The 57,671-nt window shown below is 71.5% G+C and carries 46 protein-coding genes (1 of these 46 running past the window's edge); 31 read left to right on the top strand and 15 right to left on the bottom strand.

Features of this window, described 5'->3' with window-relative positions:
* Window positions 1-225 carry the 3' portion of a class I SAM-dependent methyltransferase gene (locus AB0N81_RS39235; protein ID WP_365367252.1) on the top strand. 486 nt of this gene lie to the left of the window's left edge, so 225 of the gene's 711 nt are visible here — the last part of the coding sequence; its start codon lies beyond the left edge, outside the window; its stop codon occupies window positions 223-225.
* Between the two features lie 83 nt (window positions 226-308).
* Complete coding sequence (locus AB0N81_RS39230) at window positions 309-1,385, top strand: trypsin-like peptidase domain-containing protein (protein ID WP_365367227.1); 1,077 nt, start codon at window positions 309-311, stop codon at window positions 1,383-1,385.
* 240 nt (window positions 1,386-1,625) lie between these two features.
* Here the strand turns inward: AB0N81_RS39230 and AB0N81_RS39225 are convergent, their stop codons facing one another.
* Window positions 1,626-1,862 (bottom strand): hypothetical protein, encoded by a 237-nt coding sequence (locus AB0N81_RS39225; RefSeq protein WP_365367225.1) that lies wholly within the window; start codon window positions 1,860-1,862, stop codon window positions 1,626-1,628.
* 100 nt (window positions 1,863-1,962) lie between these two features.
* On the opposite strand from AB0N81_RS39225, the gene AB0N81_RS39220 reads away from it, so the two are divergent.
* Window positions 1,963-3,222, top strand: a complete 1,260-nt coding sequence (locus tag AB0N81_RS39220; protein ID WP_365367223.1) for a bifunctional adenosylcobinamide kinase/adenosylcobinamide-phosphate guanylyltransferase — start codon at window positions 1,963-1,965, stop codon at window positions 3,220-3,222.
* A 30-nt stretch (window positions 3,223-3,252) separates the two neighbouring features.
* Here AB0N81_RS39220 and AB0N81_RS39215 read toward each other — a convergent pair whose 3' ends face one another.
* Window positions 3,253-4,317: a class I SAM-dependent methyltransferase gene (locus AB0N81_RS39215; protein ID WP_365367221.1), complete on the bottom strand. Its 1,065-nt coding sequence runs from the start codon at window positions 4,315-4,317 to the stop codon at window positions 3,253-3,255.
* A 135-nt stretch (window positions 4,318-4,452) separates the two neighbouring features.
* Here AB0N81_RS39215 and cobT point away from each other — a divergent pair, with 135 nt between their 5' ends.
* The 3 genes from cobT to AB0N81_RS39200 all read left to right on the top strand — a co-directional run bounded on the left by cobT (window position 4,453) and on the right by AB0N81_RS39200 (window position 8,161).
* A complete protein-coding gene (cobT, locus tag AB0N81_RS39210; protein WP_365367219.1) occupies window positions 4,453-5,547 on the top strand; it encodes a nicotinate-nucleotide--dimethylbenzimidazole phosphoribosyltransferase in 1,095 nt (364 codons plus the stop codon).
* A gap of 95 nt (window positions 5,548-5,642) precedes the next feature.
* A complete protein-coding gene (locus AB0N81_RS39205; protein ID WP_365367217.1) occupies window positions 5,643-7,433 on the top strand; it encodes a phosphatidylglycerol lysyltransferase domain-containing protein in 1,791 nt (596 codons plus the stop codon).
* Complete coding sequence (locus tag AB0N81_RS39200; RefSeq protein WP_365367215.1) at window positions 7,430-8,161, top strand: hypothetical protein; 732 nt, start codon at window positions 7,430-7,432, stop codon at window positions 8,159-8,161. Before AB0N81_RS39205 ends, AB0N81_RS39200 begins: the two co-directional genes overlap by 4 nt.
* On the opposite strand, the gene AB0N81_RS39195 is transcribed toward AB0N81_RS39200, so the two are convergent.
* Entirely contained in the window at window positions 8,068-8,865 is a 798-nt protein-coding gene (locus tag AB0N81_RS39195; RefSeq protein WP_365367213.1) for a hypothetical protein, read from the bottom strand. The genes AB0N81_RS39200 and AB0N81_RS39195 overlap by 94 nt on opposite strands.
* Before the next feature lie 87 nt (window positions 8,866-8,952).
* Between AB0N81_RS39195 and AB0N81_RS39190 the strand changes: the two genes are divergently transcribed.
* From AB0N81_RS39190 to AB0N81_RS39160, 7 genes are all read left to right on the top strand, one after another.
* Window positions 8,953-9,735, top strand: coding sequence for an adenosylcobinamide-GDP ribazoletransferase (locus tag AB0N81_RS39190; RefSeq protein WP_365367211.1), 783 nt, complete (start codon window positions 8,953-8,955; stop codon window positions 9,733-9,735).
* 134 nt (window positions 9,736-9,869) lie between these two features.
* Entirely contained in the window at window positions 9,870-11,414 is a 1,545-nt protein-coding gene (locus AB0N81_RS39185) for a leucyl aminopeptidase (RefSeq protein WP_365367209.1), read from the top strand.
* Window positions 11,415-11,710: 296 nt separating this feature from the next.
* Window positions 11,711-13,099 (top strand): dihydrolipoyl dehydrogenase, encoded by a 1,389-nt coding sequence (lpdA, locus tag AB0N81_RS39180; RefSeq protein ID WP_161237254.1) that lies wholly within the window; start codon window positions 11,711-11,713, stop codon window positions 13,097-13,099.
* A gap of 101 nt (window positions 13,100-13,200) precedes the next feature.
* On the top strand, window positions 13,201-14,979 hold the full coding sequence (sucB, locus tag AB0N81_RS39175) for a 2-oxoglutarate dehydrogenase, E2 component, dihydrolipoamide succinyltransferase (protein WP_365367207.1): 1,779 nt from the start codon (window positions 13,201-13,203) through the stop codon (window positions 14,977-14,979).
* A 137-nt stretch (window positions 14,980-15,116) separates the two neighbouring features.
* On the top strand, window positions 15,117-15,740 hold the full coding sequence (locus tag AB0N81_RS39170; RefSeq protein WP_365367205.1) for a GntR family transcriptional regulator: 624 nt from the start codon (window positions 15,117-15,119) through the stop codon (window positions 15,738-15,740).
* Window positions 15,741-16,016: 276 nt separating this feature from the next.
* Window positions 16,017-18,722: a pyruvate dehydrogenase (acetyl-transferring), homodimeric type gene (aceE, locus tag AB0N81_RS39165; RefSeq protein ID WP_365367203.1), complete on the top strand. Its 2,706-nt coding sequence runs from the start codon at window positions 16,017-16,019 to the stop codon at window positions 18,720-18,722.
* Between the two features lie 81 nt (window positions 18,723-18,803).
* A complete protein-coding gene (locus AB0N81_RS39160; RefSeq protein ID WP_365367201.1) occupies window positions 18,804-19,775 on the top strand; it encodes a WYL domain-containing protein in 972 nt (323 codons plus the stop codon).
* Between the two features lie 32 nt (window positions 19,776-19,807).
* Here the strand turns inward: AB0N81_RS39160 and AB0N81_RS39155 are convergent, their stop codons facing one another.
* Window positions 19,808-20,734, bottom strand: a complete 927-nt coding sequence (locus AB0N81_RS39155; protein ID WP_365367199.1) for an SDR family oxidoreductase — start codon at window positions 20,732-20,734, stop codon at window positions 19,808-19,810.
* Between the two features lie 134 nt (window positions 20,735-20,868).
* Here AB0N81_RS39155 and AB0N81_RS39150 point away from each other — a divergent pair, with 134 nt between their 5' ends.
* A complete protein-coding gene (locus AB0N81_RS39150; protein ID WP_365367250.1) occupies window positions 20,869-21,390 on the top strand; it encodes a DUF4240 domain-containing protein in 522 nt (173 codons plus the stop codon).
* Between the two features lie 81 nt (window positions 21,391-21,471).
* Here AB0N81_RS39150 and AB0N81_RS39145 read toward each other — a convergent pair whose 3' ends face one another.
* Window positions 21,472-22,278 (bottom strand): SDR family oxidoreductase, encoded by an 807-nt coding sequence (locus AB0N81_RS39145; RefSeq protein WP_365367197.1) that lies wholly within the window; start codon window positions 22,276-22,278, stop codon window positions 21,472-21,474.
* Between the two features lie 118 nt (window positions 22,279-22,396).
* Between AB0N81_RS39145 and AB0N81_RS39140 the strand changes: the two genes are divergently transcribed.
* Window positions 22,397-23,071: a TetR family transcriptional regulator gene (locus tag AB0N81_RS39140; protein ID WP_365367195.1), complete on the top strand. Its 675-nt coding sequence runs from the start codon at window positions 22,397-22,399 to the stop codon at window positions 23,069-23,071.
* On the opposite strand, the gene AB0N81_RS39135 is transcribed toward AB0N81_RS39140, so the two are convergent.
* Both AB0N81_RS39135 and AB0N81_RS39130 read right to left on the bottom strand, forming a co-directional pair.
* Complete coding sequence (locus tag AB0N81_RS39135; RefSeq protein ID WP_365367193.1) at window positions 23,038-24,243, bottom strand: PP2C family protein-serine/threonine phosphatase; 1,206 nt, start codon at window positions 24,241-24,243, stop codon at window positions 23,038-23,040. The two genes, AB0N81_RS39140 and AB0N81_RS39135, sit on opposite strands and share 34 nt — an antisense overlap.
* 65 nt (window positions 24,244-24,308) lie before the next feature.
* Window positions 24,309-24,797, bottom strand: a complete 489-nt coding sequence (locus AB0N81_RS39130) for a GNAT family N-acetyltransferase (RefSeq protein WP_365367191.1) — start codon at window positions 24,795-24,797, stop codon at window positions 24,309-24,311.
* A gap of 78 nt (window positions 24,798-24,875) precedes the next feature.
* On the opposite strand from AB0N81_RS39130, the gene AB0N81_RS39125 reads away from it, so the two are divergent.
* The 3 genes from AB0N81_RS39125 (at window position 24,876) to AB0N81_RS39115 (ending at window position 29,736) form a co-directional block, all read left to right on the top strand.
* Complete coding sequence (locus tag AB0N81_RS39125) at window positions 24,876-25,790, top strand: TIGR01777 family oxidoreductase (protein ID WP_365367189.1); 915 nt, start codon at window positions 24,876-24,878, stop codon at window positions 25,788-25,790.
* A gap of 301 nt (window positions 25,791-26,091) precedes the next feature.
* Entirely contained in the window at window positions 26,092-27,378 is a 1,287-nt protein-coding gene (locus AB0N81_RS39120; RefSeq protein ID WP_365367187.1) for an NAD(P)/FAD-dependent oxidoreductase, read from the top strand.
* 210 nt (window positions 27,379-27,588) lie between these two features.
* Complete coding sequence (locus AB0N81_RS39115; protein WP_365367185.1) at window positions 27,589-29,736, top strand: family 20 glycosylhydrolase; 2,148 nt, start codon at window positions 27,589-27,591, stop codon at window positions 29,734-29,736.
* Window positions 29,737-29,758: 22 nt separating this feature from the next.
* Here the strand turns inward: AB0N81_RS39115 and AB0N81_RS39110 are convergent, their stop codons facing one another.
* Window positions 29,759-31,204, bottom strand: a complete 1,446-nt coding sequence (locus tag AB0N81_RS39110; RefSeq protein WP_365367183.1) for a regulator — start codon at window positions 31,202-31,204, stop codon at window positions 29,759-29,761.
* Between the two features lie 217 nt (window positions 31,205-31,421).
* Between AB0N81_RS39110 and lipB the strand changes: the two genes are divergently transcribed.
* The 5 genes from lipB to AB0N81_RS39085 all read left to right on the top strand — a co-directional run bounded on the left by lipB (window position 31,422) and on the right by AB0N81_RS39085 (window position 35,504).
* On the top strand, window positions 31,422-32,231 hold the full coding sequence (lipB, locus tag AB0N81_RS39105) for a lipoyl(octanoyl) transferase LipB (RefSeq protein WP_365367181.1): 810 nt from the start codon (window positions 31,422-31,424) through the stop codon (window positions 32,229-32,231).
* A 103-nt stretch (window positions 32,232-32,334) separates the two neighbouring features.
* Entirely contained in the window at window positions 32,335-33,300 is a 966-nt protein-coding gene (locus AB0N81_RS39100) for a lipoyl synthase (protein ID WP_365367179.1), read from the top strand.
* 302 nt (window positions 33,301-33,602) lie between these two features.
* Window positions 33,603-33,809 carry a hypothetical protein gene (locus AB0N81_RS39095; protein WP_365367177.1) on the top strand — a complete coding sequence of 69 codons (207 nt, stop codon included), beginning with the start codon at window positions 33,603-33,605 and terminating at the stop codon, window positions 33,807-33,809.
* Window positions 33,810-33,839: 30 nt separating this feature from the next.
* On the top strand, window positions 33,840-34,547 hold the full coding sequence (locus AB0N81_RS39090; RefSeq protein WP_365367175.1) for a DUF4191 domain-containing protein: 708 nt from the start codon (window positions 33,840-33,842) through the stop codon (window positions 34,545-34,547).
* 150 nt (window positions 34,548-34,697) lie between these two features.
* Window positions 34,698-35,504 (top strand): UdgX family uracil-DNA binding protein, encoded by an 807-nt coding sequence (locus tag AB0N81_RS39085; protein ID WP_365367173.1) that lies wholly within the window; start codon window positions 34,698-34,700, stop codon window positions 35,502-35,504.
* Between the two features lie 74 nt (window positions 35,505-35,578).
* On the opposite strand, the gene AB0N81_RS39080 is transcribed toward AB0N81_RS39085, so the two are convergent.
* On the bottom strand, window positions 35,579-36,046 hold the full coding sequence (locus AB0N81_RS39080; protein ID WP_365367171.1) for an RDD family protein: 468 nt from the start codon (window positions 36,044-36,046) through the stop codon (window positions 35,579-35,581).
* A 292-nt stretch (window positions 36,047-36,338) separates the two neighbouring features.
* On the opposite strand from AB0N81_RS39080, the gene glnA reads away from it, so the two are divergent.
* Together glnA and AB0N81_RS39070 are read left to right on the top strand one after the other, a co-directional pair.
* Entirely contained in the window at window positions 36,339-37,748 is a 1,410-nt protein-coding gene (glnA, locus tag AB0N81_RS39075; protein ID WP_365367248.1) for a type I glutamate--ammonia ligase, read from the top strand.
* Between the two features lie 499 nt (window positions 37,749-38,247).
* The gene (locus AB0N81_RS39070; RefSeq protein WP_365367169.1) at window positions 38,248-39,114 is read left to right on the top strand and encodes a hypothetical protein; all 867 of its coding nucleotides are present in this window, start codon (window positions 38,248-38,250) and stop codon (window positions 39,112-39,114) included.
* 468 nt (window positions 39,115-39,582) lie between these two features.
* On the opposite strand, the gene AB0N81_RS39065 is transcribed toward AB0N81_RS39070, so the two are convergent.
* Together AB0N81_RS39065 and AB0N81_RS39060 are read right to left on the bottom strand one after the other, a co-directional pair.
* Window positions 39,583-39,780, bottom strand: coding sequence for a hypothetical protein (locus AB0N81_RS39065; RefSeq protein WP_365367167.1), 198 nt, complete (start codon window positions 39,778-39,780; stop codon window positions 39,583-39,585).
* Window positions 39,777-40,058 (bottom strand): hypothetical protein, encoded by a 282-nt coding sequence (locus AB0N81_RS39060; protein ID WP_365367165.1) that lies wholly within the window; start codon window positions 40,056-40,058, stop codon window positions 39,777-39,779. Before AB0N81_RS39060 ends, AB0N81_RS39065 begins: the two co-directional genes overlap by 4 nt.
* A gap of 160 nt (window positions 40,059-40,218) precedes the next feature.
* Here AB0N81_RS39060 and AB0N81_RS39055 point away from each other — a divergent pair, with 160 nt between their 5' ends.
* The gene (locus AB0N81_RS39055) at window positions 40,219-41,412 is read left to right on the top strand and encodes a helix-turn-helix transcriptional regulator (protein WP_365367163.1); all 1,194 of its coding nucleotides are present in this window, start codon (window positions 40,219-40,221) and stop codon (window positions 41,410-41,412) included.
* 32 nt (window positions 41,413-41,444) lie between these two features.
* On the opposite strand, the gene AB0N81_RS39050 is transcribed toward AB0N81_RS39055, so the two are convergent.
* Window positions 41,445-42,044: a TetR/AcrR family transcriptional regulator gene (locus AB0N81_RS39050; RefSeq protein WP_365367161.1), complete on the bottom strand. Its 600-nt coding sequence runs from the start codon at window positions 42,042-42,044 to the stop codon at window positions 41,445-41,447.
* A 151-nt stretch (window positions 42,045-42,195) separates the two neighbouring features.
* Here AB0N81_RS39050 and AB0N81_RS39045 point away from each other — a divergent pair, with 151 nt between their 5' ends.
* Window positions 42,196-42,624, top strand: coding sequence for a VOC family protein (locus AB0N81_RS39045; protein ID WP_365367159.1), 429 nt, complete (start codon window positions 42,196-42,198; stop codon window positions 42,622-42,624).
* A gap of 5 nt (window positions 42,625-42,629) precedes the next feature.
* Here the strand turns inward: AB0N81_RS39045 and AB0N81_RS39040 are convergent, their stop codons facing one another.
* On the bottom strand, window positions 42,630-42,776 hold the full coding sequence (locus tag AB0N81_RS39040) for a hypothetical protein (protein ID WP_365367157.1): 147 nt from the start codon (window positions 42,774-42,776) through the stop codon (window positions 42,630-42,632).
* A gap of 951 nt (window positions 42,777-43,727) precedes the next feature.
* Here AB0N81_RS39040 and fxsT point away from each other — a divergent pair.
* From fxsT to AB0N81_RS39025, 3 genes are read left to right on the top strand one after another with little or no spacing between them, the layout of a single operon-like run.
* Window positions 43,728-49,541: an FxSxx-COOH system tetratricopeptide repeat protein gene (fxsT, locus tag AB0N81_RS39035; RefSeq protein ID WP_365367155.1), complete on the top strand. Its 5,814-nt coding sequence runs from the start codon at window positions 43,728-43,730 to the stop codon at window positions 49,539-49,541.
* Between the two features lie 4 nt (window positions 49,542-49,545).
* Entirely contained in the window at window positions 49,546-50,829 is a 1,284-nt protein-coding gene (locus AB0N81_RS39030) for a CHAT domain-containing protein (RefSeq protein WP_365367153.1), read from the top strand.
* 56 nt (window positions 50,830-50,885) lie between these two features.
* A complete protein-coding gene (locus tag AB0N81_RS39025; protein WP_365367151.1) occupies window positions 50,886-51,896 on the top strand; it encodes a hypothetical protein in 1,011 nt (336 codons plus the stop codon).
* A gap of 2 nt (window positions 51,897-51,898) precedes the next feature.
* Here the strand turns inward: AB0N81_RS39025 and AB0N81_RS39020 are convergent, their stop codons facing one another.
* Window positions 51,899-52,663 (bottom strand): metallophosphoesterase, encoded by a 765-nt coding sequence (locus tag AB0N81_RS39020; protein ID WP_365367149.1) that lies wholly within the window; start codon window positions 52,661-52,663, stop codon window positions 51,899-51,901.
* Window positions 52,660-56,091, bottom strand: coding sequence for a BTAD domain-containing putative transcriptional regulator (locus tag AB0N81_RS39015; RefSeq protein ID WP_365367147.1), 3,432 nt, complete (start codon window positions 56,089-56,091; stop codon window positions 52,660-52,662). Before AB0N81_RS39015 ends, AB0N81_RS39020 begins: the two co-directional genes overlap by 4 nt.
* A gap of 172 nt (window positions 56,092-56,263) precedes the next feature.
* On the opposite strand from AB0N81_RS39015, the gene AB0N81_RS39010 reads away from it, so the two are divergent.
* On the top strand, window positions 56,264-57,671 hold a 1,408-nt coding region (locus tag AB0N81_RS39010; RefSeq protein WP_365367145.1), incomplete at its 3' end, for an MFS transporter.

Genomic DNA, 57,671 nt, shown 5'->3' with positions numbered 1-57,671 from the left:
CGCGCGGACCGGCTCGACGCGCTGACCTCGGCGCTGGCGGGGATCGCGGCGCCGCTGCAGGTCTGGTACGGGGTGCGGGTCTTCACGGACACCGCGGCCGACGAAGCGGCGATTCCTCCGGAGTGGGAGCTCGAGGCACTGCTCGCCGCCGAGGAGCGGGCGGGGCGCACCGATCCGTACCGGCGGGTCGCGGCGCTGCTGCATCTCTGCGGAGTGCGGGACTAGAGGTACGGGCTCGGGGGGTCGGCGACGCCTGATCGGCCCTCTAAGTCAGGGCGACGCCGTACGACGAAACCGACACTCGGGACATGAGTGTCTCTCGTACGCGTGCCGTGTCGTCCTCCGTCCTGCCCCTTCTCGCCGTCCTCACCGCCGCCTCGCTCGTCAGCGGCTGCTCCTCAGGGTCCGGATCCGGATCCCGTGACTCCGGCGGGTCCACCACGCAGGCCGCGCCCGCCGCCGCGAGCGGTCTGCAGGACGAGTACCAGAAGGTGATCAAGGACGTTCTGCCGTCCGTCGTCCAGATCGAAGCCGCGGAGGGCCTCGGCTCCGGAGTCGTCTACGACGGCAAGGGGCACATCGTCACCAACGCCCACGTCGTGGGCAAGGAGAAGCGGTTCAAGGTGACCACCGCGACCGGCGAGCAGGCGCTGACCGCCGAGCTGGTCGCCACCTATCCGGAGCAGGACCTCGCCGTCGTCAAGCTGGGCGACGTGCCGAACGGGCTGAAGGCCGCGAAGTTCGGCGACTCCACCAAGGCCGAGGTCGGACAGATCGTGCTGGCCATGGGCTCCCCGCTCGGCCTGTCGTCCAGCGTCACCCAGGGCATCGTGTCGGCGACCGGGCGCACCGTCAGCGAGGGCCGCTCCGGCGGCGGGACCGGGGCCACCATCGCCAACATGGTGCAGACCTCGGCCGCCATCAACCCGGGCAACAGCGGCGGCGCGCTCGTCGACCTCGAAGGGCAGGTCATCGGCATCCCGACGCTCGCCGCGAGCGACCCGGACATGGGCGACAGCGCCGCGCCGGGCATCGGCTTCGCGATCCCGTCCTCGATGGTGAAGACCGTCGCCGACCAGATCATCGAGAGCGGCAGGGTGACCGACTCGGGCCGGGCCGCCCTCGGCATCACCGGCCGCACCGTCCTCGGCGACGACTACCGGCCCGCGGGCGTGGCCGTCGTCGAGGCCGGGAAGGGCGGCGCCGCGGCGGACGCGGGCATGGCGGCCGGGGACATCATCACCCGGCTCGGCGACGACGAGGTCACCACGATCAACTCACTCTCGGAGGCGCTCGCGTCGGCGCGGCCGGGCCAGAAGACGCGGGTGACGTACGTGCGGGACGGGGACGAGAGGACGACGGACGTCACGCTCGGCGAGATGTAGCCGGGGGCGTGGGCGTGGGCCGGGGGCGCGGCCCGGGAGCCGGGGGCGCGGCCCCGGAGCCGGGGGCGCGGCCCGGAAAGCCACAGGCGCGGCCCGGGAAGCCACAGGCACGGCCCGGGAAGCCGCAGGCGCGGCCCGGGGAGGCAGAGGTGCGGGAGGCGGCGGTCGTGGTCCGGCTGCCGCCTCCCGTGGTGGCCCGGGTGACCGGGCGCTCGCGCCCGGGGCCGGTGTCGAGAGCCTCTAGGCCGACGCGTCCGCGTCCTCCGGCTCGTCCTCCATGTGCAGGCTCATCGGCCCGTAGATCTTGTTCGCGTCCTCGAAGAGCGTCACCTGGTCGGCGCCGCCCTCGGCGAGCGGCTTCCAGTACTCACCGACCCAGGACTCGGCGTCGCCCTGCGTGGTGAACTCCTCGGGCTGCACCGCGGGCTGGACCTCCGTCCCGTCCGCCTTCTCGAACCGCCACGTCCATGCCGCCATGTCAGCCTCCCGAGGTCCCGTGGCGGTGTGAGAACCGCCTGAATCCGCTTGAAGCCTATCCGGGCGCGCGGCGCTCGACCCGACGCGGGAGGATCTTCGTGTGGAACTCACTCTGCTCGGCACCGGCGCCCCCGGCGGACTGCCCCTCCCCGACTGTCCCTGCGCGGCCTGCGCGACCGCGCTAGGCGACGCGGCGCGCGCCGCGACCGCGCTCCTCGTGGACGGCGTACTGCTCCTCGACCTCACCCCCGGAGCGGCCTTCGCGGCCGCCCGCGCGGGGCACTCGCTCAGCGGAGTCCGTCAGGTCCTTCTCTCGCATCCGCACGACGGGCCTCCGGTCGAGGTGCCCGCGGGGCTGCCGCAGCCCGGGCGGGTCGCCGACGGGCGGGAGTTGGCGCTGCTCACCGGGCACCGGGTGCGCGCGGTGGCGCTGGACGCGCCCGGTACCGGGTACGAGGTGACGGGGCCCGACGGGGAGCGGCTGCTGTACCTGCCGCCGGGCGGGGCGCCCGCGGGACTCGCCGAGGGGAACGGGGCCGCGGGCAACGGCGGCAACGGCGGGCATGGCGGCCATGGCGGCAACGGCGGGCACGTGACGTACGAGATGGTCCTCGCCGATGTCCTCGGGCGTCCCGACGGGCTCGCCCGGCTGCGCGCGGCCGGGGCCGTCGGGCCGACCACCGACGTGCTCGCGGTGCACATCGGCCACGAGGCGCCGCCCGGCCGTGAGCTGACGCGCCGGCTCGCCGCCGTGGGGGCGCGGGCCGTGCCGGACGGTTCGACGCTGGTGGTCGGCGCCTACGAGGACGTACCGGACGTGCCGCGCCGCACCCTTGTCCTTGGCGGCGCGCGCTCGGGCAAGTCGGTGGAGGCCGAGCGGCGTCTGGAGGCCTTCCCGGACGTGCTGTACGTGGCGACCGGCGGGACCAGGAGCGGTGACACCGAGTGGGCCCGTCGGGTGAGCCTGCACCGCGAGCGGCGTCCCGGTTCCTGGCGGACCGCCGAGACCTGCGACCTGGTGCCGCTGCTCGCCGAGGACGGGCCGCCGCTGCTCATCGACTGCCTGTCGCTGTGGCTGACCCACGTCATGGACGAGGTGAAGGCGTGGGACGACGCCGAGTGGGCGGGCGGCGGGGAGCGGGCGCTGCGGGAGCGCGTCACCGAACTCGCGGAGGCGGTGCGGGCCACCCGGCGCACGGTCGTCGCCGTCTCGAACGAGGTCGGCTCGGGCATCGTCCCCGCGACCGCGTCGGGCCGCCGCTACCGCGACGAACTGGGCCGCCTCAACACGGCGTTCGCCGGCGAGTGCGAGCACGTGCTGCTCGTCGTGGCGGGCCAGGCCCTGGCGCTGCGCGGCTGAGAGTCAGTCTGTGTCCTCACCCCGCTCCGTTCATGAGGCACCTCGGCGGGCGACGATCCGGTAGGTGTTGGCGAAGCCGGTGCGGGTGAGCAGGGGCGACAGGAGCATGTCGAGGACGCGGGCGAGCGCCACCGGGGGCAGGGACGCCCAGCGTGCCGCCTGCCGCAGCCTCAGCCGGAGCGGGGAGGCCGGCCTGGCCCGCCACGGGACGTCGGGCTCGGGCATGCGGCAGCCGAGGAAGAGCGCGACCGCCGCGGTCAGGTCGATCGGGACGTGCGCCGCGCGGCGTTCGACGGCGACGACCGTGAAGCCGAGTTCCTCCAGCGCCGCGCGGAGGTTGGCGAGCGGCATGAGGTGCAGGTGCTGCGGCTGGAAGTACGAGAGCCACCACTTGCCGAGCAGCCCCGCGTAGCGGCACTCGGGGTCGGGGGCCTCGATGAGGAGGTGTCCGCCGGGGCGCAGCACGGTTCTCGCGGCCGCGAGTTCCGCGCGGGGGTCCGGGGTGCGCGGCAGGCAGTGGAACATGCTCATCGCGTCGTACCGGCCCGCGAGGGAGTCCGCGAGCTGCGTGAGGGTGCCGCGGTGGCCCTCCTCGATGCGGCCGCGCCGTACGCCCTCCGCGACGCCGCGGCCCCGGTCGATGCCGTCGAAGGACGTGTACGGCAGCACCTGCTTGGCCAGGGCGGGGAAGTGCGCGGCACCGGTGTCGACGTCCAGCCAGCACTCGGGCTCGTCGAAGGCACCCAGGGCGCGGGCACCGGAGAGGCGGCGCTTGGCGCCCGCACCGCCGAAGCCGCCGAAAGCGCCCCGCCCGCCGATGCCGCCGCGCAAGTCCCTGCGGTAGAAGTCCCGGCCCTCCGGGGTGAGGCGGGGGTTCTGGAAGCAGTGGCCGCAGTCGCCGCACCGGTCGACCCTGAAGCTGCCCGGCTTGCGCTGGATCAGGTCGGTGGTGCGCAGCCTCGTCCGCAGCCGCCCGGAGCCGCACCAGGGGCAGTCCGTACGGCGGGGCTCGTGGAACCGCTCGGTGCCCTGGGCGAGTTCGGCGAGGTAGACGGGGCGCCGTGCGGCGACCTGGCGTGCGGCATCCGTGGTCATGGTCGTACTCCTGGAGGAAGCCGGGACAAACAGGGACGTAAGGGATCATTCCCGCATAAGTAGTGACGCTACGCATGGTGTGGTCCGTAGGGGCGTTCGAGCGGCGCCTGCACCGCTCCCGGTACTGTTCGGCGAATGAGCTCGCTGAATCTCGACGACTTCACCGACCTGATCGAGCGGCCCGACGGCGGGGTGCGCCGCGACGCCGAGGAACGCAGGGAGCGGCAGACCGTGCCGCCCGGCTCGCTGGGCCGCCTCGACGAACTCGGCGAGTGGCTCGCGGCGGCCCAGTCGGCGGTGCCGGTGCGGCCGGTCGAGCGGCCGCGCGTGGTGCTGTTCGCGGGCGACCACGGGGTCGCCGAGCTCGGTGTCTCGGCGCGGCCCGCGGGGAGCGCCGCCGATCTCGTACGTTCCGTACTGGCCGGTGAGAGCCCGGCCGCCGTGCTCGCCCGCCGCCTCGACGTGCCCGTGCGGGTCGTCGACATGGCGCTGGACTGCGACCCGGGCGAGCTGCCGGCCGAGGTCGCGGGGCACCGGGTGCGGCGCGGCTCGGGCCGTATCGACATCGAGGACGCGCTGACCGCCGAGGAGGCGGAGCAGGCGCTCCGCGCGGGCATGGCCGTGGCCGACGAGGAAGCGGACTCGGGCACCGATCTGGTCGTGCTCGGCGATGTGAGCGTGGGCGGTACGACGCCCGCGGCGACGCTGGTCGCCGCGTTGTGCGGGACCGACGCGTCCGTGGTGACGGGGCGGGGCGGGGAGCCCATCGACGACCTGGCGTGGATGCGCAAGTGCGCGGCGGTGCGGGACGCGCTGCGGCGGGCCCGGCCTGTGCTCGGCGACCAGCTGGAGCTGCTCGCCGCGGTGGGCGGCGCCGATGTGGCCGCGATGACGGGTTTCCTGCTGCAGTGCGCGGTGCGGCGTACGCCGGTGATCCTCGACGGCGTCGTGGCGTCGGCGGCGGCGCTGGTGGCCCAGCGGGTCGCGTTCCGGTCGCCGGACTGGTGGCTGGCGGGGCACGACAGCGGGGAGCCGGCCCAGGCCAAGGCGCTCGACCGGATGGCGCTCGAACCGCTCCTGAACCATGGGGTCAAGGTCGGCGAGGGTGCCGGGGCGCTCCTGGCACTGCCGCTGGTGCAGGCCGCCGCGGCGCTCTCGGCGGAGCTGCCCGAGCGGGCCGCCGCCGCGGAGGACGAGAAGCCCGAGTCGACCATCGAGGACGAGAGCTAGCCGCTGCGGCGCGGGCCCGGCGGGGCCAATTCGGACAGAACCCCTGGATCACCTAGATCATCCCCCATGGCCCGGGACCCATATGATCCCTTTTCATGGGAGATGAGCAGGTCGTCGCCGGGCGACAGGAATCACGCACCGTCATACAGCGCCGCGCCGCCGGGTTCGCCGTCTGGTATCTCCGGGCCGTCACCTTCATCAACTTCCTGAGCGCGGTCTGGGTCTCCCTCGGGCAGGACCTGCGGCAGCACAACACGGAGGACTTCTTCACCCCGTATCTGCTGACCGCCGGCTTCGCGTCGGGGGCGTTCACGCTGTTCCTTGCGATCACCATGCGGCGCCGCAAACGCGCCGCGTGGATTCTCAACTCCGTGCTCAGCGGCCTCTTCCTGCTGCTCTTCGCCCTCGCGATGGTCCTCCCTGAGATGCGCGCACACGCGCAGAACTGGATCTCGCTGGTGCTGACCGCCGCCTTCGTCGCGGCTCTGATCGCCGGCCGCCGCGAGTTCTACGCCAAGGGCGACCGCTCCAACCCCAAGCTGGCGTCGGCCGTCGCGGCCGGCGGGCTCCTGGTGACCTCGCTGATCGCGGCGCTGCTGGTCACCGCCACCAACAACGCCCACGACGAGAGCCGTTCGACCTTCCTGGACCGCTGGCGCTACGGCACCATGCGCCTCGTCTCGCTGGCCGCCGACGACGAGCACTTCGAGGGCCTCGCCACGCCCGGCTGGGTCGACGTCGCCATCAACGTCCTGAGCGCACTGCTGCTCTGCGCCGTGCTGTACGCGGCGTTCCGCTCCCGCAGGGTCGTCGATCCGCTCACCGAGGACGACGAGGAGAGGCTGCGCGCGCTGCTGGACCGGCACGGCGACCGCGACTCCCTCGGGTACTTCTCGCTGCGCCGCGAGAAGAGCGTCGTATGGTCTCCGACCGGCAAGGCGGCGGTCGCGTACCGCGTCGTCGGCGGTGTCTCGCTGGCCTCCGGTGATCCCATCGGCGACCCGGAGGCCTGGCCCGGCGCGATCGAACCGTGGCTCGCCGAGGCCCGCGAGCACGGCTGGATCCCCGCCGTGATGGGCGCGAGCGAGGAGGCGGGCACGATCTACGCGCGGCACGGCCTGGACGCCCTGGAGCTGGGCGACGAAGCCATCGTGGAGATCGCGGCCCGAGGCGCAGCCTCCAAAGAACACTTCACCCTTGAGGGGCGGGCCATGCGTACCGTCCGGCAGGCGTACAACCGTGTGAAGCGCGCCGGGTACACGGTCCGCATCCGCCGGCACGAGGACATCCCCGCCGAGGAGATGGCGGCCCTCCTGGAGCGCGCCGACGACTGGCGCGACGGAGCCACCGAACGCGGCTTCTCCATGGCGCTCGGGCGGCTCGGCGACCCGGCGGACGGGCAGTGCGTGATGGTCGAATGCACGGACGTCGACGGCGTGTTGCGAGCGGTGCTCTCCTTCGTCCCGTGGGGGCCGCACGGGCTCTCCCTGGACCTGATGCGGCGTGACCGCGACTCCGAGAACGGCCTGATGGAGTTCATGGTCATCGAACTCCTGCAGCACGCCCCCGAGATCAAGATCACTCAGGTGTCGCTCAACTTCGCGATGTTCAGGTCGGTCTTCGAACGCGGCTCACGGCTCGGCGCGGGCCCGGTCCTGCGCCTGTGGCGGTCGCTGCTCAGCTTCTTCTCCCGGTGGTGGCAGATCGAGTCCCTCTACCGGGCCAACGCCAAGTACCGGCCGATCTGGGAACCCCGCTTCCTCCTCTTCGAGAAGAGCTCCGACCTCCTGCGCATCGGCGTCGCCTCCGGTCGGGCGGAGGGCTTCCTCGAAGCGCCGGGCCTGCCGAAGTGGCTGCACCGCAAACACCTGGAGTCGAGACGATGAGTGCCCTGGCCCGCTACGCACGCGCCGAGTGGGGGCCGCTCTTCTCCACCGTGCGCGACGCGCTCGCCGCCCGGCGCTGGCGGGCCGTGCCCATGACCCTGGCGGCGGTCTGTCTCACGGCTGTCTTCCAGTACGTGCAGAACCAGCCCTGGGGCTTTCGATTCGTCCAGGACATCGGCTGCGTACGCGCCGAGGACCCTCTCTGGCTGGCCCTGCTCCGCACGCCGCTCTCCCTCTTCGTGCCCGCCCTCGACCTGCCCGTGTGGGGCGCGCTCGCGCAACTCCTGATCGTCTTCGGAATCGCGGAGATCTGCCTGGGCCGGTGGCGCACGCTGCTCGTCGCGTACACGGCCACACTCGCCGGCACGCTCTACGCGCGCGTGGGCATCGAGTTGGGCCCCGGCAACCCGATCGGTCTGCCGGCGTCCGACGCGCAGGTCGTCGACACCGGCCCGTCCGCCGCCGTCGTCGGCCTCGCCGTCCTCGTGTGCTGGCGCTACCGGGCGTACTTCACCGCCGCCCTGGTCACCGTCCTGATGGTCGTCGAGGTGCTGGTCAAGAACAACCTCGCGGGCAAGGAGCACCTGGCCGCCATCGCCGCCGTGCTCGTGCTGTGCGCGATCGAGGCGGTACGTCACCGGCGCGGCGGCACACGCTCCGACGGGTCCTCGGACGGTTCCGGCCCGGAGGGCGAGGGGCCCGGCGTGAAGCCGCCGATCCAGTCCTGAAGCCTGCGGCGCGGACCGGTCCATCGGCGGTCGTGCCGGAAGGCCCGCAGCCCCGCACGCGCGCGTGCCCGGTGCCGGTTGCGGTAGAACCGCCGCGCCCACGCCGACCCCGGCCGGGCGAGCCGGACCGCGCCGACCAGCGCGACGAGCGGGACCACCATCCCGATCAGAGCCGTGCGCAGCTTGCCCTTGAGGAGCGCGATCACGGCGAAGGCACAGTTGACGCCGACGTTCAGCGCGAACAGGGCCCGGTTCTGCCGCTCGACGGGCGTCAGGTCGTTGACCCCGAGCGGCGTGAAGCCGGTGAGCACGAGCACCACCAGGGCGGCCGTGAGCATGACGACCTCCACGCTCTTGCGGCCCTGCTCGCTCCAGTAGACGTCGTCGAGATGGAGGATCAGCGCGAACTCGTCGAGCACGAGGCCCGCGCCGAGCCCGAAGATGACGGCGGCGTACAGCGGCCCGGCGCCGTGCCGTCCCGCGGCCACCGCCCAGAACCCGCCGACCAGCATGAGGAAGATCCCCGGCACGACGTGGTGGACGTGCACGTCACCGGTGCTGATGTTCCGGAACGGCCCCCTGCCCGCCCGGATCAGCCGCGTGATGGTCCGGGTGACCAGGAACGACCCGACGAACGAGAGCAGCGCGAGCAGCAGCGGCAGCTTCCCCGGCTCGACGATGTTCCGGTACCACCAGTCGTTCATGCGGCCCGCCAGGCGTTCATGCGCCCATCCTCCGTCTCCGGAGAGTGATCCGCAGGGCGGGCCGTCGCCGCGGGGTAGCCTTCCGCGGTGACCGGAACCTCCCCCGCCGACGGCATACGTTTCGCCTTCGGCACCCTCACCGCGCTCCCCGTCAGGGTCACCCGCTGGGACCGCGAGGCCGCGCGCGGCGGCATGCAGTGCGCCCCCCTCGCCGGGCTGGTGATCGGCCTCTGCGCGGCGGGCGTCGGCGGCGTCCTGGCGCTCCTCGGCGCGGGCCCGCTCCTCGCCGCCACCGCGACCGCCGCGACCCCCGCCGCCCTCACCCGCGGCCTGCACCTCGACGGGCTCGCGGACACCGCGGACGGTCTCGGCAGCGCCAAGCCCGCCGAGGACGCGCTGCGCATCATGAAGCAGTCCGACATCGGCCCCTTCGGGGTCATCACCTTGCTCTTCGTGCTGCTCGCCCAGGTGGCCGTGCTCTTCCAGCTGTACGAGGCCTCGTGGGCCCGCGGTGCCTTCGCCGCGGTCGTCTCGGCGACCACCGCGCGCCTCGCCCTCACCCTGGCCGCCCGTGACGGGGTGCCGCCCGCCCGCCCCGAGGGGCTCGGCGCCGCCGTCGCCGGGGTGGTCCCGCGCGGCCGCGCGTGGGGCGTCGCCGCCGTCGTCGTGTGCGCGGCCGCGGCCGCGGGCGTGCCGTTCGGTACGGCCGGCGTCGTGCGGGGCGCGGCGGCCGTCGTACTGGCGCTCGGCGCCGCCGAGTTGCTGCTGCGGCACTGCGTACGGCGGTTCGGCGGGGTCACCGGAGACGTCTTCGGCGGCCTCGCGGAGACGGCGGCGACCGGTGCCCTGATCGTGCTCGCCCTGGGCTGACACCGCCTCGCCCTGGGCTGACACCGCGCCGGACACACACAGTGAGGCGCACCGCAGCGCTCACGGGCGTAGGCTCGCGACGGGCTCACCACCCCGCAGCCCGACGAAACTCACCGAAAGAGGACCTCACCACCGTGACTGCTCTGACTCTCAGCACCGCCGCCGCGACCGGCCTGCGCGCCGACGCGATCGTCGTCGGTGTCGCGAAGGGCGCTGGATCCAAGGGGGGCCTGGTCGTCGCCCCCGGCGCCGAGGCCGTGGACAAGGCGTACGACGGCAAGCTCGCGTCCGTCCTGGAGACCCTCGGCGCCTCGGGCGGCGAGGGTGAGGTGACGAAGCTCCCCGCGCCGTCCGGCTGCAAGGCGCCGGTCGTCGTCGCGGTCGGTCTCGGCGAGGTCCCGGACAAGGACGAGACGTACGGCACGGACGCGCTGCGCCGTGCCGCCGGTGTCGCCGCCCGCGCCCTGACCGGTTCGAAGAAGGCCGCGTTCGCGCTGCCCGTCGAGGACGCCGACGACGCCGGCGCCATCGCGGAGGGTGCCCTCCTCGGCTCGTACTCCTTCGACGCGTACAAGGGCCAGGCCGACGCCAAGGAGAAGAAGAACGGCAAGGACGCCAAGGCCCCGCTGGCCGAGGTCGCCCTGCTCGGCGCCAAGCCCCGCGACAAGGCGTACAAGGCCGCGGTCGACCGCGCCACCGCCGTCGCGCAGGAGCTGAACCGCGCCCGCGACCTGGTCAACACCCCGCCGAACGACCTCAGCCCCGAGGCCTTCGCCGCCGTCGCCCAGGCCGCGGCCAAGGAGCACGGCATCAAGGTCCAGGTGTTCGACGAGAAGGCCCTCGCCAAGGGCGGCTACGGCGGCATCCTCGGCGTCGGCGCAGGATCGGACGCCCCGCCGCGCCTGGTGAAGCTCTCGTACACGAGCTCCAAGGCGAAGAAGCACCTCGCCTACGTCGGCAAGGGCATCACGTACGACTCGGGCGGCATCTCGCTGAAGCCCGCCGGTCACAACGAGACCATGAAGTGCGACATGGCCGGCGCCGCCGCGGTGTTCGCCGCCGTCGTCGCCGCCGCGCGCCTCGGCCTGGAGGTGAACGTCACCGGCTGGCTGGCGCTCGCCGAGAACATGCCGTCCGGCTCCGCGACCCGCCCCGGCGACGTCCTGCGCATGTACAGCGGCAAGACCGTCGAGGTCCTCAACACCGACGCCGAGGGCCGTCTCGTCCTGGCCGACGCGATCGCCAAGGCCTCCGAGGACCAGCCCGACGCGATCGTCGACGTGGCGACGCTCACCGGCGCCATGATGATGGCGCTCGGCAACCGCACCTTCGGCATCATGGCCAACGACGACGCCTTCCGTACGTCGGTCCACGAGATCGCCGAGGAGGCCGGCGAGCCGTCCTGGCCGATGCCGCTCCCCGCCGACCTGCGCAAGGGCATGGACTCCCCCACCGCCGACATCGCCAACATGGGCGAGCGCATGGGCGGCGGCCTGGTCGCCGGTCTCTTCCTCCAGGAGTTCGTCGGCGAGGGCATCACCTGGGCCCACCTCGACATCGCGGGCCCGGCCTTCCACGAGGGCGCCCCCTTCGGCTACACCCCCAAGGGCGGCACCGGCTCCGCGGTCCGCACCCTGGTCCGGCTGGCCGAGCACACCGCCGCGGGCGACCTGGGCTGACCCCGGACGTGCCGAGGGCCCCGGACCCGTCTGGTGTCCGGGGCCCCTGTGTGATTTCGCCCTCGACGAAATCCGTACGTTCGTACGCAAGAGAAGGCCCTGGGGACGGTCGATCCGACGTCTCACAGCCTGGCCCGGCGTCCCGTCTGTCGGCGACAAGTGCGAAGATGGGTTCTCGGCAGGACAGGGCCCCCACCAAAGGGCCGAAACAAGAGCGGCCGAATACCAGCCGACCGACCGGTCGTCCCCCGCGAAAAGGGGTCCGGCGTACGGCGCACATGCATGGAGGACGTGACGTGGCGAACGACGCCAGCACCGTTTTCGACCTAGTGATCCTCGGCGGCGGTAGCGGCGGTTACGCCGCGGCGCTGCGCGGAGCGCAGCTGGGCCTGGACGTCGCACTGATCGAGAAGAACAAGCTCGGCGGCACCTGCCTGCACAACGGCTGCATCCCCACGAAGGCGCTGCTGCACGCCGGCGAGATCGCCGACCAGGCGCGCGAGGCCGACCAGTTCGGCGTGAAGGCCACCTTCGAGGGCATCGACATGGCGGCCGTCCACAAGTACAAGGACGACGTGATCTCGGGCCTGTACAAGGGCCTGCAGGGTCTCGTCGCCTCCCGCAAGGTGACGTACATCGAGGGCGAGGGCAAGCTGTCGTCGCCGACCTCCGTGGACGTGAACGGCCAGCGTGTCCAGGGCCGCCACGTCCTCCTCGCGACCGGCTCCGTGCCGAAGTCGCTGCCGGGCCTGGAGATCGACGGCAACCGCATCATCTCCTCGGACCACGGCCTGACCCTGGACCGCGTGCCGAAGTCCGCGATCATCCTGGGCGGCGGCGTCATCGGCGTCGAGTTCGCCTCGGCGTGGAAGTCCTTCGGGGCCGACGTCACGGTCATCGAGGGCCTCAAGCACCTCGTGCCCGTCGAGGACGAGAACAGCTCCAAGCTTCTCGAGCGCGCGTTCCGCAAGCGCGGGATCAAGTTCAACCTCGGCACCTTCTTCGACAAGGCCGAGTACACGCAGGACGGCGTGCGGGTGACCCTCGCCGACGGCAAGACCTTCGAGGCCGAGGTCCTCCTGGTCGCCATCGGCCGCGGCCCGGTCTCGCAGGGCCTCGGGTACGAGGAGCAGGGCGTCGCGATGGACCGCGGCTACGTCCTCGTCGACGAGTACATGCAGACCAACGTCCCGACCATCTCGGCCGTGGGCGACCTGGTGCCGACCCTCCAGCTCGCGCACGTCGGCTTCGCCGAGGGCATGCTGGTGGCGGAGCGCCTGGCCGGTCTCAAGACCGTCCCGGTCGACTACGACGGCGTGCCCCGGGTGACGTACTGCCACCCCGAGGTCGCCTCCGTGGGCATCACCGAGGCCAAGGCCAAGGAGATCTACGGCGCGGACAAGGTCGTCGCCCTCAAGTACAACCTCGCGGGCAACGGCAAGAGCAAGATCCTCAAGACCGCGGGCGAGATCAAGCTCGTCCAGGTCAAGGACGGTGCCGTGGTCGGCGTCCACATGGTCGGCGACCGCATGGGCGAGCAGGTCGGCGAAGCCCAGCTGATCTACAACTGGGAAGCGCTGCCGGCCGAGGTGGCCCAGCTCATCCACGCCCACCCGACCCAGAACGAGGCGCTCGGCGAGGCCCACCTGGCCCTGGCGGGCAAGCCGCTGCACTCCCACGACTGACCTTCGGTCACACGGGCGCGACGACCAGACTTTCCGCATTCCCCAAGCTCTCGACTTCGCTCGAGCAGGGGAGTCCCCATCCGTAAGGAGCAACTGAAACCATGGCGGTTTCCGTATCCCTTCCGGCGCTCGGCGAGAGCGTCACCGAGGGCACTGTCACCCGTTGGCTGAAGGCCGAGGGCGAGCGCGTCGAGGCCGACGAGCCGCTGCTCGAGGTCTCGACCGACAAGGTCGACACCGAGATCCCCTCCCCCGCCGCCGGCATCCTGGCGTCCATCAAGGTCGCCGAGGACGAGACCGTCGAGGTCGGCGCCGAGCTCGCCGTCATCGACGACGGCTCGGGCGACGCGGGCGGTTCGGCCGCCCCGGCGCAGGAGGAGGCCCCCGCCGCTCCCGCGCAGGAGGAGGCCCCGGCCGCCCCCGCGCAGGAGGAGGCCCCCCAGCAGCAGGCGGCCCCGGCCCAGTCCGGCGGTTCCGCCGAGGGCACCGAGGTCACCCTGCCCGCGCTCGGCGAGTCCGTCACCGAGGGCACCGTCACCCGCTGGCTGAAGGAGGTCGGCGAGGAGGTCGCGGCCGACGAGCCCCTCCTGGAGGTCTCGACGGACAAGGTCGACACCGAGATCCCGTCGCCGGTCGCGGGCGTGCTGCTCGAGATCGTCGTCGGTGAGGACGAGACCGCCGAGGTCGGCGCCAAGCTCGCCGTCATCGGTGCGCCCGGTGCCGCCCCGGCCCCGGCCAAGGAGGAGGCCCCGGCCGCCCCCGCGCAGCCCGAGGCCCCGAAGCAGGAGGCGCCGAAGCAGGAGGCCCCGGCCCCCGCCCCGGCCCAGCCCGCCGCCCCGGCCGCGGCTCCGGCCGCCCCGGCGCAGCCCGCCGCTGCCGCCCCGGCTCCGGCGCAGCCCGCGGCCCCGGCCAAGCCGGCCCCCGCCGCCCCGGCGCAGGCCACCCCGGCCGACGACGGTGCCTACGTCACCCCGCTGGTGCGCAAGCTCGCCTCCGAGAACGGTGTGAACCTCTCCGAGGTCACCGGTTCCGGTGTCGGCGGCCGCATCCGCAAGCAGGACGTCATCGCCGCCGCCGAGGCCAAGAAGTCGGCCCCGGCCCCCGCCGCCGCCGCTCCTGCCGCCGCGCCGAAGACCCCGGCCCTGGAGGTCTCTCCCCTCCGCGGCCAGACGGTCAAGATGACCCGCATGCGCAAGGTCATCGGCGACAACATGATGAAGGCCCTGCACTCGCAGGCCCAGCTGACCTCGGTCGTCGAGGTCGACATCACCAAGCTGATGAAGCTGCGCGCCAAGGCGAAGGACTCCTTCGCGGCCCGCGAGGGCGTCAAGCTCTCGCCGATGCCGTTCTTCGTCAAGGCCGCCGCCCAGGCGCTGAAGGCCCACCCGGTCATCAACGCCCGGATCAACGACGACGAAGGCACCATCACGTACTTCGACTCGGAGAACATCGGCATCGCCGTGGACGCCGAGAAGGGTCTGATGACGCCGGTCATCAAGGGTGCGGGCGACCTGAACATCGCCGGTATCTCGAAGAAGACCGCCGAGCTGGCCGGCAAGGCCCGTGGCGGTGGCCTCACCCCGGACGACATGTCCGGCGCCACCTTCACGATCTCCAACACCGGTTCGCGCGGCGCCCTGTTCGACACGGTCATCGTGCCGCCGAACCAGGCCGCGATCCTCGGCATCGGTGCCACGGTCAAGCGTCCGGTCGTCATCAACCACCCCGACCTCGGCGAGACCATCGCGGTGCGGGACATGACGTACCTGTCGCTCTCCTACGACCACCGTCTGGTGGACGGCGCGGACGCCGCCCGCTACCTGACCGCGGTCAAGGCGATCCTGGAGGCGGGCGAGTTCGAGGTCGAGCTCGGCCTGTAGTCACAGCGCCCCGTGCGTCTGTAACACTCGTCTCATCAGCGCGTACGCCCCCGTCCGGAGTCCTCCGGGCGGGGGCGTCGCCGTATTGTCTAGGGGTCACAACGCCCTGGGGCGCTGCCCCCGCCGGAGGAGCCCACATGACCGCGCCCGTCGTTCACTCGCTGCGCGAACAGATCCGCGAGCACATCGTGGAGGGGATCGTCAGCGGGCGCTGGAAGCCGGGCGAGCGCATCGTGGAGCGCCGGATCGCGGTGGAGCTGGAGGTCTCCCAGACCCCGGTCCGTGAGGCGCTGCGCGAGCTGGAGACGCTGCGGCTGATCGAGTCGGCACCCAACAAGGGCGTACGCGTACGCAACTTGACGGCCGCCGACCTGGAGGAGAGCTACCCGGTGCGGGCGGGCCTGGAGGCCATCGCCGCCGAGCTCGCGGCGGAGCGGCTCGCCGATGACTGCTCGGCCCTGGAGCCGCACGTCGCGGCCCTCTACGAGGCGGACCGGGCCGCCGACGGCACGGCCCAGGTGCGGCACACCGTCGGATTCCACCGGGAGCTGGTGCGTGCGGCGGACAACTCCGTCCTGCTGCACACCTGGGAGGGCCTCGGCATCGAGGTGTTCACGGCCCTGTCGATCCGCTGGCTGGGCACGGTCCAGCAGTCGTACGCGGAGGAGCACGAGACCCTCGTCTCCGCCTTCCGGCGCCGTGACCCGGCCATCGCGGACCTGGTCAAGTCCCACGTGCTGGGCTGCGCGCCGCGCCCGTGACACCCGCGCTCATCCGTGGCGCCTTGCCGCCAAACGTGCTCCCACCTGCGTAAATCCTTCAAATCGAAGGCACCGCGTGCCCGCTTTGCTGGCACCGGATGCCTACTTTCCCGGTATGAAGGAGTTTTCCCCTTCAACCCTTTGATCGATCATCGATCACGGAGTTACAGTCTCCGACGGGCTCAGACCAGAGCTTCACGCCCTGTCCTGCCAAGCACCGGGCACCCCCACCCCTTACCGAACAGGGGACCCCCTCCGACTCAGGAAGGCGGCGACATGACCGACCCCTCCGCAATCCAGCCGAGCGAGCTCGACCAGCTCCCGGACCGCGACCCCGAGGAGACCGCCGAATGGCAGGCCTCCCTGGACGCCGTCACCGAGGCGGCCGGGCCGCATCGTGCCGCATACCTGATGCGCCGCACGCTGGAGCGCGCCGAGGGCGCGGGCCTGGCGCTGCCCAAGCTGCTCGAGACGGACTACGTCAACACCATCCCCACCTCCGCCGAGCCGTCCGTCGACGGTGACGAGGAGATGGAGCGCAAGATCACGGCGTGGAACCGCTGGAACGCGGCCGCCATGGTCAGCCGCGGCTCCAAGTACGGCGTCGGCGGCCACATCGCGACCTTCGCGTCCGCGGCCTGGCTGTACGAGACCGGCTTCAACCACTTCTTCAAGGGCAAGGAATCCGAGGACGCCCCCGGCTCCGGTGACCAGCTCTACATCCAGGGCCACGCCTCCCCCGGCATCTACGCCCGCGCGTTCCTGGACGGCCGCCTGAACGAGGCGCAGCTCGACAACTTCCGCCAGGAGGCCGGCGGCAACGGCCTGCCCTCCTACCCGCACCCGCGCCGCCTGCCCTGGCTGTGGGAGTTCCCGACCGTCTCCATGGGGCTCGGCCCGCTCTCCGCCATCTACCAGGCGCGCTTCAACCGGTACCTCACCAACCGCGGCATCAAGGACGTCTCCGCCTCGCACGTGTGGGCGTTCCTCGGTGACGGCGAGATGGACGAGCCCGAGTCGACGGCGGCCCTCGCACTGGCCGCGCGTGAGGGCCTCGACAACCTCACGTACGTCATCAACTGCAACCTGCAGCGCCTCGACGGCCCGGTCCGCGCCAACTTCCGCGTGGTGCAGGAGCTGGAGGCCCAGTTCCGCGGCGCCGGCTGGAACGTCATCAAGGTCCTGTGGGGCAACGCCTGGGACGAGCTGTTCCAGCTCGACACCACCGGCGCCCTGGTCCGCCGCCTCCGCGAGGTGCCGGACGCGCAGTTCCAGACGTACGCGACGCGCGACGCCGCGTACATCCGCGAGCACTTCTTCGGCTCCGAGCCCGCGCTCGTCGAGCTCGGCAAGCTGCTCAGCGACGACAAGATCAGCGAGTGCTTCCACCTCTCGCGCGGCGGCCACGAGGCCCGCAAGGTCTACGCGGCCTACCGTGCGGCGCTCACCCACAAGGGTGCGCCGACCGTGATCCTCGCGCAGACGGTCAAGGGCTTCACCCTCGGCAAGGGCTTCGAGTCCAAGAACGCCAACCACCAGATGAAGAAGCTGACGGTGGACGAGTTCAAGGACATGCGGGACCTCCTTGAGCTGCCGATCCCGGACAGCGCCTTCGCCGACGGCCAGGTGCCCTACGGCCACCCCGGCGCCGACTCCCCCGAGGTCCGCTACCTCCAGGAGCGCCGCGCGGCCCTCGGCGGCCCGGCCCCGGCCCGCCGCACGCAGCCGCTGGCGCCGCTGCCCGCCGCCGCGGACAAGACGTTCGCCTCCTTCGACAAGGGCTCCGGCTCGCAGTCGGTGGCGACGACCATGGCGTTCGTACGCCTGGTGAAGGACCTCGTACGCGACAAGGAGACCGGCAAGCGCTGGGTGCCGATCGTCCCCGACGAGGCGCGCACCTTCGGCATGGAGTCGCTCTTCCCGTCGCTCGGCATCTACTCGCCGAAGGGCCAGACGTACGAGCCGGTCGACCGCGACCAGCTGATGTACTACAAGGAGGCCAAGGACGGCCAGATCCTCAACGAGGGGATCACCGAGGCCGGCTCCATGGCGGACTTCATCGCCGCGTCCACCGCGTACGCCACGCACGGCGAAGCGATGATCCCCTTCTACATCTTCTACTCGATGTTCGGCTGGCAGCGGACCGCCGACCAGATGTGGCAGCTCGGCGACCAGCTCGGCCGCGGCTTCCTCGTCGGCGCGACGGCCGGTCGTACGACGCTGACGGGTGAGGGTCTGCAGCACGCGGACGGTCACTCGCCGGTCATCGCCGCGACCAACCCGGCGGCCCTCTCCTACGACCCGGCGTTCGCGTACGAGATCGCCGCGATCGTCAAGGAGGGTCTGCGCCGCATGTACGGCGAGGCCCACGAGGGCGAGGACCAGAACGTCTTCTACTACCTCACCGTCTACAACGAGCCCATGCCGCAGCCCGCGAAGCCCGCGGGTGTCGACGAGGGCATCGTCAAGGGCCTGTACCGCTTCAACACGGCGGAGTCCGCGGGCCTCTCCCCTGCGGCCAACGCCGCGCGCATCCAGCTGCTCGGCTCCGGCACGGCCATCCACTGGACCCTGAAGGCCCAGAAGATGCTCTCCGAGGAGTGGGGCGTGGCCGCCGACGTGTGGTCCGCGACGTCCTGGACCGAGCTGCGCCGCGACGCTCTGGAGGCCGACGAGGCCATCCTGCGCGGCGAGGAGCGCACCCCGTTCATCCGTACGGCGCTGGAGGGCGCCCAGGGCCCGGTCCTGGCCGTCTCCGACTACATGCGTCAGGTCCCCGACCAGATCGCGCAGTGGGTCGAGCAGGACTACTCCTCGCTCGGCGCGGACGGCTTCGGCCTCTCCGACACGCGTGACGCCGCGCGCCGCCACTTCGGCATCGACGCGGAGTCGATCGTCGTCGCCGCGCTGGCGCAGCTCGCCCGCCGCGGCGAGGTGCCCGCCTCCGCGGTGAAGGAGGCCCGGGCCAAGTACGGCCTGTAGGAACTCCTGTTCCACATGGGTGTGGGCCCCTGCCGTCGGCAGGGGCCCACACCCATGTGTGCGTGACGGCATCATGGGGCCATGCGCGCTGCCCGCCTCATCAAGATGGTGCTGCTGCTCCAGGCACGGCCCTCCATGACCGCCGCCGAGCTGGCCGCCGAGCTCGAGGTGTCCGAGCGGACCATCACGCGTGACGCGCAGGCGCTGTCCGAGGCGGGCGTCCCCGTCTACGCGGACCGGGGCCGCACCGGCGGGTACCGGCTGATCGGCGGCTACCGCACCCGCCTCACAGGGCTCGGCCGCGACGAGGCGGAGGCGCTGTTCCTGTCCGGGGTGCCGGGCGCGCTGCGCGAGATGGGTCTCGCGGACGCGGCGTCGGCGGCCCGGCTCAAGGTGTCGGCCGCGCTCATGCCGTCGCTGCGGGACGCCTCGCAGACGGCCTCGCAGCGGTTCCATCTGGACGCGCCGGGCTGGTTCCAGGAGACGCCCGCCCCCGATCTGCTGCCCGCCGTCGCGGAGGCGGTGTGGGACGACCGGTGCGTGACGGCCCGCTACCGCCGCCAGGAGGCCGAGGTGGAGCGGGAGTTGGAGCCCTACGGCCTCGTCCTCAAGGCGGGCGTCTGGTACCTGTGCGCGCGGGTGCCCGACTCCGGGTCGTTCCGCGTGTACCGCATCGACCGGTTCACGGCGGTGGACGCCGGTGAGGAACGGTTCGTACGGGACGAGGAGTTCGACCTGCCGGGCTTCTGGGAGGAGCGGGCGGCGCAGTTCGCGCGGGCGATCCTGCGGGCCGAGGTCGTGGTGCGGCTCTCCGGAGCGGGTGTGCGGCAGCTGCCGTACGTCACCGACCGCGCGGTCGCGCGCGAGGCGATGGAGTCGGCGGGCGAGCCGGACGCGACGGGCCGGGTGACGGTCACCCTGCCCGTCGAGAACGAGGACGTGGCGTACACGCAGCTCATGGCGCTCGGCCCGGAGGCGGAGGTGCTGGAGCCCGCCGGGTTGCGCGAGCGGTTCGCGGCCGCGGCGGCGCGCTCGGCTGCGCTCTACCGGTGATGCTCTACCGGTGGTGCTCTACCGGTGGTGCTCTACCGGTAGCCGGTGACGTCCGCCGTGGGGCTCTCCTGGTCGACCTCCGTGATGTACCGCCAGGCGTCCGGCGCGGAGCCGTCCACGTCCGTGAAGCCGTACTCCTTGGCGAGGCCGCCGCTGGAGAGCGACGTGCCGTTGTGGCGCGCCACCTCGGGGTCGGCGGCGAGGGCGACGAGCGCCCGCCCCACGAACGTCGGCGTCTCGGAGATCGCGAAGTGCGGGTTCTGCTCGCAGCCCGCCCGCCAGTCGTCCTCGGTCACCTTGAAGTGGGTGTCGAGCATGGCTTCGGAGCGCAGCCAGCCGGGGGTGAGGCAGAGCGCCGTGCAGCCGTACTCCTCGACCTCCTCGGCGAGATCGCGCGCCATGCGCAGCGGGGCCGCCTTGGCGAGGTCGTAGTAGAAGGGCTTGCGGTAGTTGGCGCCGTTGTACTCCTCGGTGCCGTCGGTGACCTCGACGACGAGGCCGCCGGGGTTCCTGATGAGGAGCGGCAGCGCGTACCGGCTGGTGACGATGTGGGTCTCGATGCCGAGGCGCAGGATGCGCAGCCCCTTGTCGAGGTCGTGCTCCCACATCTTCTTGTCCCACTCGACGTGGACGTCGCCGCCCCAGATGTCGTTGACGAGGATGTCCAGGCGGCCCTGCTCCCGGTCGATCCGCTCGACGAGCGCCTCGACCTGGGCGGGTTCCAGGTGGTCGGTGGGTACGGCGATGCCCTTGCCGCCGGCGGCGTCGACCAGTTCGGCGGTCCCCTCGACGGTCTCGGCGCTCCGGCCGATCTCACTGGTGTGCCTGCGGGTGGTCCGGCCCGTCACGTACACGGTGGCTCCGGCGCGGCCGAGCTCCACCGCCATGGCGCGGCCCGCGCCACGGGTGGCGCCCGCGACGAGGGCGATCTTTCCGGTCAGGGGTTGCGTGGTGTCCATGCCCGTGAGGCTGCCACCAAAAGCGGACATCTCCTGTCGGTCTTTCCACGGGCATGTGCACGGATAACGAGACAGCCGCATTCCGGCGCACTCCACGTGCGCCCCCACTCCCCAGGACCGATGCTTGACCCGTGATGGACGAGACGGAGTTCTGGGAGATCGTGGACAGTACCCGCGAGGCCGCCGGCGGCGACCCCGAGGACCACGCCGAGCTGCTCGTCGAGAGACTGCTGCAGTACGACCCGGACTCCGTCCTCGACTTCGCCCGGCACTTCGAGGCCCGCTACAACCGCGCCTACCGCTGGGACCTGTGGGGCGCGGCCTCGGTGCTGCTCGGCGGCGCGGGCGACGACGCCTTCGACTACTTCCGGTGCTGGCTGATCGGGCAGGGCCGGGCGGTCTACGAGGGCGCGGTGCACGACCCGGACGCGCTCGCCGAGCTCCTGGACGACTTCGACGAGGAGCTCGACGGGGACGGCGAGGAGCTCGGTTACGCGGCGGACGAGGCGTACGAGCAGCTGACCGGTGTGGACGCCCCTGACCTCGGCATCCCTCCCTCCCCGGCCGAACCGGAGGGCACCCCGCTCGACTTCGAGGACGAGGCGCTGATGGCCCGCCGGTATCCGAAGCTGTGGGACCGCTTCATGGCCGACTGAGGCCCGACCGGGGTCCGATCGCCAGAAGCGCGATCGTCAGAAGCGCGATCGTCAGAGGTGCGATCGTCAGAGGTGCGGTCGTCAGAAGTGCGTGCCGCCGTCGATGCGGATCTCCGTGCCGGTGATGAAGCGGCCGTCGTCCGAGGCGAGCATCGCGACGACGGAGGCGACGGTCTCGGGGCCCGCGAAGCCCTGGCCGAGGGCGGGCGCGAGCTTCACGAACAGGCTCATGTCGGCGTCCTCGGGCAGCCCGGGGCCGACGCTCTGCCTGCTGGCGCCTGAGCCGTCCGTCATCCCGGAGGAGATGGAGCCGGGCTGCACGGCGGTGAAGCGGATGCCCTGCTTTCCGTACTCCGCCGCGAGGGCGTGCGTCATGGACTGGATGCCGCCCTTGCTCGCCGCGTACGCCGCCATGTACGGGTGGGCGAACATCGCGGACGTCGAGCTGAAGTTGACCACGGCCGGCCCTTCGCCCCGCAGCAGCGCCGGGATCGCCTCACGGATCATCAGGAAGGTGCCGGTGAGGTTGACGCCGATGACCTGGTTGAAGGCGTCGAGGGTGGTCTCGTGGGTGTGCGAGGAGCGCAGGATGCCCGCGGCGTTCACCAGGACGTCCAGGCCGCCGAGGGCGGCGGTCGCGGCGGCGACGCCCGCCCGGACGGAGGTCTCGTCGGCGATGTTCACGACCACGGTGGTGAGGTGTTCCGCGTCGGCGCCCGCCTTGGCCGCGGTGTCCTCGAGGCCGTCCTCGCTGACGTCGGCTGCGACGACCCTGCCGCCCTCGGCCAGCATGCGCAGGACGGTCGCCTGGCCGATGCCGGAGCCGCCGCCGGTGACCAGGGCGCGGCGCCCTTCGTAGCGGTTCAGGGTCTGTGCGGCGCTCTGCATGGCGTACTCCCACTCTCGTTCCGGTCGAGCTTTCGCGATACACGTTACGCCCAGGTGGCACAATGTGCCACATTGACCCTTCGCGCCCACCTGTCGTGTTCGACGTAGGCTTCGACGGATGAGCCCCCAGTCCTCCACCCGGCCCCTCTCCCTCACGGAGCGCCGCAAGCTGGCCACCCAGCTGGAGATCGCGCACGCCGCGGCCGAGCTCTTCACCGCGCACGGGCCGGGCGGCACCACGGCCGAGGCCATCGCGGACCGGGCCGGGGTCGCGCTGCGCACCTTCTACCGGTACTTCCGCAGCAAGCAGGACGCGGTGGGCCCGCTGCTCGCCGTCGGCGGGGAACGGTGGCGGGCGCTGCTGGCCGCGAGCGAGCCGGGCGCGGCGCTCCCCGACGCCCTGGCGGGCGCGGTCGCCAAGGTGCTCGACGCGCCGGACGAGGCCGCCGCCGTCGGGCTGCGACAGGCGCGCGGGCTGCTTCGCGCGGCCGCCGACGACCCGGCACTGCGGGCGGTCTGGTACCGCGTGAACCAGGAGTCCGAGGAACGGCTGCGGCCCGTCGTCGCCGAGCTCGCGGGCGAGGGCGCGGGGCCGCTGGACATCCGGCTCGCCGCGGCGGCGGCGACCGACGCGATCCGGATCGCCCTGGAGACGTGGGCGGAGACGGACGCGGACGTCACGGGTCCGGGCTCCCCCGCGGAGCTCGCGGCGCGGTGCCTGCGGGAGCTCATGGGCGGGACGGGACTGCCGCGCGGCCGTCAGGCTTCCCCCGGACCCGCCTCCCGCCCCTGATCCTGCTCCGGTCCTGGCCCCGACCCTGGCCCTGGCCCTGGCCCCGGCCCCGGCCCCGGCCCCGGCCCCGGCGCGAACACCATCATCGTCACGTCGTCCCGCACGCGCCCCGCGTACCGCACCACGTCCTCCCACACCCGCTCGACGAGCGCGGCCGGGTCGTCCTGGAGCGCCGCGTCCGTCTTGAGCAGCGCGGTGAGGCGCTCGGGCAGCGGGTAGAACACGCCGGACGCGTCCCGCGCCTCGCTCACGCCGTCGGTCAGGCCGAACAGCAGGTCGCCGGCGAGCAGCGGCACCGTGAGACCCCCGGGCGGGGCGACGCCCGCGATGCCCAGGCCGAGCGGAGCGCCGGAGTCCACGTCCAGTTCGGTGACCTCGGGGCCGCGCAGCAGCAGGGGCGGCGGGTGCCCGCAGGAGACGACGCGTACGACGGAGGCGTCGTCGGGGAACTCCAGGAGCACCGCCGTCGCGAACAGCTCGGCGTGCTCCTGCCCCGCCGAGTCCACGACCAGCCTGCGGTCGAGCTGGGCGGCGACCCCCTCCAGGTCCGGCTTGTCGATGACCGCCTCGCGGAACGCGCCGAGCAGCGCGGCGACCGTGCCGACCGCCGCGAGCCCGTGGCCCTGCACGTCGCCGATCAGGGCGCGCACCCCGTGGGGTCCCCTGCGTACGTCGAAGAAGTCGCCGCCGACCAGCGATTCGTGCTTGGCCGCCTGGTACAGGCCCGCGAACCGCACCCGGCCGACGCGTTCCGGCAGCGGCGGCAGGACCGCGAACTGGGCCGCCTCGGCGACCGTGCGGACCGTGACGAGCTGGGCCTCGCGGCGGCTGCGCACCCAGGCGAAGACCACGCTGAGCACCGCGATGAAGGTGATCGTCAGCGCGTCGCTGTTGCCCGGGTGGCCGAGGCCGAAGTGCGGCAGGGAGAGCAGCAGGACCACGACACCCCCGACGAGGGCCGTGGCGGCGGGCCCGTACGACAGGGCGGCCAGCGGCGGGACGGCCGCGACCAGGAAGCTGAGGTCGAGCGTCTTCGGGGTGACCAGCTGGACGAGGACGATCGCGAGGAGGAGCAGCGGCGGGGGCCAGCGCACCCAGGGCGGGGGCGGTGTGCCACGCAGCAGCCAGTCGCGCTGTTCCGCGTCTCGCCGTCTGGCCGCAGCCCTGATCATCCCTTCACGCTCCTACGGGTGCGGCGCCCTCGCACGCCGGGCCGGTCCGTCGGGTCATTCGCCGGTCAGAGGGGGCGGCCCATGAGGATGTCGTCCACGTAGGCACCGTCCAGCAGGAACTCGCCGGGCAGTACGCCCTCGATGACGAAGCCCTCCGCCTCGTAGAGCTTGCGGGCGGGTGTGTTGTGCCCGAGGACGCGCAGGGTGATGCGTACCGCGCCCTGGCGGCGGGCCTCGTCCATGGCCGCCCGGAGCAGCCGCCTGCCGAGGCCCCGGCCGCGCACCTCCTCGGCGACGACGAAGCCCTGGATCTGACGGACGTGCGCGTTGACGAGGAGCGGGGTGGGGAAGCCGAGCTTCACATAGCCGACGATCCGCCCGTCCAGCTCGGCGACGAGGTGGTCGTGGGGCCCGAAGCGGTCGTTGAAGAAGGGCTCGTAGGGAGGCTGGGGGCGGGGCTGGACCGCGTGCAGCGTGGACCAGGTGGCGCGGTCGAGACGGGCGAGCGCGTCGTCGTCCTCGGGCAGTGCGGTACGTATGTGCATGTCCGGCATGGCGCAACTGTACGGCGGACGGGTGGCGCGCCACCTCGGCTTCACCGGGCGGGCGGACTCCCGGTTTTCCGGGGCAGGATGGAAGCCATGGAAACCACACAGTCGCGCGTCGCCGTGACCGGCGCCTCCGGGCTCGTAGGTACGGCACTCACGCGCTCCCTCGCCGCCGACGGGCACGACGTGGTGCGGCTGGTGCGCAGGGCTCCACGTGCCAAGGACGAGGTGCGCTGGGACCCCAAGGAGGGGTACGTCGACAAGGCCGGGCTCGCGGGCTGTACCGCGGTCGTCAATCTGGCGGGCGCGGGCATCGGCGACCACCGTTGGACGGCCGCCTACAAGCGGGAGCTCAGGGACAGCAGGGTCCTCGGCACCGGCACGCTCGCCGCCGCCGTGGCCTCGCTGGACGAGCCGCCGCGGGTGTTCGTGAACGCCAGCGCGATCGGCTACTACGGAGACACCGGTCAGCGCGCGGTGGACGAGAGCGCCCCGGCCGGGGAGGGCTTCCTGCCGTCGCTGTGCGTGGAGTGGGAAGCCTCCGCGGCGGCCGCGCAGCAGGCGGGCATCCGCACCGTCTTCGCCCGCAACGGGCTCGTGGTCGGCCGCGAGGGCGGCGCCTGGGGCCGTCTCTTCCCGCTCTTCAAGGCGGGGCTCGGCGGACGCCTCGGCAACGGCCGGCAGTACTGGAGCCACATCTCCCTGCACGACGAGGTGGCCGCGCTGCGGCATCTGATCGACACGGAGACGCTGTCGGGGCCGTTCAACCTGACGGCGCCCGAGCCGGTGACCAACCGTGAGGTGACGGCGGCGATGGGGCGGGTGCTGCGCCGGCCCACGCTCTTCCCGGCGCCCGCGCCCGCGCTGCGTGTGGTGCTCGGGGAGATGGCGGGGGACGTTCTCGGCAGCCAGCGGGTGCTGCCGACGCGGCTCCTGGAGTCGGGCTTCTCCTTCGCGTTCCCCGGTATCGACGAGGCGATCCGGGCGGCGCTGCGCTGAGGGGTGCGGGCCGGCCGGAGTCACCTGGCCCGGCCGGAGTGATCTGGCCCCGCCGGAGTGATCTGGCCCGGCCGCGCCGAGGCGTACGCCGGGGGCGATGTGCCCGGCGTACGCCTATGACAGAAGTGGACCGCTCGCCTTCCGTCACGTGACCGCTGTGCGACCGGCGTGCGACCGTGCCCGGTCGACGCGCGACTCCTTCCGACCGGAACCGCTCCTACCCTCGTGTCGAACTCGGGTATTCCGGAGCCCTGTCGGGGGCATGAGCACCCCAGCAGCCGCGCGACCTCGGGAGGGGCACGTGCCAGAGCATGCGCACCATGCGGACGTCGTCATCGTGGGAGCCGGGGCCGCCGGGCTCTCGGCAGCGCATCGGCTGACCAGCGCCGGTGTAACGACCGTAGTCCTGGAAGCCGCCCCTTACGTCGGCGGCCGGATGGCCACGGAGAAGGTCGACGGGTTCCGGCTCGACAGAATCGGACAGCTCCTGACCACCTCATATCCGGAACTGCGTCGGACACCAGGGCTCGACTCCCTCGTCCTGCGCCCCTTCGCGCCCGGCCTCCTCGTGCACAGCGAGGGCCGCCACCACCGCGCCGCCGAGCGCCTGCCCGGACGGAGCGCGAGGGGCGCACTCACGGCGGCGCGCGCCCTGACGAGCGCCCCCCTCGACCAGGCCCGGCTCGGCGCCGCCCTCGCCCGCATCGGCGCGACCCCCGTCGAGCGTCTCCTGTCCCGGCCCGAGCTCCCGGCGGCGGCCGCCCTCTGCGCCCGCGGCCTGCCCTCCCGCACCATCGACGGCTTCCTGCGTCCGCTGCTCTCCGCGCTCCTCTGCGACCCGGGCCTGACCACCTCCAGCCGGTGCGCGGACCTCGCCCTGCACGCCTTCGCGCGCGGCCGCCTCTGTCTGCCCGAGGGCGGCGCCGAGGCCGTGCCGGAACTCCTCGCCACCGCCCTCCCGGCCGGCACGGTACGCACCGGCGTACGGGTCACCTCGGTCTCCACCAGCTCCGTCAGGACCGCCGAGCATGGCGAGATCCCGTGCCGCGCCGTCCTGCTGGCCACCGACGCGCGCGCCGCCGCCGACCTGCTCCCCGGCCTGCGCGTGCCGCCCTTCCACGAGATGACGGTGGTCCACCACACGGCGCCCGAGCCGCCGCTCGACGGGCCCGCGCTGCTCCTGGACGCGGACCGCGCGGGCCCGGTCGCCCACACCGCGGTCGTCAGCCACGTCGACCCCTCGCGCGCACCCGCCGACCGCGTCCTCGTCTCCTCGACCATCCTCGGGCCGCCGCCGGAGCAGTCCGCCGTCCTCGCGCACCTCGCCGCCCTGTACGGAACGCCCACCCACCGCTGGGAGCCGCTGGCCGTCCACCACACCCGCGAAGCCGTGCCCGCGATGCCGCCCCCGCACGACCTGCGCCGCCCGGTGCGTCTGCTCTCCGGGCTGTACGTGTGCGGGGACCACCGGGACACCAGCACCGTCCAGGGCGCCCTGCACTCGGGCCGGCGCGCGGCCCACGCCGTCCTCACCGACTTCGGCATCGCCTCTTCATCCGCCCAGGAATCGCTGCCCACAGCGGCCTGACCCATCCGATCTCTGGTCCTGCTCCCCCGGAAGCCCCTGCGCCCCCCACGCAGGGGCTTCTTCCCTCGCGAATCCCTGCAACTTCCCTTGCCACACGGTTAGTACGCGGTTACGGTCCCAGCCGGACCGCCAAGCAGGGGGAGGACCGAAGTGCGTCGCACCTTGCCGGTGATATCGCTCATCCTCGGCCTATTCATGGGAGCTCTGGCCTTGCCCACCGCCCGAGCCGACGCGCCCCGCCAAGAGCCCGTCGGCCAAGACGCCGCGCCGCCCTCCGTCATCCCCCGGCCCACCGGCTGGACGGCCTTCGAGGGCCGCACCGCGCTCACCCGCGCCACCCGCATCCTCATCGACCCGCGCGCCGCGTCCGCCACCGCGCTCCCCGCCGGACGCGCCGAACTCCCCGGCCCCGCCCGGCAGTCCGTGCGCGGGCTCGCCACCCGGCTGCGTACGGAGATCGAGGAGGTCACCGGCATCGCCCCGCGCGTCACCGGTGACCGCGACCCGGCGCCCGGCGACATCGTGCTCACGCTCACCGGCAAGGGCGCGCCGGGCGCGGAGGGATACCGGTTCGACAGCAGAGGGCCCATCCGTGTCGAGGCCGCCTCCACCCACGGCCTCTTCTACGGCACCCGCACCCTCCTGCAGCTCCTGCGTGCCACCGCCGACGACCGCCGCGAGGTCCCCCGCGCCACGGCCGACGACCGGCCCGCGCAGGCGATCCGCATGGTCCACCTGGACGCGGGCCGCAAGTACTGGCGGATGCCCTACCTGGAGAACCTGATCCGCCGGATGGGCGACCAGAAGCTCAACACGCTCCTGCTGCACCTCTCCGAGTCCGAGGGCTTCCGCCTCGACAGCCCGAGGTTCCCCGGCCTCGCCGACCCGGAGCACAGCTACAGCCGCGCCGACATCGAGCACCTGAAGGCGTTCGCCGCCCGCCACCACGTCCAGCTGATGCCCGGCCTCGAACTCCCCGGGCACGCCACGGTGATCAGCGAGACCTTCGGCATCGGCTTCGGCTCGGGCCCGTCCCCGTGCACGGCGGCCCACACGCACTCCCACCTCACGCCCGACTGGATCATCGACATGACCAGCGACAGGGCCGTCGCGAAGTCGAAGGAGATCGTGGCGGAGTTCGCGGACTGGTTCGACGCGCCGCTGTTCTCCATCGGCGCGGAGGAGGTCCCCGGTCAGCTCGCCGACTGCCCGCGCGTGAAGGACCGCCTGGCGTCCGACCCCGACGTCTCCACCCTCGGCGACCTCCTCAACCGCTACATCAACACCCTTGACGACGTGGTCACTTCGCACGGCAAGCGCACCGCCGTCTACAACGGCTCCGAGCATCTGCCCGCACCGCGGCAGAAGGTCCACGCCCCGGTCGTCTTCCTCACCTGGGAGGGCACGGGCGCCGAGCCGGAGATCCCCGGCCACGACGAGATCGCGATCGGGCCGTTCTACAACACCCCGAACAACTACCACCACCTGTACCCGGACGAGCCCTGGATGTACGACGGCTGGGCCCCGAGCAGCGCCCCCGACATGCTCGGCTCCGGCGTCACGAACTGGGCCGACTACAACTTCTGGGCCGACGACGGCTACTTCGAGCAGCACATGGCGGGCCCCCGCGCGATCCTCGCCGACCGCGCATGGAACAGCTCGGCGACACCGGACACGCTCACCGCCTTCCGGACCCGCGCCACCCGCATCGGCGACCCTCCGGGCACCACACCCGCCCCGGTGCCGCCGCGCGTCGAGGGGCGCCCGAGCCACCACTGGACCTTCGACGACGCGTCGTACCCGAGCGGTTGGACGTGGGCGGGCAGCCCCGGCAACACCCTCTACGCCGAGGACAGGGCCGGGAACCTGCCCGGCACCTCGTACATCATCGACAACCCCACCCCGGTGCCCGGCGTGCGCGGCCGGGCGTGGCGCTTCGACTCCGACCGGGACGGCGTGGGCTTCGGCGGTCTGGACGTCGCCGAGCCGTGGACGGTGTCGGTGCGTGTCCGCGCGACGGCCAGGACCGGCGACCAGGTCCTGCTCAGCTCGGCGGCGGGCGCGCTGAAGCTGATGCAGCACGGCACGGGCGAGGTCGGCTTCACGCGCTACGGCGAGGCGGACCACAGCTTCGGCCACACGCTGCCGCTGGACCGCTGGACCCGGCTGACCTGGGTGGCCACACCGGGTCACACGGCCCTGTACGCCGACGGGAAGCGGGTCGGCGCCGTCGACGCGTCGATCCCGCTCCCGCTGCGCTCCATCGGCACGGAGAAGGCGAGCCTGCGGGGCGACCTGGACGAACTGGTCACGTGGGACGAGGCGTTGAGCCCCGCCGGGATCGCCCGCCTGGGCTGAGCGATCCCGGCGGGGCCCGCGCTCACCCCAGCGCCGCGACCCTGTCCCGGTATCCCCGCACCGGAGCGGCGTCCCGGTAGGGCTCCAGGCGGCGCTCGAATTCGCGTACGTACTCGTGCGCCCGCGCGGACCGCATCTCACCCGCCGCCTGCGCGGCCTCGGCGCCCAGCTGGCAGGCCTGCTCCAGCTCACCGAGGCCGAGCCGCGCGGTGGCGAGGACGACCCGGCAGAAGAGGCGGCTGCGCGCGAAGGCGGGGGCGCGCAGCTGGAGCGAGCGCTCGGCGTACTGGGCCGCGGCGCGGTACTGCTGCAGGTCGCGGTAGCTGTGCGCCTGCTCGTCCGCCAGCTGCGCCTCGTCGAAGAACCGCGCCCAGTGCGGCACTTCGTCGCCGGGCCGCGCCGCCTCCAGCGACCGCTCGGCCCGCCCGATCGCCGCGGTGCAGGCCCGTACCTCGCCTAGGACCCCGTGCCCGCGCGCCTCCGCGGCGTACAGCAGGGACTGCACGACGTGCGGCGCCGCGGAACCGACGCCCTGCTGGGCGACGCGTGCGAGCTGCACGGCCTCGCGGCCATGGCCGAGGTAGACGGCCTGGCGGCTCATCGTGACCAGGACGTACGAGCCGTACGCGCGATCGCCCGCCGCCTGCGCGAGGCGCAGCGCCTGGACGTAGTACCGCTGGGCGAGGCCGTGGGCCGCGATGTCGTACGACGTCCAGCCCGCGAGGCGGGTCAGGTCGGCGGCCGCCGCGAAGAGCCGCCGCCCGGCCTGTTCTCCGTAGACACCGCGGAGCATCGGCTCCGCCTCGTGCTCCAGGTAGCGGACCAGGGCCTGGCGGGCGTGCCCGCCGCCGTACGCGTGGTCGAGGGCGCGGAAGAGCTCGCCCACGGAGCGCAGCGCGGCGATGTCCCCGCTGCTGACCCGCTGCCCGGGGCCGCGCTCGGGTCCCTGCCGCTGTCTGGGCACGGCGGGGCGTCCCTGTGCGGGCACGCGCACGTGGGACGGATCCACGTCTCCGCGCCCGACGCGTTCGTCGGCGCGGCCGATCAGCCAGTCCCGGCTGGGCACCACGAGCCCGGCCGGGGTGAACGCGATCTTCCGGAGCTCCGCGTGGCTTCCGGAGTCCTTGCGCCACAGTCCGCCGACGATGTCGACGGCCTCCTCGGGAGTGGCCGCGAACTCCAGCCCCGCGTACACCGGAGCGCACGCGTCGAGTCCGAGGTCCTGGGCGGACAGGCGCCGGCCGAGCCGTCTCGTGAAGACCTCGGCGATCAGCGCGGGTGTGGTGCCCCTGGGCTGCTGGCCGCGGAGCCAGCGGGTCACGGATGTCTTGTCGTAACGCAGGTCCAGGCCGTGCTCCAGGCCCAGTTGGTCGACGCGGCGGGCGAGGCCCGCATTGGAGAACCCGGCTTCCGAGATGAGCGCGGCTAGCTGGCGGTTGGGGGTGCGCTGCGGGGGTCGTTCCGTCATCGGCTGTGCGGTCTCCTGCCTTTCGGGCCTGCCTTGAGCAGCCCTTATGGCCTCGTGAACGGCGCGAATGTAACGGCCATCACAGGCCGTGGAGGCGCCTTCCTCGGTCATTCATCCGATCGTGTGAGGAACCCGGGCCGAGGTTGCCGCCGGAGGGGGCCCGTACAGTGGCTGGGGCGCGATATGTGCACGGTGAACGTTCAGGGAGGCACCTGCCGTGAGTGAGTTTCGGTTCGTCCGGCTGGGCTTCGGCCCGGACTCCGTGGAGTACCAGGAGGCGTGGGACGAGCAGCGCCGCGTGCACGCCGCCCGCTTCGCCGACGAGGTGCCGGACACCTGTCTGCTCCTGGAGCACCCGCCGGTCTACACCGCGGGCCGCCGCACCGAGGACAGCGAGCGCCCGCTGGACGGCACCCCCGTCGTCGACGTGGACCGCGGCGGCAAGATCACCTGGCACGGGCCGGGCCAGCTGGTGGGCTACCCGATCCAGAAGCTGCCGCGCCCGGTGGACGTCGTGGCGCACGTGCGCCGCCTGGAAGAGGCGCTCATCCGTACGTGTGCGGAGTTCGGCCTGGAGACCACGCGCGTGGAGGGCCGCAGCGGCGTCTGGGTCCTGGGCGACCCGGTGGAGCAGCGCCCCGCGCTCGGCGGGCTCTCCCTCGACTTCGACCCGCGCCTCCAGGACGACGAGTTCGACGCCCGGTTCAACGGCCCGGAGTACGCCCCGTCCAACGCGGGCCAGCGCCGTGAGGACCGCAAGATCGCCGCGATCGGCATCCGCGTCGCCAAGGGCGTCACGATGCACGGCTTCGCGCTGAACGTGAACCCGGACAACACCTGGTTCGACCGGATCATCCCGTGCGGCATCCGCGACGCGGGCGTGACGTCCCTTTCGTACGAGCTGGACCGCGAGATCACCATCGCGGACGTGCTGCCCGTCGCGGAGCGGCATCTGCGGGAGGTGCTGGAGAACGCGGAGCTGAAGCCGCGGGTCGTCGAGAAGCAGACCGAGCCCGCCGGCGCCTAGGGGGAATGCACCCCGTTGGCCAGAGGTTGGCCGGAAGTAAGCCCAACGACATCACGGGCGTACCCTGGTGTGCGCCGAAGAATCGAAGCTACAGGGAGCCGATGTGTCCGCAGTCGCACCCGACGGACGCAAGATGCTGCGCCTGGAGGTCCGGAATGCCCAGACCCCCATCGAGCGCAAGCCCGAGTGGATCAAGACCCGGGCGAAGATGGGCCCCGAGTACAACGCCCTGCAGAAACTCGTGAAGAGCGAGGGCCTGCACACGGTCTGCCAGGAGGCGGGCTGTCCGAACATCTACGAGTGCTGGGAGGACCGCGAGGCGACGTTCCTCATCGGCGGCGACCAGTGCACGCGGCGCTGTGACTTCTGCCAGATCGACACCGGCAAGCCGCAGGCCCTCGACCGCGACGAGCCGCGCCGCGTCGGCGAGTCCGTCGTCACGATGGACCTGAACTACGCCACGATCACCGGCGTCGCCCGCGACGACCTGGAGGACGGCGGCGCCTGGCTGTACGCGGAGACCGTGCGCCAGATCCACGCCATGACGGCGGAGCGCGCCGAGGGCTATACCAAGGTCGAGCTGCTCATCCCCGACTTCAACGCCGACCCGGACCAGCTGGCCGAGGTCTTCTCCTCGCGCCCCGAGGTGCTCGGGCACAACGTCGAGACGGTGCCGCGCATCTTCAAGCGCATCCGTCCCGGCTTCCGGTACGAGCGCTCCCTCGAGGTCATCACGAAGGCCCGCGAGGCCGGCCTGGTCACCAAGTCCAACCTGATCCTGGGCATGGGCGAGACCCGCGAAGAGGTCAGCGAGGCGCTGCGCCAGCTGCACGAGGCGGGCACGGAGCTCGTCACGATCACCCAGTATCTGCGTCCCACGCCGCGCCACCACCCCGTCGAGCGCTGGGTGAAGCCCGCCGAGTTCGTGGAGCTGAAGGACGAGGCCGAGCAGATCGGCTTCTCCGGCGTGATGTCGGGCCCGCTGGTCCGCTCCTCGTACCGGGCCGGCCGCCTGTACCAGATGGCGATCGAGAAGCGCGGTTCGTACGTGGCCTCGCAGGCGGTGTGACCGCAGGTCCGGTCGACGGTGTGACGCGGGCACTCGCCGTGCGGGCGCAGACCGTGTGAATCGCCGCACAAGCGACTACCGCCCAGTACTGGCCGTAATGACGCGGCCCGCACGATCCCCGCAGGTGAACGGGACCGTACGGGCCGCGTCAGCGTTTCGGGGCCCCGCGTCAAGGTTTCATCGGTGTTTGACCGGCCGGTCACGCCCTGGTAACACCAATCAGTGACCCTGGTACTACCGCACGTACAGCCTTACCCATAGCCGCTCCCCCCACCCGAGCCGCTCTCCAGGAGGGCCCCATCATGCAGGCCGCGCCCGTTCGCGCCACCGCCATCCCGTCCGTCTCCACCGCCCTGCGCGCCGTCGAGTCGCTGCTGATGAGCGGCGGCCAGCGCACAGCACGGCGCAACGCCTGGACCTCCGTGCTGGAGGACCGGCGCCGCGCCAAGGACCGGGTCGAGGCACTGCGCGTACTCGAAGAGACTGTGACGACAACCCGCACGTCGTAGTTGCCTCCGGGGCCACGTAGACTTCACGGCATGGCGAGGAAGGAAACCACCGCGGCGGATGCGGCCGCGGAGCCAGGGCGACTCAAGCAGATCGCTCTGACCTACAAGATGACCCGGCGGGCCGACTCCAAGATCGGCCTGATCATCGCGGCGGTGGGAATTGTCACCTTCGGTGTCTTCCTCGCGATCGGCTTCTTGATCGGCCACCCGATCTACCTGGGCATTCTCGGCTTCCTGCTCGCCTTCCTCGCGATGGCGATCGTCTTCGGACGCAGGGCCGAGCGTGCCGCTTTCGGGCAGATGGAGGGCCAGCCCGGTGCGGCGGCCGCGGTGCTCGACAAGATCGGCCGCGGCTGGACCACGACCCCCGCGGTCGCGATGAACCGCAGCCAGGACGTGGTGCACCGCACCGTCGGCAAGGCCGGCATCGTCCTGGTGGCGGAGGGCAACCCGAACCGCGTGAAGGCGCTGCTGGCCGCCGAGAAGCGGAAGATGGCCCGCATCGTGGCGGACGTCCCGGTGCACGACGTCATCGTCGGCACCACCGAGGACACGGTCTCGCTGAAGAAGCTGCGCACGACGCTCCTGAAGCTCCCCCGCGTCCTCACGGGCCCGCAGGTCACGGCGACGAACGACCGGCTGCGCGCGATGGGCGACCTGATGTCGAACATGCCGCTCCCGAAGGGGCCGATGCCGAAGGGCATGCGGATGCCTCGCGGCGGCCCGAAGACGAAGTAGCGATCCGCTTCTCACGAAGGCCCCGGACCCGTTTGGGTCCGGGGCCTTCCGCGTGCCGCCGCCAGGTGGCCCCCGTGTCCCCCCTGACGCCGCCGCCCGTTGGCCGGTGCGGGCGCCCGGTGAGACGCTGGCCGCGCCGCGGGAGGCGCCATGCCGAGCAGGGACCACGAGGGCCGCGAGGGCCACGCGGGCCACGCGGGCCACGCGGGCCACGCGGATCGTGCAGGCCGCGGGGGCAGCACGGGCGGTACGGGTCGTACGGGCGAGAAGGAACCCGGCGGGGCGTCTCCCTACGTGCCCGCGCGGGGCGGGATTCCCGCGCTCCGCCGCGCGGCCGCCGACTGCCGCGGCTGCCCGCTGTACGCGGCCGCCACGCAGACCGTGTTCGGCGCCGGCCCCTCCCGCGCACGGCTGATGCTGGTCGGAGAGCAGCCGGGCGACCAGGAGGACCGGGCCGGTGAGCCGTTCGTGGGCCCCGCGGGACGCCTGCTTCGCTCGGCGCTGGAGGAGGCGGGGCTCGAAGAGGACCAGGCCTACTTCACCAACGCCGTCAAGCACTTCAAGTTCGCGCCGGTCACCGAGGGCCGCAAACGCCGTATCCACAAGGCGCCGAGCCTCGGCGAGCTGACCGCGTGCCGCCCCTGGCTCGCGGCGGAGCTGAAGCGTGTGAACCCGGAGCTGGTCGTGGCCCTCGGCGCGACGGCCGGCAAGTCCTTGCTGGGCAGTTCCTTCAAGGTGACGGAGGCGCGAGGGGCTCTGCTCACGCTGCCGACGGGAACGGAGCTGCCACTGGCGCCGGGCCCGGACGGGAGCGAACGCGCGGACGAAGGCGAGGGCGAGGACGGCCGCCGCTTCCTCGCCACGGTGCACCCTTCGGCGGTGCTGCGCGCGAAGGACCGGGACGAGGCGTACGCGGGGCTGGTGTCGGACCTGCGAGTAGCGGCCCGTTTCCTCTGACTGACCCGATGACCCGATGAGCCGAGGCTCGGGCTCGGGCTCGGGCTCGGGCTCGGGCTCGGGCTCGGGCTCGATCAGATGCGGATCTGAATGGAGCGGGAGAGGCGGTCGTGGAGGCCGCGGCCGTCGCGGTCCCAGATCAGTGCCGGGACGACGAGGCACAGCAGGACGCTGCGGACCAGGGCCCACCCGGGGGCGAGCCGGCCGCCGTTCTCGGCGATGACGCGGAGCCGGAAGAGGACCTTGCCCGGGGTGCAGCCGACCGTGGCGACGGTCAACAGGCTCATCAGGAAGAAGATCCCGAGGGCCCAGTTGCCCATCGCCTGCTGGTCACCGCGAGCGAACAGGCCGTATGCGATGAGCATGCTCAGGCCCCAGTCGACGGCGATGGCGCCGATGCGGCGGCCGGGGCGCGCGATCGCTCCCGGCCCCTCCTCGGGCAGGCCGAGCTGCTGGCCCCGGTACCCGAAGTCGACACCGGCGTCCTCGGCGGCCGCGCGCGGGCCGGACAACCACGATCCCATTGCTTGCCTCTTGTCCACCCGTCAAAGGTACTGCGCCCCTTGTTCCACGGGGGCGGGCGGGGTCGGAAGCGAGCCGGGGCGGGACGGATGCGGCACGGACGCGGGACAGGCGTGCCGGATGCCGCACTCGCGCCGGTGACGGCATCACCCTCGCGCCGGTTAACTTCGACGAAACAAATGGGTCATGCTTGAGAAATCCCCCGTCCTTATGGTCGGGTCCCAGCGTGTGCCACCGCACTGGCCGCACGACGAGCTGCAACCCGAGCTGCAACCCCGTCCCGCCCCGGGCGGGAGTAGGAGGAGTTGGATGTTGTTCCAGAACGCCGACGACGCGAAGAAGTACATCGCGGACGAGGACGTCAAGTTCATCGACGTCCGCTTCTGCGACCTGCCCGGTGTGATGCAGCACTTCACGATCCCGGCGGCGGCGTTCGACCCGGACGAGGAGCTGGCCTTCGACGGTTCGTCGATCCGTGGCTTCCAGGCCATCCACGAGTCCGACATGGCGCTCCGCGCCGACCTGTCGACGGCTCGCGTGGACCCCTTCCGCCGCGACAAGACCGTCAACATCAACTTCTTCATCCACGACCCGATCACGGGCGAGCAGTACAGCCGTGACCCGCGGAACGTGGCGAAGAAGGCGGAGGCGTACCTGGCCTCCACCGGCATCGCCGACACGGCCTACTTCGGCCCCGAGGCGGAGTTCTACGTCTTCGACAACGTCCGCTTCCAGACGTCGGCGAACGAGAGCTTCTACCACATCGACTCCGAGGCCGGCGCCTGGAACACCGGTGCGGTCGAGAACAACCGCGGCTACAAGGTCCGCTACAAGGGTGGTTACTTCCCGGCCCCGCCGGTCGACCACTTCGCCGACCTCCGCGCCGAGATCTCCCTCGAACTCGACAAGAACGGCCTCCAGGTGGAGCGCCAGCACCACGAGGTCGGCACGGCCGGCCAGGCGGAGATCAACTACAAGTTCAACACGCTGCTCGCCGCGGCCGACGACCTGATGCTCTTCAAGTACATCGTGAAGAACGTCGCCTGGCGCAACGAGAAGACCGCGACGTTCATGCCGAAGCCGATCTTCGGCGACAACGGCTCGGGCATGCACGTCCACCAGTCGCTGTGGGCGAACGGCGACCCGCTCTTCTACGACGAGCAGGGTTACGCGGGCCTCTCGGACACCGCGCGCTACTACATCGGCGGCATCCTCAAGCACGCCCCGTCGCTGCTGGCCTTCACGAACCCGACGGTCAACTCGTACCACCGCCTGGTCCCCGGCTTCGAGGCCCCGGTCAACCTGGTCTACTCGCAGCGCAACCGCTCCGCGGCCATGCGTATCCCGATCACGGGCTCGAACCCGAAGGCCAAGCGCGTCGAGTTCCGCGCGCCGGACCCGTCCTCGAACCCGTACCTCGCCTTCTCGGCCCTTCTCCTCGCGGGCCTCGACGGCGTCAAGAACAAGATCGAGCCGGCCGAGCCGATCGACAAGGACCTCTACGAGCTCGCCCCCGAGGAGCACGCGGGCGTCCCCCAGGTCCCGACGTCCCTCCCCGCGGTCCTCGACGCCCTCGAGGCGGACAACGAGTACCTCCAGGCGGGCGGCGTCTTCACGTCCGACCTGATCGAGACGTGGATCGACTACAAGCGCACGAACGAGATCGCCCCGATCCAGCTGCGCCCGCACCCGCACGAGTTCGAGCTGTACTTCGACATCTAAACCGCGGGGTCGACTGACTGGTTCCCGGCTGTTTCCCACCGCCTCGTGCACCGCTTGTGCACCGCCCAGCCAGTTCCCGATGTGGTTCAGATTTGACCAGTGAGGGCCGTTACCCGGATTCGGGTAACGGCCCTCACTGGGTTGGCAACGCTTCATCGTGCCTCTGGCGAGGTGCCGACGCGGGCGGAGCGGGCCTTCCAGAGCCTTCCGGTCGAGAGCATGCACACCGAGGCACGTCATCAAGCGCCCATCAGCCCTTCTCTCCACCTCTACATCTGAGGGCTCCCCTACAACTCAACACGGAAATAGGCAGACATCATGTACAGTGCAAGCGAATGCCGGTCCGCGGAGGCCCGGTTGGCCAGCAGAAGTATGTGAGCCCGGTACTCACAGAAGCTGTGCAGGGTGTGGAGCACCTACTCCGCGAAACAGCAGACGAAGCTTGGTTTCACACGGTATGTGGCCCTGATGCGCTGACCGGGCAGCGGTGAGGTGAAGCATGCCCGAAAGCCAGCGAAAAATGGCGGCGCGTACTCGTTCGCTGTACACCGGCGAGGGGTTCGACGCAGCCAAAGCAGGCATCGCCCGCGACCACTCCGCAGGGCTGGATGCCTGTGCTCCAGGGCAACGAAAACTACGTGCACTGCTCGCGCTCGGCTTGCTGAATCGCGGGTATGACTACAGCACTCCCGCCGGATGGCACATGGCTACCCTCTCCGCGTACACCATCACTGCTTCCCCACGGTTCCATCGCATGGTGCTCATCACTGACGTGCCCCATAACGTGGTCGACTACCTGCTCCCGGAGCCGAATGGGGTAGGCGGGTTGCCGGGCCTGAGGGTTGAGGAGCTCCGTGGGTACGGCACCTATGTCATGCGCCATCTGCCTACCAACGCCCAGTTCGTAGTCACGAATAATCCCTCAGGAAAGCCTGCCGGCGCACGAAGTGAGTCCTATGTCGACTTCTTCACCGTGGACGCTCCGCTCACCCCTGACGAACGCGAACAGCTGGCCGGCGTGCCTCCGATGACTGAGCACGCACAGTGTCTTCTGGCTGGCGTCTTCTGCCGCATCTCAGCACGAGACCCTCACCGCGGGTGGGCCATCGGCAACTGGTTCTATGACCCTCTGCGGCGCCCCGGCTGGCTCGACAACGACCGCAGCCTCGGTGAAGACCGGAACCTACAAGGTGCCGGTGACAGCTGGGAGCTGCGATGGGACTCATACCCCTATCCAGACGACCTGGCCGCGGCAATGACTGATTCGGTCATCGGCATTCCCGGGGCCAGGACGGTGTCGGCACACGACAATCTCGCCATCACGCTCGGAAGCGCCACACTCCGCCTTCGCTCGCGACGTACCTAGTCAGCCGTACGTCCCTCGTCCCTCTGCGCTGTCGACAGAAAGCACTCACGTCGTGATCGAGATCCTTGGGGCCATGGGCACTGGCCTGCCTTGGTGGGCAGCCTGCCTGGTCGTCGCATTCGCTACCCTGGCCTACTTCTGCCTCCGGGCCCTTCGGCTGCTCATCCCAGAAAAGTCCAGTGATCGACTGGCATGGTGGATCGCCGTCCTGGAGCACCGCCGCCGTACCGCCGGGGCGGCCGCGCGACAACCCCGAGTCGCTGGAAGATACCGCCGGCCACACCATCGCAACCGCAAGGGCCGTAGCGGCTCCACCCGCTCCACCTGACAGTCGCCCCGTGCACCTGTGCATGGGCGCGCCGACGGCTGCCCCCCCCAGCCAGGGCAGCGGAGAGACCCCCACCTGGTTGAGGTGGGGGTCTCTTCGTTTCCAGGGCCCAAAGGTTGCCCCGGAAACGCGGCGCGGTGTCAGGGGCGGCACTCCGGGGCGCACGCCCACAGTTGCGCGGTGGAGTTTCTGCCGAGGTGGTCCCGGTACGTGACTGTGCCGAGCAGGCGGTCGTGGAACAGGCGTGTGCCGCAGAGTGCGCAGGCCTGTTCCGTCAGTTGAAGATTGCTCAGTGCCTTCGGATCGGGAAGCGGAGGCACCTCGGACTGGGAGGTCATTGTGTCCGGTCCTGCTGCGTCCCGGTCACTGCGGCCACGCTCACGCGTAGGATCTCGTTCTCGTCGGCGGGGCGGATGCGCGCGGGGTCTGCGCCCCACTCGCGTCCGCCGCTCGGAGGGCGGAGCTGGACGTAGGGGCCTTCGTGTCCCATCACGCGACCAAGGCGCTGTCTCGCGGTGTCGATGACCAGCGTGCCGATAGGGCACCGCTCTGTGCTCTCGGGCACCGTTCCGTCTGTGCTGGGGGTGCGGGGGCGGGTGCGGATGTCGTCCGTCATGTCGGTCTGTTCCATTCAGATCGGCCACACCCCGGGGGCCGGTCGCACAGTCGCCGGGGCCCTCTATCGGTCGATACTTCGACAGCCGCGCGCCGGAGAGGAGTTGCCTGGCGTTGACTACCGTGGACAGTCCGGTCAACGCTTCGTATGGAGGCAGCCCATGACCGAGTTCGCCACCCGCGCCCGCGCCGCTCTCGCGGAACGGGGAATGTCGATGCGCCGAGCCGCCCGTGCGCTCAACTTTGACCCCACATACCTGTCCCGCGTGTTGAGCGGGAAGCAAGCACCCTCCGTGAACCTGGCACGCGGCCTCGATCAGCTCGTAGAGGCAGAGGGCACGCTGGCAGCGTTGGTCAGTGGGCCGGTGAGGAGCAGCCCGGTGCAGCCGCCGCCAGGTGAAGGGGTCGGCTCGGAGGACGACTTGGAGGCCGTGGAACTCGCGCGCCGCGTAGAGGCGAGCGATGTCGGCACGGAGACCTTGGAGTGTCTGGAAGCGGCGTTCGACGGGATGGCCGTGGCGTACCAGACGGCTCAACCGTCCGCTCTCCTGCGGGACGTACGCCGGCACTCCGCGTACGTGACCAAACTCCTGGACGAACGGACGACACTCGGCGAACACCGCCGTCTACTCATCCTCGGCGGGTGGCTCTCCTTGCTCGCGGCGACGCTTCACGTCGATCTCAGAGAGGCTGGCGCCGCCACGTCCAGGCTCCGCACTGCGGCCTTGCTCGCCCAGCACGCGGAGCACCCGGAGATCCGCGCCTGGGCGTACGAGACCCAGGCGTGGCGAGCCCTCACCGCAGGTGACTATCAGCGAGCCGTCGAGCTGTCCCGAGCCGCCCAGGGCATTGCTCCTCGCGGCGGCTCCGTCGCGGTCCAGGCGACGGCGCAGGAGGGGCGGGCACGCGCACGACTCGGGGAGAAGGCAGCGGCGTACGGCGCCATAGAGCGCGTGCAACGGCTCGCGTCGACCATGGTCATGAGGGCACGGCCCGAGCACCATTTCCAGTACGACCCCGACAAGGCGACGTCGTACGCGGCGACCACCTTGGCGTGGATCGGTGATCCCGCTGCCGAGGCGCCCGCGCGCGAGGTGATCGGCCACCTGCCCCCCGGCACCGATTCGGCGGCGTGGCCTCGCCGCATCGTCACCGCTCATCTCGACCTCGCACTGACGTTGCTGTCCCTCGGCCGACTCGATGAGGCCACCGACGCAGCCACAAGAGCGATTTCTTCCGGGCGTCTTCTGCCTGCGAATCACTGGCGGGTCCTGGAGATCGTCCGAGCCGTCGAGGCGCGCCGGCTTCCCGAGGCGCGGGAACTTCGTGAGGCGTACGAGGGGCTGTGCCTCTAGCGTTGCCCCGGCGTCGTGTGGTCCGCGCGGCCTCAGGATGTCGGCGCGGGCGGATCGGTGCGGAGGCCCGTCAGTAGGCGGTCCAGGGTTTGTTCGGCTGCTTGGGGGGTGCCGCCTCGGGCGATCCAGAGGGTCGCCTCGTTCATTGCTCCCGAGAGGAGGCGGGTCAGGGGCTCCACCGGCTGGTCGGGGGCGATCAGGCCAGCTGTGGTGAGGGCCGTCAGCGCCTCTGCGAGGTGGCGGGCCGAGGACTGTTCGTCCAGGGTTCGCCACTCGTCCCAGCCCAGCACCGCCGGCCCGTCGACCAGCAGGATCTGGCGTACCGCCGGGTCCGTCCCGGCGGCGAGGAACTCCCGGCAGCCGGCCCTGAACTGTTCCCAGAGGTCCTCGTGGCGCTCGGCCGCCGTCGCGACCCGCTCGCCCAGTTCCTGCTGGACCTCGGAGACGACGGCCCGGAACAGGCCCGCCTTGCTGTCGAAGTGGTGGTAGGCGGCCCCCTTGGTGACCCCGGCGGCCCGCGCCACTTCAGCCAGGACCACCTGGTGGTAGCCGTCCGCCGCGAACTGGCGGCGCCCCTCGGCCAGCAGCGCCCGCCGCGTGGCCGCCCGTTGCTCCGCCCTGGTGACCGCCATCGCGCGCACCGCCCTTCCGTCTCGGGTACTGGCCCGCCGCCGTACCGGCCCCTTCTCATTTCGCGTACCGGGGGTATGCTAGCGGGAAACGTTCACATACCCTGGGTATGTGAGGCGGGGGGTTTCCGGCGTGACGAATGGATGTGCAGCCATGGCCACTGCCAAGCTCAGCGGTTTTTATCCGGTGCTCGCGACCCTGGACGTCGCCGCCGCCCGTGACTTCTACACCCGTCACCTCGGGTTCGAGGTGACCTTCGAGGCGGACTGGTACGTCAGTCTGCGTCGGGCCGATGCTCCGCAGTACGAGCTGGCTCTCCTGGAGTCCGGTCATCCGACCGTCCCCGAGGGGCATCGCGCCGCGCTTCGGGGTGGGCTGCTGCTCAACTTCGAAGTGGATGATGTGGATTCCGAGTATCAGCGGCTCGTCGTCGAGGCGGGGCTGAGTGAGGTGCTGCCGCTGCGTACCGAGGAGTTCGGGCAGCGGCACTTCATCGTTGCCGCTCCCGACGGGGTGTTGATCGACGTCATCACCGTCGTCCCCGCCGGGGAGGAGTACGCCGACCAGTACCGCGTCCCGTAGGGGGATCAGGACGTGGTGAGTGGGATCGGGCGGTAGTGCGTCGTCAGGCGGTTCGTGGCGTCGAGGATGTGGAACGCGACTGCCGGCGGCAGGTCGTGGTTGGCTTCCTGCTGGTGCAACAGCTGGCCGCTTGACGAGCCACTAACAGCCATCGCAAGGAGAGTACCTGCACGGAAAGAACGGAGTCAGGACAGGTCCGCTGGCCTTAAGGTGCGCAAGCGCGTCACGGAAAGTTTCGAAGGCAGGGGCTGATGCGCCACCTCGGTCCCCGCACATCCCACATGGCTTCGGGGCGCATACACCTCAGCTTCCCGCGCGGCCCAAAGTCACCAGCAGGACGGGTACTTCCACGCCGACGCCACCAGGGCCATCGCGGAAAGCGCGGGTGATAACGCGGCCGACCTGTTGTTCCCCGAGGGCACGGACACCCTCACCGTCGAGTACAAAAACGACCTCCTCACACCCCCACTGTCGACGATTACATCGAGTCCGTCGGCGCAGTCCTCAGGGCTGGACGCACCCTGGCGGGCTGCCAATTGGAGGACCATGTAGCGCAGGAGGGCAGTACTCCCAAAGCCTGCCGCCAAGGGCAGGCATACCCCTATTCGCGTTTCAGTCACCGTCATATGAATCTCGCTTCTCGAACTGGCCACCGGAAAAGCGTTGGCGAATTACGGGTGCCGAATGGCCGGTTGTTAGTTTGGCTCCTCTACGTAGGTACACGCCGTAGAGTTGAAGGCGAGCCCCCGGCCACTGCCCAGACTCGAACCACCGTCTCCCGCAAGGGTTGTGCATGGGATGCGGGTTGGATGCGATAACACAGGGGCCGGGAGACGGCCGGGGGCGGGAGCCGATTCCGACTCTCCTCCTCAGGCACGTCTTGTCACGGACGTTGTCACTGGGGGCACCGGCGCCCATCGCAGCACCGAGGGCGAGATGCACCTCACCCCACCGGTCGACAGCAACGACGGCTGGACGGCTGAGTTCAAGTGAAGCCGCGGCGCCCTGCCATCCCCATGACAGGTGCCGCTGCCTGAACTACCATTCTGAACAGGGAAGTTGGGGCCCCGGGGCCCCCACGTGAGGACGGGCGGGAGGCCGAGGTGATTGCGGCAGAGCGACTGCACCGCCCGGAGGCCACTAAACACTCCGAGTCGGACGCCCTCGAGCTGCGGCGTACGCACTCGCCCACCGACGTCAGCGGTAACCCGCACACCGAAGAGCGCGCCGGCGTTCCTCCCCATGCCGTGGCCGCCGCCCTCTCGATCGCACCGCCGGCCGGCATGGACAATCTGCCGCAGAGTGCGACCGAAGTGTTCGTCGGCCGGTCGGACGACCTCAGGAGCATTCGGCAGGCGCTCGGTGCGGGGGAAGGCGTCATCACCCAGCCGCAGGCCCTGCACGGACTGGGCGGTGTCGGAAAGACCGCGCTCGCGCTGCGCTACGCGCTGACGCATCGTCACGAGTACAGCGTAATTTGGTGGATTGTTGCCGACAGTCGCGAACAGGTGGACGCAGCCCTCGCCGACCTCGCTGTATTCCTCCACCCGAGCTGGGCACTGACCGCCCTGCCGAAGCAGCAGACGGAGTGGGCGCTGCTGTGGCTGCAGGCACACAGCGGCTGGCTCCTCATCTTCGACAACGCCGAGGCGCCCGCCGACCTGAACCCTTACCTCGGTCGACTACACGGCCACGGGCACCAACTCGTCACCAGCCGCCGCGCCGACGGCTGGCATACCAGCGCACAGCCGTTGTCCCTCGATGTGCTGGCTTCCGAGTCGTCGGTTGCTCTGCTGTGCGGCCTTGCGCTGCCCCACCCAACACACCGGGAACCGACCCAGGAGGAGCGGCGACAGGCCGTCGAACTCGCACGCGAGCTCGGACACTTACCGCTGGCGCTGGCACAGGCCGGCGCCTATCTGCGACAGACCAGCACGCCCTTCGCCGTCTACCGCGGCCTTTTGAGGGAAAACCCCGCCACGGTCCTCGACACCACTGCAGCGACCGGCGACGCCACCCGTACGATCGCCCGCATCTGGCGGGCCACGCTGCGTGCCGTCGACCAGACCGACCCGTCGGCGGCCACCCTGCTGCGCACCCTGGCCTGGTACGCCCCCGAGGCGATGCCCCGCGATGCGCTCGCCGCCTTTGCCGACGTGCGGACGACGCCCTCCGAGGACTGCCCAGGAGCCGGTACGACCCTCGACGTCGACGCCGCCCTGCGGTTACTCGCCGACTACAACATGATCACGCTCACCGAGCAGACGGTCACAGTGCACCGACTCGTGCAGACCGTGCTCCGCACCCCTGCCCTGACAGACGGTTCCTCTCCGCAGGCGGTCCGTGCGTGGGCCGAGGCGGTCATGGCCCGCGCCCTGCCCGACGGCCCGCGCGCCGAGCGGGAGGTGCAGACTCGCTGGCAGGAACTGCTGCCCCACATCCAGGCGTTGGCCGCCACCCGTCCCGTCGGCGTGCAGCCCGACGAAGCCACAGTAAAGCTGTACGAGCGGGCGGCGCAGGAACTGGTCGAGCGCGACCAGAAGGTGCTTGCCATTCCCCTGCTGGAGGCCGTGGTCGACGGTCGCAGTCTGCTCCACGGGAATGACCACCCGGACACCCTCGACAGTCGCGACGACCTCGCCGACGCGCAGAGCAGGGACGGTGACCCGCACCGGGCCGTCGCGTTGTGCCGCGACCTGGTCGCCGACCGCGCCCGCGTGTTCGGTCCCGACCACCCCACCACGCTGGCCAGTCGCCACACGTACGCGCACGCGCTGCGCAAGGCGGGCGAGCATCGGACCGCGGTCCAGGAGTTCGCGGCGGTCGGGGCGGACCGAGCCCGTGCTCTCGGCCCGGAGCACCGGGACACACTCGACAGCCGCGATGGTCTCGCCTACGCGCACCAGATGGCTGGTGCCCACCAGGCTGCGGTGCAGGAGTACCAGGCCGTCGTCGACGACCGGACGCGGCTCTTCGGCGCCGATGATCCGTCGACCCTCACCAGCCGCAACAGCCTTGCCTACGCTTGTCGCACCGCGGGCGACTATCCGCGCGCCATAGCGCTGTACGAGGCGGCGATCACGGACCGCACCCGGGTTCTGGGAGCCGATCACCCGGACACGCTGACCAGCCGCGGATGGCTGGCACACGCCCAGCGGGTGGCCCGGAATCACCGCGCAGCCGTCGACGGCTTCGCGGCTATCGTGGAGGACCGCACACGGCTCCAGGGAAGCGACCACCCCAACACCTTCGACAGCCGGGCCGATCTCGCGTACGCACACCAAAAGGCCGGTGACCCGGCCACATCCGTACGGGATCTGAGCAGCCTCGTCACGGACCGCTCACGGGTCCAGGGCGCCGACCACCCCGCGACGTTCGACGCCCGCGAGGACTTGGCGGCGGCTTGCCGGGCCATGGGCGACCACCGGCGCGCCATCAGCCTCTACGAGTCCGTGCTGGCTGACCGGGTCCGCGTCCAAGGTCCGTCCCATCCTGCGACCCTGAACTGCCGGAACGGCCTCGCCTTCGCTTGTTCGGCGGCTGGCGAACATGCTCGTGCCATCCGGCTCTTCCAGGCCTCGGTGTCGCGGCACACTCGGACCCGGGGCCCCCGGCACCCTGCCACGCTCGAGGCTCGTGACAATGTGGCCTACGCCTACCGTGCCGCAGGCGACCACGCGCAGGCGCTCGCCTGGTGCGAGCCCGTTGTCACGGACTCCATCGAATTGCTGGGCCCCTGGCATCCCGACACACTCGCCAGTCGCGAGCAGCTGGCGACCACCCGACGGCTGGCGCAGCAGTTCGCCGTTGCCCTGGCGGAGTTCGCCTCCCTCGTCGAGGACCGCACCCGCGTACAGGGGCCGGACCATCCCGACACGCTGAACGCCCGTATCAGTCTCGCGTACGCCCACGATCTCGTGGGCAATCCAGCAGAGGCCGTGCGCGGTTTCGAGGAACTGCTCGCGGACTACGTCCGCCTTCATGGTCCCGACCATCTCGGTGTACTGAACGTCCGGTCCTGGCTGGCCCTAACCTGCCGCCACGCAGGAGCACACCACCGAGCCATCGAGCTGTACGAGGAACTCGTCCAGGACCGGACCCGCGTCCAGGGGCCGCGCCACCCGGATGTCCTCGCGACCATCTACTCGCTCGCCCTCGCCTGGGAGGTCGAGGGCGACCACCGCCGGGCGGCCGACCTGCTCGGAGAGGTGCTCGCGGAGCGCACCGCCGTGCTGGGCGCTGACCACCTTGACGTGCTGGGCACGCGCAGCGACCTGGCCGAGGCCGTCCGAGCAGCCGGGGACCACCGGCGTGCGATCGCCCTGTACGAGCAGTTGCTCGGTGACTACCTACGCGTCTGCGGACCGGACCACCTCGACACCCTGGCCTGCCGCAACAACCTCGGATATGCACGGCAAATGGCCGGCCAGCACACCACGGCGCTGCGGGACATGGAAACGCTGGTCGCCGACCGCACCCGCATCCAGGGCTACGACCACCGCGACACTTTAACCAGCCGGTCCAACCTGGCCTACGCCTGCCGCGACGCGGGCGACCTCACCCGTGCCATCCGCCTCTGCGAAGAGCTCATCGCCGACACCACCCGCGTGCACGGCCCAGACCACCCCGCCACCTTCGACCGACGCCGGGCGCTGGCCAATACCTGTTGCGTGGCACGGCAGTACGCCCGCGGTGTGCAGCTGTACGAAGAGCTACGGGACGACCAGCACCGCGTACACGGTCCGGATCACTGGAGCACACTCCTCACTCGGGAGCTTCTGGGGAGTGCCTGGCTGGCCGAAAAGCGGTACCACAACGCTCGGCGGGAATACGACGCACTCGTCGCGGACCGCACCCGGATTCAGGGCCCGACCCACACGAATACGCTGATCAGCCGGTCCAACACCGCCTTCGTCTGTTCGCGCGCAGGGGACCACAACCTCGCTGTGTCCCTCTACGAACGGCTCGTCGCCGACCGCACCGAAATCCACGGTCAGGAACATCCGGACGTGCTGGGCACGCGCAGCGACCTGGCCGAGGCCGTCCGAGCAGCCGGGGACCACCGGCGTGCGATCGCCCTGTACGAGCAGTTGCTCGGTGACTACCTACGCGTCTGCGGACCGGACCACCTCGACACCCTGGCCTGCCGCAACAACCTCGGATATGCACGGCAAATGGCCGGCCAGCACACCACGGCGCTGCGGGACATGGAAACGCTGGTCGCCGACCGCACCCGCATCCAGGGCTACGACCACCGCGACACTCTAACCAGCCGGTCCAACCTGGCCGTCGCCTGCCAGGGCGCGGGCGACCACACCCGTGCCGTGCAGCTCTATGAAGAGCTCGTCGCCGACAGCATTCGGGCGCACGGTGCGGACCACCCCATCACCCTCGGCAGGCGCCAGAACCTCGCCGACATCCACAACTATGCCGGTGCCCATGACTCAGCGGTCGCTCAGTACGAGGCCTTGGTCACGGACCGTGCAAGGGTGCTCGGCCCCGATCATCCGGACAGCCATAACACCAGGCGGTGGCTTGCCTGGTGCTGTAAGCAAGCCGGATATCTATCGCGGGCCATTCTCGAGTACGAGACGGCACTCGCGGATCTTAAGCGCGTGCGAGGAACGGACCACATCGACGCATTGTCCTGCCGCAACGGACTGGCGCACGCATGGCAGTTGGTCGGTCGCCACACGTCGGCGCTACAGGAGATGGAAGCGCTGGTCTCCGACCACACCCGTCTCCAAGGCGCCGATCATCCCGTGACCCTGGCCAGCCGCGCCAACCTGGCCTACGCCTATCGCGATGCGGACGACCACTCCCGTGCAGTACAGCTCTACCGGGAGCTCGTCGCCGACCGGACTCGCGTGCTGGGCCCGGATCACGGTGACACTTTGTCCACCCGGAGCTCTCTCGCGCTCGCCTCGATACCGGTTCGTTCCCCCGAACATGTGGTCCCCCTGTGCGAGGCGATCCTGGCCGACTACACCCGGGTGTTCGGCGCCGACCACGCACAGACCCTCGCCTGTCGCGAGCGTCTGGCCTACGCCTGGCTGCGGGCCTGCGACAGTCGGCGGGCGATCGCTCTCTTCGAGGCAGTCATCGCCGACCGGTCCCGGATTCTGGGCCGCGGTCACCCGGGCACTTCGGGCGGAGTCGCAGCCGCCCACCAGCAAGGCCAGGGCGCCCTGCCGACTGTGGCGACGTACTCGAAGCGTATGCAGGACCTCAGCCACCCCACCGCCATCGACGCCCTCGCCCAGGCATATGGCGCCGCAGGCAACCACGAACGCGCCACGGCACTGTTCGAAGCGGTCGCCTCAGGGCGGGAACAGACCCTCGGCGGGGCACACCCCGGCACCTTGGACAGCCTGACCGGAGCGGTCTTCGCGCGCGCCGCAGCGGGTGACGTGTCGGGTGCTTCAGCCGCGGGGGCCGGCCTCCTCGCCGACGTGGAGCGGCTGCTCGGCCCCGACCATCCCCGGGCCGTGGACCTCCGCCGGCGCCTAGCCACGCTGCTACCCTCCTGGAAACTGCGGCTCCGGCTCCTCGACGACGAGGTGCGGGCGGGAGAGACCGTGCGCATTGAGGTTCGCATCGAGCAGTCCGGGCAGTCGGGCCAGTTCGAGCAGCCCGGGGAGCACCCTGCGCCCTCCACCCCGGAACTACCCCCACTCCTCCTCGTCGCCGCGGCCCGCTCGGCCGCCACGGTCGAGCCGCCCCTCGCGGAGTACGTCGCCGGAGAAGAACCCGTCGTCTTCGCATTCATGGCGCCGGAACCGGGTGCGCACCGTCTGCGATTCACCGTGTACGACCACGATGTCGGCGTCGTGCTCCAGGACCTGGAGACCAGCGTCGATGTCTCGCCCGGCGCTCCATCCCTTGTCAGTGAGGCCCCCGGTCCCAGGAGGAACTGAGCAGGTGTCCAAAGAGCTCGTGGCGGACGTCATCCAGAATCCCTCGCTCGACTTCACTGCGCTTCCGCCGCGTCAGCGTCGTCCGGAGAGCCCGGCCCGTACGAAGGAACCCCTCGACCTGGTGGTAATGCTCCGTCAGCACGACAAACTGCTGCACATATCCGCCATCATCCCCGGCCGGCGCACTCCGAAGAACGGAACAGCACACGCCTACCTCACCGTCACGGCCGACGACATTCTGCAGAAGGCGGCCCGGCTGCGCACGGTCTGGCGCGACCGGCTGGTACGCCACCAACTGTGCGACGCGGATGGGATGCCGCTGGGTGCTCACCCCTTCAGTGACACGGTGGACCTATCCGCTCATGCCAAGCCCTCACAGCGGCTGACGGACGATCTCGCCGACGAAGGACAGCACCTCCTGGAGGAACTGCTCGCGGGAGCAGGCGAGCAAATCTCCTCTTTCCGGGCCTTCCTCATGAACGTCCTCGCCAGCGAGGAAGGGCTGCGCATCACCTTCGACTCGGACCTGCACCTGCCCTGGCCGATGCTCGCCGTGGAACTGTCCGGCGGCGCCGATCCGCGCCACGGCTTTCTCGGATACCGCCACCAGGTCGAACAGACCGGCGCATCGGCCTACCCGGCGGCAGCCCCGGCCTCCGCCATCGACCGGCACCTCCCCGCGACCAGCCTCAACACCGACTCCACGCTCGACAACGTGGGACGGGCCGCCGATGTCCGCAAGCTGCTGGAGGAGCGTTCGCAACTCACCGTACGCACCGAGTCCGAGACCCTGCTCGACGATCTCGCCGCTCCCCTGCTGACCGACGACGTCATGTACTTCTGGTGCCACGGCGCCTTCGTCGACAACGGTTCGCCCCACCCTCACCTGGCGGTCCGGCTCTCCGACGAACGACCCATAGACGGCGATCTGGTACTGCGCATGCGCCGCCGGCACCGCGGGTCCGCCGACGCGCTCTTCCACCCCTTCGTCCTGCTCAACGCCTGCCACACCGGGCAGACGGCGCCGGGCCCGGGACTCAAACACCTCGGCGGGGTGCTGGTGAACCTCGGGGCGGACGGAGTCCTCGGACCACAGATCGAGATACCCCAGCTCTTCGCCTCCGAATACGCCCTCGCCTTCCTGGACCGCTACCTCGGCGGCGACAGCACGGCCGGTGAGATCGCGATGGCGCTCGCCCGCGAATACACCGACGACTTCCACAATCCGCTGGCACTGGCCTACTCGCTGTACTGCGGCATCGACAGCAGGCTGGAGACGGCTCTGTGACGTCCTCGAAGCGACGCTCGCCGCGCGCAACGACCTGCGAAAGCGCCCCCGCGCCCATGAGCGTCGTCAACCTGGACGAGAAGGGACGGCTGTGCGCGCCCGGCTCGCGCATCCCTGTCCGTCCTGACCGACTCTCCGAACACCTCGCCCGTCTGCTACGCATCCCCGACCGGGCGACCGACCTCTACGTCTACGTGCATGGCTGGCAGACCGAGCCGGGCAGCGCCGTCCGCAGCGCGAGCCGACTGCTGCGACGCGCCAGGGAACTGGCCGCCGCGAGACCCGAGCTGTACCCGGGGTTGTCCGGCGTATACCGGCCCTGGTGTGTTGTCGTCTGCTGGCCGTCCTCCAGCCTGCCGACCCTGGCCGGCTACCGCCGCATCCGCGACCGCGCCCACGCGATGAGTGCGCCCGGCACCGGACACGCTCCGCACGTCCTCGGTCATCTGCTCGGCTATCTGGACACAGAACGGGCCAATCCCGCCGACCCGAGGGTGCTGGCCAATCGCTATGGGCAGTATCTGCACCTGATCGGGCACTCTTTCGGCGGCCGGTTCCTCTGCGAGGCGGTGCAGTGGGCCGCCGACCCATTCCGCGGGCCGCGGGTGCTCGGTTGGAGCACCGCTGCGGACTCGCTGCGGCCGTTCACGGTAGACAGCGCTCTCGTTTTCCAGATGGCCGCGCCGCGCAACAGTTTCGACGAGATGTTCCCCGCGCTGTTCCCGCACGACGGCATGGCCGCCGCTCCTCTACGCGGACCACTCACCCTGACCCACTCCCGCTGGGACCGCGCCACCGGCTTCTGGCATCTGAGGGCGGAGGCGGCTCCCGGCATCGGTCACTCCGGGGTGGGCACCGCGCCCGTGCCGCAGTACTCCACCCCTCTGCTGGCGGTCGACGAGCCGTACGCACCGGACGTACTCGACCATCGCATCGTCAACGTCGATGCGGGGTGGCGCTACCGCGGCGGGCGGACGCGTCGGCTCTCCCTGACCGGCGCGCACTCAGACTTCCACCACCCCGAGTCTGCGCACCTTCTCCTCAGCCTCTCCGCCCTGTCGCGATGACCTCACATCACGGGCCGGTAGTGCGTCGTCAGGCGGTTCGTGGCGTCGAGGATGTGGAACGCGACTGCCGGTGGCAGGTCGTGGTGGACGTGGTGGGTCGGGTGGGACTGGGGTTCCCAGGGAAGGCGGAGGGTGGAAACCACGCCCGGGGCCACCAGGAGGGGGCGGTCCGCGAAGGTGGTGGCCGCGGGGGTGTGCGCGTGCCCGGCGAGGAAGGCCGTGATGTTCGGGTGGCGTGACGTCAGGGCGGCCAAGCGGTGCTCGTCGTGCTGGCGGATGTCGTCCACGTAAGGGGTGTTCAGAGGGACCGGCGGGTGGTGGAAGCCGATCAGGACGGGGTGGGCGGCCGGGGTGTCGGCGAGGAGGGCGGACAACCACGTCAGGGTTTCGTCCGCCAGGCGGCCGTGGTCCTCGCCGGGCACCGACGTGTCGCACAGGGCCAGCGTGAAGCGGTCCGTGATGTGTGCGCTGTTGATGGGTGCCCGGCTCGCGGGCTCGCCCAGGAAGTGTTCGCGGAACGCGGGGCGCTCGTCGTGGTTGCCGGGGCAGGTCAGCAGTGGGTGCCGGGTGGCGAGGAGCTTGCGGGCCGCCTCGTACTCGGCCGGGGTCGCGTGGTCGGCGATGTCGCCGGTGGCGATGATGGCGTCCAGGTCGTACGGAAGGCGGTTCAGGTACGTCATGACCGCCCTGGTGCGGGCGATACTGCGGCCGTCGTCCTCTTCGCGCGTGTCTATGTGGGTGTCGCTCAGGTGCGCTATCACGATCATCGCTGCGGGGCCTCGTTCGGTCGGTGGGTGACTGGGGATGTGGCGTTCAGGGCCTCATGTGTCGTCGTCTCTATGCGCGTTACGTCTGCCCGTTCCGTGGCGGGGACCGTGGTGGACGTCGTGCCGCGGAGGTGGGCCGCGGCCGCGAGCAGGTGGGCCGCCTGGGCCGGGCGGCCCGCGCGGGTGTGGGCGCCCGCCATGCCTTCGAGGGCCAGCGCGATCAGGCCGGGGTTGTCGGTGGCGCGTGCGGTCGCGTAGCCCTCGCGGTGCAGGCTCAGGGCCTCGTCCGCGTCGCCCCGCTGTTCGGCCAGGAAGCCGAGTTCGGTGAGGAGCGCGGCCGTCTTCGGGCCCCAGTCCATGGCTCGTGTCCAGTCGAGCCAGGGGCGAAGGCGTGCCTCCGCCTCGGCGAGTGCCCCTCGGCGGCGGGCCGTGCGGCCGAGTCCCAGGTCGGCGAAGTACTCACCGACGGTGTCTGACTGTTCGACGGCGAGGCGGCGGGCCCGTTCGTGCAGGGCCTCGGCGCGGTCGAACTCGCCGGTGAGCAGGGCGACACGGCCGAGCCCCGACAGGCCGTGCGAGGCGTCGATCCAGAGGTGGAGGTCCTCGACGATGCGCAGCGCGTCGCCGTGCAGCGCGGCCGCGCCTTCGTGGTCGCCGGTGACCTCGGCGTGGAGGGCGAGCAGGGCCATGGCCTGCGACTGGCCCCAGCCGTCGCCCAGTTCGCGGAAGAGGTGCAGGCTCTGCGCGCCCGCGTCGGCGAGCGTCGCCAGGTCGCTGAGGGTGGCCGCCTGCCGGGCGCGGGTGCTGAGCGCGGCGGCGGTGCCCCAGCGGTCGCCGAGACCGCGGAGCTCCGCGAGGGCGGCGGTGATCAGGTCCTCGCCCGCGGAGAGGTCGCCGCAACCTTGCAGCGCGGCGGCCTGGAACCAGCGGACCCGCGCACGACGCACGGGGTCCTCTATGAGGTGGTACGCGGGGGCCGTTCGGGCGGGGGGCGCCGTGGCTGCGGGTCCAGCTCCGGCTGTGGTTGCGGCTGCGGCTCCGGCTGTGGTTGCGGCTCCAGCCCCGGCTGCGGCTGCGGCTGCGGTGGCAGTTCCGGTTCCGTCCGGTGTCGTTTCCTCCGCCGTGCGCGTCAGCGTGCCGACCGCGTGCCGCCATGCCTGCGCCTCGGCGCGTGCGGCCGGCGGTGCCTCGCCCGCCGCGGCCAGGGCCGCGTCGAGGGAGCGGCGCGCTCCGCCCAGGCGTCCGCGCAGGTAGCAGAACCAGGTCGTCGCGTTGACGAGGCGCAGCGCGCGGTGGGCCTCCCCGTGCCGGGCCGCGTCATGGATCGCGGCGCGTACGTTGGCGGACTCGGCGTCCAGGAGGCGCAGGGCGCGCCGTTGGGCGGGGCCCCGCAGGTCGCGGTCGGCCGCTTCGGCGAGCTCGGTGTAGTAACCGCGGTGACGCTCCCGTACGAGAGTGTCCTCACCCGAGTCGTGCAGGTGCTCCATGCTGTACGCGGCCACCGATTCGAGCAGGCGGTAGCGGATGCCGTCCGCCGTGTCGACGGTGGCCACCAGGGACCGGTCGACGAGGCGGGCGATCAGGTCGGGGACGTCGGCGGCCGGGATGCGGGTGTCGGCGGCCGAGTCGCGGACGTCGGCGGCCGGGACGCGGACCGTGGGGGCGTCCGCGCACACCGCCTCCGCCGCCCGCAGCGTGCAGCCGTCCGCGTGGACCGCCAGGCGGCGCAGGACGACACGTTCGCGTTCCGTGAGCAGGGCCCAGCTCCAGTCGATCATGGCGCGGAGTGTCTGCTGGCGGGGCGGGGCGCCGCGGTGGCCCGCGGTGAGGACGCGGAAGCGGTCGTCGAGGCGGGCCGCCAGTTCGTGGACGCCGAGGCCGCGGACGCGGGTTGCGGCGAGTTCGAGGGCGAGGGGCAGGCCGTCCAGGCGCCGGCAGATCGCCGCGACCGGGGCGGCGTTGTCCGCGTCGAGTGCGAAGCCGGGGGCAGCCGCGGCGGCCCGGGCGAGGAACAGTCTGACCGCGCTGGACGCCTGGAGCTCTTCCGGCGACGACGTGGCCTCGGGTGAGGGCAGTTGGAGTGGGGGCACCGCCTGGAGGATCTCGCCCGGTACGGCCAGCGGTTCGCGGCTCGTCGCCAGGACCCGCAGGTCCGGGGCCGCCGTCAGCAGGGACCGCACGATCTCCGCGGCTTCTTCGACCACGTGCTCGCAGTTGTCGAGTACGAGCAGGACGCGGCGGGTGCGGAGCGCCGCGATGATCCGGGGTAGGAGGCCCGAGGCGGTTGCCTGGTCTCTCTGCGGTGCGGCGGTCATGACGTCGTCGCGGACGTCCAGGGTCGCTGCCACCAGCTCGGCGATCCCGGCCTGCGACTGTCCCCGTGCGGACAACTCGACCAGGTGGACGCCCTCGTACTCCTCGTACTCCTCGTACTCCTCGCCGAGGCGCGCGGCGATCTCAAGAGCCAGCCGCGTCTTGCCGACGCCGCCGGGGCCCGTGAGCGTGAGCAGCCGGCCGTCCTTGAGGTGGGTCCGCGCCTCCTCCACGGCGTCGGCGCGGCCGATGAGGTCGGTGAGGGGCGTGGGGAGGTTGCCGCTACGGCGCCCCGGCTGGGCCGGTGGGGGTGTCGGGGCCGGTGAGGCCGGGGTCAGAGCGGGGTCCTGGTTCAGGATCGCCGTGTGCAGGGCGGCCAGGGCCGGGCTCGGGTCCACGCCCAGTTCCGTCCGGAGCAGGTCGCTCAGATCGCGGTACGCGGCGAGCGCCTCGCTCTGGCGGCCCGCGCGGTAGAGCGCGCGCAGGTGCGCGGCGCGGAGGCGTTCACGGAGCGGGTGACGTGCCACCAGGTCCGCCAACTCGGCTATCTCGCCCGCCGGTCGGCGGTCGTCACCCGGCAGGACCCGGACCTCCGCCCGGACCTCCGCACGGGCCTCCGCCCGGTCCTCCAGGGCCGTCAGCCGCTCTTCCTCCAGGCGGGCGATCGCCGCCTCGGCGAACGCCTCGTCCGCCACGTCCGCGTACGCCGGACCCCGCCAGAGCGCCAGCGCCTCGTCCAGCAACTCCGCACGTGTCCCCGGGTCTTCGCTCGCGCGCGCCCTGTCCGCCAGCACGCGGAAACGGTGCGCGTCGACCGCGTCGGGCGCGGCGAGGAGGGCGTACCCCGCGGGCTGGTGCGTGATCAGCGCGCGGGCCCCCGGTTCCGCGTCCTCCAGGACGCGGCGCAGCCGGGAGAGCTTGCTCCGCAGGGCTTCGGTGGGGCGTGCCGGTGGGTCCTGGCCCCAGAGGTCGTCGACGAGCCGGTCGGCCGGGGCGGGGCGGCCTTCGCGGATCAGCAGGTCGGCGAGGAGCGCGCGCACCTTCGCCTCGGGCACGGGGACCCGGCTGCCGTCGGCCGTCCACACCTCCAGGGGGCCGAGTATCGCGAAGCGCATGGGACCCAACGTAGACCAGCCCGGCCGGAATTGATCCCTCCGCAGTCTCCGCCCCTCCCCCTACCTCCGCCCCTCCCCCTGCCGCCCCGCCTCTCCCCTCCCCGCGCACCCCCGGAACCCGCCGGAACCTTCCCGGAAGCTTTCCGCAACCCCCGCCGCCCAGCCTGAGCACATGTCCACTTCTTCAGCCGTCCCAGCCGCATCCGGACCCGCCCCCGCGCCGGACTCCCCACCGCCCGCAGGCCCCCGCGAATGGACCGGTCTCGCCGTCCTCGCGTTTCCCGCCCTCCTGCTCTCCATGGACGTCACCGTCCTCTACATGGCGCTGCCCACCCTCGGCGCCGATCTCCACGCCGACAGCACGCAGTCGCTGTGGATCGCCGACATGTATCCCTTCATGCTCGCGGGCTTCCTCGTCACCATGGGCACGCTCGGCGACCGCATCGGGCGGCGCCGCCTGCTGATGATCGGTGCCGCCGCGTTCAGTGCGGCCTCCGTGCTCGCCGCGTTCGCTCCCAGTGCCGAACTGCTGATCGCCGCCCGGGCGTTGCTCGGCGTCGCGGGCGCGGCGGTGCTGCCCTCGACGATGTCGCTGATCAGCACCATGTTCCGGCAGCCCGCGCAGCGGGCCGGTGCGTTCGGGCTGTGGATGATGGCCTTCTCGGTGGGGGCCGTCATCGGGCCCGTCGTGGGCGGCCTGATGCTGGAGCGGTTCTGGTGGGGTTCCGTCTTCCTGCTCGGCGTACCCGTGATGGCGTTGCTCCTGGTCTGCGCGCCCGCGCTGCTGCCCGAGCACCGCAACTCCTCGCCCGGGCGCCTCGATCCGCTCAGCGTGGTGCTGGCGCTGGCCGCGATCCTGCCGGTGGTCCACGGCCTCAAGGAGGTGGCGCGGGACGGCGCCGAGCCGCTTCCGCTCGCTCTCGTCGCCCTCGGGCTCGTCGTCGGCCGGATCTTCGTGCTGCGTCAGCGGCGTCTCGCCGATCCACTGCTCGACCTGCGGCTCTTCGCGGAGCGCGCGTTCAGCGGTGCGCTCGTCGTGTTCCTGCTCGGCATGATCACGCTGCATGCCCTGACCCTGTTCTTCACGCAGTACCTGCAATTGGTCGAAGGGCTCTCGCCGGTCCGCGCCGGGCTGTGGATGATTCCGTTCGTCGCGGGGACGTTCGTCGGTCTCGGCCTCGCCCCGAGGATCGCGCGCCGCGTGCGGCCGGCCCGGGTCATCGCGGGCGGACTGCTCGTCGCCGGCCTGGGCTTCGCCCTGATCTCACGCGTCGACGCGTCGTCGGGGCTCGTGCCGCTCGTCGTCGGCAGCACGGTGGTCACGCTCGGCTTCGGGCCGCTGATGGTGCTCGGCACGAACATGATCGTGGGGTCGGCGCCGGCCGAGCGCGCGGGGGCCGCGGCCTCGGTGTCCGAGACCGGGGCCGAACTCGGCTCGGCGCTCGGTGTCGCCGTCCTCGGCAGTGTCGGCACGGCCGTCTACCGCGGGCAGCTGGCCGACGCGGACGCCTTGGACGCCGTCCCGCGCGAGACGGCCGACGCGGCGCGCGAGGGGCTGGCCGCGGTGCGGGGCGCGGTGC

It is taken from the genome of Streptomyces sp. NPDC093510 (genome assembly GCF_040683555.1).
Taxonomy (GTDB): Bacteria; Actinomycetota; Actinomycetes; order Streptomycetales; family Streptomycetaceae; genus Streptomyces.
The sequence above is the reverse complement of the archived record's forward strand: the minus strand, read 5'-3'. Positions and strand labels throughout refer to the sequence as shown.

What these genes read in the sequence shown, in the direction of transcription:
- AB0N81_RS39230 (WP_365367227.1), top strand. Translation starts at nt 309, where the DNA reads ATGAGTGTCTCTCGTACGCGTGCCGTGTCGTCCTCCGTCCTGCCCCTT.
- AB0N81_RS39225 (WP_365367225.1), bottom strand. Translation starts at nt 1,862, where the DNA reads ATGGCGGCATGGACGTGGCGGTTCGAGAAGGCGGACGGGACGGAGGTC.
- AB0N81_RS39215 (WP_365367221.1), bottom strand. Translation starts at nt 4,317, where the DNA reads ATGACCACGGATGCCGCACGCCAGGTCGCCGCACGGCGCCCCGTCTAC.
- cobT (WP_365367219.1), top strand. Translation starts at nt 4,453, where the DNA reads ATGAGCTCGCTGAATCTCGACGACTTCACCGACCTGATCGAGCGGCCC.
- AB0N81_RS39205 (WP_365367217.1), top strand. Translation starts at nt 5,643, where the DNA reads ATGGGAGATGAGCAGGTCGTCGCCGGGCGACAGGAATCACGCACCGTC.
- AB0N81_RS39200 (WP_365367215.1), top strand. Translation starts at nt 7,430, where the DNA reads ATGAGTGCCCTGGCCCGCTACGCACGCGCCGAGTGGGGGCCGCTCTTC.
- AB0N81_RS39195 (WP_365367213.1), bottom strand. Translation starts at nt 8,865, where the DNA reads ATGAACGACTGGTGGTACCGGAACATCGTCGAGCCGGGGAAGCTGCCG.
- sucB (WP_365367207.1), top strand. Translation starts at nt 13,201, where the DNA reads ATGGCGGTTTCCGTATCCCTTCCGGCGCTCGGCGAGAGCGTCACCGAG.
- AB0N81_RS39170 (WP_365367205.1), top strand. Translation starts at nt 15,117, where the DNA reads ATGACCGCGCCCGTCGTTCACTCGCTGCGCGAACAGATCCGCGAGCAC.
- aceE (WP_365367203.1), top strand. Translation starts at nt 16,017, where the DNA reads ATGACCGACCCCTCCGCAATCCAGCCGAGCGAGCTCGACCAGCTCCCG.
- AB0N81_RS39160 (WP_365367201.1), top strand. Translation starts at nt 18,804, where the DNA reads ATGCGCGCTGCCCGCCTCATCAAGATGGTGCTGCTGCTCCAGGCACGG.
- AB0N81_RS39155 (WP_365367199.1), bottom strand. Translation starts at nt 20,734, where the DNA reads ATGGACACCACGCAACCCCTGACCGGAAAGATCGCCCTCGTCGCGGGC.
- AB0N81_RS39150 (WP_365367250.1), top strand. Translation starts at nt 20,869, where the DNA reads ATGGACGAGACGGAGTTCTGGGAGATCGTGGACAGTACCCGCGAGGCC.
- AB0N81_RS39145 (WP_365367197.1), bottom strand. Translation starts at nt 22,278, where the DNA reads ATGCAGAGCGCCGCACAGACCCTGAACCGCTACGAAGGGCGCCGCGCC.
- AB0N81_RS39140 (WP_365367195.1), top strand. Translation starts at nt 22,397, where the DNA reads ATGAGCCCCCAGTCCTCCACCCGGCCCCTCTCCCTCACGGAGCGCCGC.
- AB0N81_RS39135 (WP_365367193.1), bottom strand. Translation starts at nt 24,243, where the DNA reads ATGATCAGGGCTGCGGCCAGACGGCGAGACGCGGAACAGCGCGACTGG.
- AB0N81_RS39130 (WP_365367191.1), bottom strand. Translation starts at nt 24,797, where the DNA reads ATGCCGGACATGCACATACGTACCGCACTGCCCGAGGACGACGACGCG.
- AB0N81_RS39125 (WP_365367189.1), top strand. Translation starts at nt 24,876, where the DNA reads ATGGAAGCCATGGAAACCACACAGTCGCGCGTCGCCGTGACCGGCGCC.
- AB0N81_RS39110 (WP_365367183.1), bottom strand. Translation starts at nt 31,204, where the DNA reads ATGACGGAACGACCCCCGCAGCGCACCCCCAACCGCCAGCTAGCCGCG.
- AB0N81_RS39095 (WP_365367177.1), top strand. Translation starts at nt 33,603, where the DNA reads ATGCAGGCCGCGCCCGTTCGCGCCACCGCCATCCCGTCCGTCTCCACC.
- AB0N81_RS39090 (WP_365367175.1), top strand. Translation starts at nt 33,840, where the DNA reads ATGGCGAGGAAGGAAACCACCGCGGCGGATGCGGCCGCGGAGCCAGGG.
- AB0N81_RS39085 (WP_365367173.1), top strand. Translation starts at nt 34,698, where the DNA reads ATGCCGAGCAGGGACCACGAGGGCCGCGAGGGCCACGCGGGCCACGCG.
- AB0N81_RS39070 (WP_365367169.1), top strand. Translation starts at nt 38,248, where the DNA reads ATGCCCGAAAGCCAGCGAAAAATGGCGGCGCGTACTCGTTCGCTGTAC.
- AB0N81_RS39065 (WP_365367167.1), bottom strand. Translation starts at nt 39,780, where the DNA reads ATGACCTCCCAGTCCGAGGTGCCTCCGCTTCCCGATCCGAAGGCACTG.
- AB0N81_RS39060 (WP_365367165.1), bottom strand. Translation starts at nt 40,058, where the DNA reads ATGACGGACGACATCCGCACCCGCCCCCGCACCCCCAGCACAGACGGA.
- AB0N81_RS39055 (WP_365367163.1), top strand. Translation starts at nt 40,219, where the DNA reads ATGACCGAGTTCGCCACCCGCGCCCGCGCCGCTCTCGCGGAACGGGGA.
- AB0N81_RS39050 (WP_365367161.1), bottom strand. Translation starts at nt 42,044, where the DNA reads ATGGCGGTCACCAGGGCGGAGCAACGGGCGGCCACGCGGCGGGCGCTG.
- AB0N81_RS39045 (WP_365367159.1), top strand. Translation starts at nt 42,196, where the DNA reads ATGGCCACTGCCAAGCTCAGCGGTTTTTATCCGGTGCTCGCGACCCTG.
- AB0N81_RS39040 (WP_365367157.1), bottom strand. Translation starts at nt 42,776, where the DNA reads ATGGCTGTTAGTGGCTCGTCAAGCGGCCAGCTGTTGCACCAGCAGGAA.
- AB0N81_RS39025 (WP_365367151.1), top strand. Translation starts at nt 50,886, where the DNA reads ATGAGCGTCGTCAACCTGGACGAGAAGGGACGGCTGTGCGCGCCCGGC.
- AB0N81_RS39020 (WP_365367149.1), bottom strand. Translation starts at nt 52,663, where the DNA reads ATGATCGTGATAGCGCACCTGAGCGACACCCACATAGACACGCGCGAA.
- AB0N81_RS39015 (WP_365367147.1), bottom strand. Translation starts at nt 56,091, where the DNA reads ATGCGCTTCGCGATACTCGGCCCCCTGGAGGTGTGGACGGCCGACGGC.